The following is a 54,719-nucleotide window of genomic DNA, read 5'->3' as shown; positions in this document are numbered from 1 at the left end:
ACCGGCCCCCGGGCGTCGTCCCCGGCCCGCCGCTCGCGGCGGGCGGGCACGCCCCTGTACCCGTGGCGCGGCGCACGGCCGACGGGCGGCGAGAGGCCGGACGACGAAGGGCGGGCGGGCGTTCGAGGGGCGGCGGGCGTTCGAGGGGCGAGGTGTCGGACCGGCCGTCGGGCGGTGCGCTCCGGGCGGACCGGACCGCGACCCCCCAGGACCTCCCTCGACCTCCCGGGATCGGGGCGGAATCGGGGCGGGGCCGGTCGGGGGTCAAGGGGGAGCGCCTCCCGGGAGAGAGGGCGGGCCACGACCGGCCGTTCCCGTAACACGTTTGTGATCGTCACCACCGCACGGCGAGGATGGCGGGAACCATCCGACGAGACGACGAGAGCGGAGTGACGACGATGTCGGAAACCGTGACCCTCGACCGGCGCGAAGGACCCCATGGAGAGGTCGTCCTGCGCCGCCGCGACGAGCACTACGAGATCATCGCCAACGGCACCTTCCTGATGGACACCTCCGACGGGCGCTCCGAGCGGCTCCTGATCGACGCGGCCCTCGCCGCGCTCCCCGAGGAGCGGCGGGCCGGTGCCTCCGTCCTCGTCGGCGGCCTCGGCGTCGGCTTCTCCCTCGCCCACGCCGCCGCCGACCCCCGCTGGGGCCGGATCGTGGTCGCCGAGCGCGAGGAGGCGGTCATCGACTGGCACCGGCGGGGCCCGCTCGCCTCGATCTCCGGGGCCGCGCTCGCCGATCCCCGGACCGTGATCCTGCACACGGACCTGGTGGAGCACGTCCGCACCTCCACCGACACCTACGACGCCCTCTGCCTCGACATCGACAACGGCCCCGGCTGGACCGTCACCGAGGACAACGAATCCCTGTACGGCGCCGAGGGGTTGGCGGCCTGCGCGGACCGGCTGAACCCCGGCGGGATCCTCGCCGTGTGGTCCGCGCGACCCTCCGGGGATTTCGAAGCAACCTTGCGGAATGCCGGATTCAGCGGGGTACGGACGGAAGAGATCCCCGTTGCCCGGGGCGTCCCGGACGCGGTCCACCTGGCCGTGCGTCCCGGCTGACTCCTGGATAGCCGGGACGCCGCCGGTACCTCTAGGCTGCTGCACCGACATCGGCGACGCGAGGCGGGGCAATGGAGCAGACACACACCACTCACCACGGTGCGGCGGCCACTCCGGGGGCCCAGCGGCGCGTCCTGGTGGTCGAGGACGACGCCACGATCGTCGAGGCGATCTCCGCCCGGCTGCGCGCCGAGGGCTTCCTCGTGCAGACCGCGACCGACGGTCCCGCCGCCGTCGACGCCGCCGAGGCGTGGCAGCCCGACCTGATGGTCCTGGACATCATGCTGCCCGGCTTCGACGGCCTGGAGGTGTGCCGCAGGGTCCAGGCCCAGCGGCCCGTCCCGGTCCTCATGCTGACCGCCCGCGACGACGAGACCGACATGCTGGTCGGCCTCGGCGTCGGGGCGGACGACTACATGACGAAGCCGTTCTCGATGCGCGAGCTGGCCGCCCGGGTGCACGTGCTGCTCCGCCGGGTCGAGCGGGCCGCGCTCGCGGCGGTCACCCCGCGCAGCGGCATCCTCCGCCTGGGCGAACTGGAGATCGACCACGCGCAGCGGCGGGTCCGGGTCCGGACGGAGGACGTGCACCTGACCCCGACCGAGTTCGACCTCCTCGTCTGTCTGGCGAGCACGCCCCGCGCGGTCCTCTCCCGCGAGCAGCTCCTCGCCGAGGTGTGGGACTGGGCGGACGCCTCGGGCACCCGGACCGTGGACAGCCACATCAAGGCGCTGCGCCGGAAGATCGGGGCCGAGCGGATCCGCACGGTCCACGGCGTCGGCTACGCGCTGGAGACCCCGGCGCCATGAGCCCCCGGAGGCCCGGAGGGCCGGAGGAGCCGAAGGCGACCGGGGGGCCGGGCGGAACCGGGGGGCCCGGCGGTCCCGGCGGCGGGCGGCGGCGCCGCCGGATCGTGATCTCCATCAAGACCAAGCTCGGCGCGCTCGTCGTCGGGGCGGTCCTGCTGACCTCCTGCCTCGCGCTCGTGGCGATCCGCACGTCCACCGAGTTCCGGTACATCACGATCTTCGCGATGATCGCGACCCTGCTCATCACCCAGTTCGTGGCCCAGTCCCTGACGGCCCCGCTGGACGAGATGACCACGGTGGCCGGGACGATCTCGCGCGGCGACTTCAGCCGCCGGGTGCGGGGCGCGGACCGGCGGGACGAGCTGGGCGACCTCGCGTCGACGATCAACCGCATGGCGGACGACCTGGAGGCCGTGGACCGGCACCGCAAGGAGCTGGTGGCCAACGTCTCGCACGAGCTGCGGACCCCGATCGCCGCGCTGCGGGCCGTTCTGGAGAACGTCGTGGACGGGGTGTCCGAGGCCGATCCCGAGACGATGCGGTCGGCGCTCGGGCAGACCGAGCGGCTCGGCCGGCTGGTGGAGACGCTCCTCGACCTGTCACGCCTTGACAACGGTGTCGTCGCCCTGCGGGGGCGCCGCTTCGAGGTGTGGCCCTATCTGTCCGGGGTCCTGCGGGAGGCGAACCTCGCCGCGTCCCAGCGCGGCCTGTCGTCCACCTCGGGCCTGCACAACCGCACGGACGTGCACCTGCACCTGGACGTGTCGCCGCCCGAGCTGGTCGCCCACGCGGATGCGGAGCGGCTGCACCAGGTGATGGCGAACCTGATCGACAACGCGGTGAAGCACTCCCCGCCGCACGGCCGGGTCACCGTGCGGGCCCGGCGCGGCCCGTATGCGGACTCCCTGGAGCTGGAGGTCGAGGACGAGGGCCCCGGCATCCCGGAGTCGGAGCGGCACAAGGTCTTCCAGCGGTTCAACCGGGGTTCGGCCTCGCGCCGGCAGGGTCCGGCCAGCGACGGCGGGACGGGTCTGGGGCTCGCGATCGCCCGCTGGGCGGTCGATCTGCACGGCGGCGAGATCGGCGTGGCCGAATCATCACGCGGGTGCCGCATCAGAGTCACTCTTCCGGGCAGTCGTCCACCGACGGATTGACGTAGGGTTCGAACCGGAAGAACACGTTCTGCGTGGACGCGGGCAAGACCTCCGTGCACGTGAACGGGGTGCGATCAGGGGTGCGGCCGAAGGGGGCCGTGCCGATGCCTTTCCGTACCCTCACACCAGCGGAACCACGCTTGTTTCCCGCCATTCACGGCTCCGAAACACCCCGTCAAGTGTGACTTGCGCGACGTTGGAGTGCCCGGCCTGCACCTCCCGGCCGGACAGGCGTAGCCTTTATTTCCGCTGTCCATCACCTTGTGAAGCGGAAGAGGGCGGTTGCCGCCGTGTCGTCTCAGTCCCCCAGTACCCCGAGCTCCCCGACCGACCAAGACGGGCAGGGCCAGAACCCTGCGACCGCCTTCGGTGCCAATGAGTGGCTCGTCGACGAGATCTACCAGCAGTACCTCCAGGACCCGAATTCGGTCGATCGTGCCTGGTGGGACTTCTTCGCCGACTACAAGCCCGGAGCGTCGGAGACCCCGGCCGCCCCGGCGCCCGCTCAGAGCGCGCCCAGCGCGCCCGCCGAGCGGCGGACGGGCCCCGCACAGGCCGCGCCCGCCGCTCCGGCCTCCGTGCCCGCGCCCGCTCCGGCTCCCGCCGCACAGAAGCCGGCCGCGGCTCCCGCCGCCCCGGCCGCGGTGAAGGCGGCCCCCGCGGCCGCCAAGCCGGCCGCCGCCCAGGCCGCGCCGGCCGCCGCGAAGCCCGCCGCCAAGGCCGCTCCGGCGTCCGAGGCCCCGGCCGGTCCCGAGCTGATCACGCTGCGCGGCCCCGCCGCCGCGGTCGCGAAGAACATGAACGCCTCCCTGGAGGTGCCGACGGCCACGTCCGTCCGCGCCGTCCCGGTGAAGCTGCTCTTCGACAACCGGATCGTGATCAACAACCACCTGAAGCGCGCCCGGGGCGGGAAGATCTCCTTCACCCACCTCATCGGCTACGCGATGGTGCAGGCCATCAAGGCCATGCCGTCCATGAACCACTCCTTCGCGGAGAAGGACGGCAAGCCGACCCTGGTCAAGCCGGAGCACGTGAACTTCGGCCTCGCGATCGACCTGGTGAAGCCCAACGGCGACCGCCAGCTCGTCGTCGCGGGCATCAAGAAGGCCGAGACGCTCAACTTCTTCGAGTTCTGGCAGGCGTACGAGGACATCGTCAAGCGCGCCCGCGTGGGCAAGCTGACGATGGAGGACTTCTCCGGCGTCACCGTCTCCCTGACCAACCCCGGCGGCCTCGGCACGGTCCACTCCGTGCCGCGTCTGATGCCCGGTCAGTCGGTCATCATGGGCGTCGGCTCGATGGACTACCCGGCCGAGTTCCAGGGCACCTCCCAGGACACCCTGAACAAGCTGGGCATCTCCAAGGTCATGACCCTGACCTCGACGTACGACCACCGGGTCATCCAGGGCGCCGCCTCCGGCGAGTTCCTGCGGATCGTCTCGAACCTGCTCCTCGGCGAGGAGGGCTTCTACGACGAGATCTTCAAGGCCCTGCGCATCCCCTACGAGCCGGTCCGCTGGCTCCGCGACATCGACGCCTCCCACGACGACGACGTCACCAAGGCCGCGCGGGTCTTCGAGCTGATCCACTCCTACCGGGTCCGCGGCCACGTCATGGCCGACACCGACCCGCTGGAGTACAAGCAGCGCAAGCACCCCGACCTGGACATCACCGAGCACGGCCTCACCCTGTGGGACCTGGAGCGCGAGTTCGCGGTCGGCGGCTTCGCCGGCAAGTCGATGATGAAGCTCCGCGACATCCTCGGCGTGCTGCGCGACTCGTACTGCCGCACCACCGGCGTCGAGTTCATGCACATCCAGGACCCGAAGCAGCGCAAGTGGATCCAGGACCGCGTCGAGCGCCCGCACTCCCGCGTGGAGCGCGAGGAGCAGCTGCGGATCCTGCGCCGCCTGAACGCCGCCGAGGCCTTCGAGACCTTCCTCCAGACGAAGTACGTCGGCCAGAAGCGCTTCTCCCTGGAGGGCGGCGAGTCCGTCATCCCGCTGCTCGACGCGGTCATCGACTCGGCCGCCGAGTCGCGCCTCGACGAGGTCGTCATCGGCATGGCCCACCGCGGCCGGCTGAACGTCCTGGCGAACATCGTGGGCAAGTCGTACGCGCAGATCTTCCGCGAGTTCGAGGGCAACCTCGACCCGAAGTCGATGCACGGCTCCGGCGACGTCAAGTACCACCTGGGCGCCGAGGGCACCTTCACGGGCCTGGACGGCGAGCAGATCAAGGTCTCGCTCACCGCCAACCCCTCGCACCTGGAGGCGGTCGACCCGGTCCTGGAGGGCGTCGTCCGCGCCAAGCAGGACGTCATCAACAAGGGCGGCACGGACTTCACCGTCCTGCCCGTCGCCCTCCACGGCGACGCGGCCTTCGCCGGCCAGGGCGTCGTCGCCGAGACGCTGAACATGTCGCAGCTGCGGGGCTACCGCACCGGCGGCACGGTCCACATCGTCATCAACAACCAGGTCGGCTTCACCGCCGCCCCGGAGTCCTCGCGTTCCTCGATGTACGCGACCGACGTGGCCCGCATGATCGAGGCGCCGATCTTCCACGTGAACGGCGACGACCCGGAGGCCGTGGTCCGCGTCGCGCGGCTCGCCTTCGAGTTCCGCCAGACGTTCAACAAGGACGTCGTGATCGACCTCATCTGCTACCGCCGCCGCGGTCACAACGAGGGCGACAACCCCTCGTTCACCAACCCGCAGATGTACAACCTGATCGACAAGAAGCGTTCGGTGCGCAAGCTGTACACCGAGTCGCTCATCGGTCGCGGCGACATCACCCTGGAGGAGGCGGAGCAGTCGCTCCAGGACTTCCAGGGCCAGCTGGAGAAGGTGTTCGCGGAGGTCCGCGAGGCCACCACCGCCGCCTCGTCCTCGGTGCACGTCCCGGACGCCCAGGCCGAGTTCCCGGTCTCCGTCACCACCGCGGTCTCCCAGGAGGTCGTGAAGCGGATCGCCGAGTCCCAGGTCAACGTGCCGGACCGGATCACGGTCCACCCGCGCCTGCTCCCGCAGATGCAGCGCCGCGCCGCGTCCATCGACGACGGCACCATCGACTGGGGCTTCGGCGAGACCCTCGCCATCGGCTCCCTGCTGATGGAGGGCACCCCGGTCCGTCTCTCCGGCCAGGACTCCCGCCGCGGCACCTTCGGCCAGCGCCACGCGGTCCTGGTGGACCAGGAGACCGGCGAGGACTACACCCCGCTGCTCTACCTGACCGAGGACCAGGCCCACTACAACGTCTACGACTCGCTGCTCAGCGAGTACGCGGCGATGGGCTTCGAGTACGGCTACTCGCTGGCCCGCCCGGACGCCCTGGTCGTCTGGGAGGCCCAGTTCGGCGACTTCGTCAACGGCGCGCAGACCGTCGTCGACGAGTTCATCTCCTCCGCCGAGCAGAAGTGGGGCCAGACCTCCGGCGTCACGCTGCTCCTGCCGCACGGCTACGAGGGCCAGGGACCGGACCACTCGTCCGCGCGCCCGGAGCGCTTCCTCCAGATGTGCGCCCAGGACAACATGACGGTCGCCATGCCGACGCTGCCGTCGAACTACTTCCACCTCCTGCGCTGGCAGGTGCACAACCCGCACCACAAGCCGCTCATCGTCTTCACCCCGAAGTCGATGCTCCGCCTGAAGGCCGCGGCGTCCAAGGTGGAGGAGTTCACCACCGGCGGCTTCCGCCCGGTGATCGGCGACGGGACGGTCGACCCGGCCGACGTCCGCAAGGTCGTCTTCTGCGCGGGCAAGGTCTACTACGACCTGGAGGCCGAGCGTCAGAAGCGCGGCGTCACGGACACGGCGATCATCCGTCTGGAGCGCCTGTACCCGCTGCCGGGTGCCGAGCTCCAGGCCGAGATCGCCAAGTACCCGAACGCCGAGAAGTACCTGTGGGCCCAGGAGGAGCCGGCGAACCAGGGCGCCTGGCCGTTCATCGCGCTCAACCTGATCGACCACCTCGACCTGGCGGTCGGCGCGGACATCCCGGCGGGCGAGCGCCTGCGCCGGATCTCGCGTCCGCACTCCTCCTCCCCGGCGGTCGGCTCCGCCAAGCGCCACCAGGCGGAGCAGCAGCAGCTCGTCGACGAGGTCTTCGACGCCTGATCCGCACCGCTCGCGCGGAACGGACGGAGGCCCGGCACCCCCACGGGGTGCCGGGCCTCCGGCGTTCCCGGACCCGGGCGGGCGGCGGCGGGGAGGCGCGGGACACGGCCTATCCTGATCGCATGTACTTCACCGACCGTGGCATCGAGGAACTGGAGAAGCGGCGCGGCGAGGAGGAGGTCACCTTCGAGTGGCTCGCCGAGCAGCTGCGGACGTTCGTCGACCTCAACCCCGACTTCGAGGTGCCGGTCGAGCGCCTCGCGACCTGGCTGGCCCGTCTGGACGACGAGGACGAGGACGACGAGTAGGACGCCGCCGCGTCCCCGGACGCCGTGCGGTCACCGCTCCCTGAGCCGGTCGTAGGCGAGTCCGAGGGCCCCGTGGGCGACGAGCAGGGCCCCGGCCGCCGCCCAGCCGCCGCTGCGCCGTCCGGCGCCCCAGAGCAGCAGCGGCACCCCCGCCAGGAGCTGCGCCCCGCCCAGCGCGCGCGCCCGGGGGCCGCGCAGGTACGGGCCGAGGGGGCCGCCCTCCACCACGTCGAGCTCGGCGCGCACCGCGTCGCGCCGGCCGGGCCGTTCGAGCTGTTCGGCGCCCTGCGCGAGGGCGACGGAGCGGAGCCGGTCGGCGCGGTCGCCGGGGACGAGTCCGGTGGGCAGCGCGAGGCCGGCGCGGGCGAGGACCGCGACGATCCCGACGAGCCGGCTGTGGGCGTCGGCCTCCGGGTCGGGCGCGGTGAGGGATTCGAGGGCCTGCACGTCGAGGACGGGGTCGAGGGCGAGCCGGGCGGCGAAGGTCCGCATGGCCTCGTCCTCGCCGGCGGGGGTGCCGTCCGCGAGCCAGGTGTAGCCGACCGTGCGGCGGAAGCCGGCGGCCAGGGTGAGTCCGGCCCGGTCGCGGTCCCACCACAGGGCGACGACGGGCCAGGTGGCGGCCGGGACGGCGAGGGCGGTGGCCCAGCCGGTGACGACCCGCTCGACGGGCTCCCCGCCGTGCAGCCAGGGCTTCCCCTCCGGTACGAGGACGCTCCAGCCGGGTCCGGCGGGGGCGAGGAGCAGGTGCTCCCCGAGCAGCCGGGCCGGCGGCCGGACCGCCGGGGGATCGGCGCGGCAGAGCAGCAGCGCCCCGACGGGCTTCGGTCCGGATGTCGCGTTCATGCCCCTACGCTAGGTCAATTTGTCCGGGTAAGGGAGTGATTGAACCCCTCGTCTCAGGGAAGAGTCGGGGTTGACTTCGTTCAACCGCGATATATCGTGTTCATCGAGAGACGCGATATGTTGCGTTGCCGATACGGGAGGTCAGCACCATGACAGAGTGGTCCGTCGCCGAGCCGACGAAACTGGCGCCGGCCGACCCTGTGACGCGCCTGCGGATCCGCGTCGTCAACGGCACGGTGAACGTGGTGGGGACGGACGAGGACTCCGCCCGCGTGGAGGTCTCCGAGGTCGAGGGCCCGCCCCTGCTCGTGTCGCAGGACGGCTCCACCCTGACCGTGGGCTACGAGGACCTCCAGTGGAAGCACGTCCTCAAGCTGCTCGACCGCAAGGAGTACCGGCGCCGGGCCGTCGTCTCCGTCGCCGTCCCCGCGGGGGCCGACGTCGAGGTGGGCGTGGTCGGCGCCGAGGTCGTCGTCTCCGGCGTCCGGGGGCGTACGGAGGTGCGCGGCGTCAGCGGCGACACCACCCTCCTGGGGCTCTCCGGCCCGGTCCGCGCCGAGAGCGTCTCGGGAAGCCTGGAGGCCCAGTCGGTCACCGGCGCCCTGCGGGCCAACTCCATGACCGGGGACGTGACGGTGATCGAGGGCTCCGGCGGCTCCGTGCAGGCCGAGACGGTCAGCGGCGACATGGTCGTCGACCTCGACCCGGCCGGGCTCGACGGCCCGCCCGCCGACATCCGGCTCACCAGCGTCTCCGGCGAGGTCGCCATCCGGCTCCCGCACCCGGCCGACGCCCGGGTCGAGGCGAGCACCACCAGCGGCTCCGTGTCGAACGCCTTCGAGGACCTCCGGGTGGGGGGCCAGTGGGGCGCCAAGACCGTCAGCGGCACCCTCGGCGCGGGCCGGGGCACGCTCAGGGCCACCACCGTCTCCGGCTCCATCGCCCTGCTCCGCCGCCCCGAGGCGGACGAGGACACCGGCGCCGACCCCTCCTCCGCCCCCTCCGCGACCGGAAAGGTGCTCTGACATGCCGCCCGTCTTCGCCCACGGCCGCCTGCGCCTCTATCTGCTCAAACTGCTCGACGAGGCCCCGCGCCACGGCTACGAGGTGATCAGGCTCCTGGAGGAGCGCTTCCAGGGGCTCTACGCGCCCTCGGCCGGCACGGTCTACCCGCGCCTGGCCAAGCTGGAGGCCGAGGGGCTCGTCACCCACGCCAGCGAGGGGGGCCGGAAGGTGTACTCGATCACCGAGGCGGGCCGCGCCGAACTGGCCGGGCGCGGCACCGAACTGGACGACCTGGAGCGGGAGATCCGCGAGTCGGTGTCGGAGCTGGCGGCGGAGATACGCGACGACGTGCGCGGCGCGGCCGGCCGGGTCCGCAGCGAGATGCGCGCGGCGGCGGGCCGGACCCGCACGGCGGAGCCCTCCTCGTTCGCCGACGCCAAGGAGGAGCTGCGCCGGGTCGGGCAGGAGTGGAAGCAGCAGGCCCGCGAGGCCCGCGCGGAGGCCCGCTCGGCGCGCCGCCAGGCGAAGGAGTTCCAGCGGATCGCCCAGCAGGTCCAGGAGGAGGTCCAGGACCGCTTCTCGCGCGGTGACTGGCCCAAGGGGGTCTGGGAGGGGATCTCGGGCATCACGGCCCAGCTCGGGGACCTGGTGACGGGCACGACCCATCCGAAGGCCGCCGGCGCCGCCGACCGGGAGCCGCCGTTCGCGGCGGCCCCGGCCGACGAGACGCCGGAGTGGGCGCGGGACGTGGAGGGTTCGGGCGATCCGGCCCGCGACCTCGACCGGCTCCTCGACCGCTTCCGCGACGAGGTCCGGGACGCGGCCCGCGACCACGGGGTGACCCCGGAGCAGCTCGCCGAGACCCGCCGCCACCTCGCGACAGCGGCCCACCGCATCACGGGCCTGCTGCGCCCCGAGCGGAAGGCGTGAGCGAAGCGGCGGCGGGGCCCGGGGGCGTCAGCGGCGGGTGACCGTGACCGTCACCCGGGCGTCCGGGGCCGCGAGGACCCGGGCCCTGCCCCGGCCCTCGCGGAGGACGACGGCCGCGCCCCGGGCCGTCACCCGCCAGTCGCCGGGCGGCAGGGAGAGCTCGGTGACCCGGGAGCCCCGGCGCCCGGCGGCGTCGTACACGAGGCGGCAGACCCCGGTCGCGGGGTCGTGGGCGGCGGAGCGGACCCGGCCCGCGACCGCCTCCGCGTACGGCTCGGCGGTCAGCTCCTTGTTGGTGCGGAAGGCGCCGGTGCCGTCGACCGCGCAGTAGCCGCCGCCGTAGCACCACACGTAGCCCGCCCAGCCGGAGCCGTAGCGGCCGAGGGAGGACATCGCGTCGCGGTAGAAGCGGTTCATGTTCGGCAGGGAGTTGTTGAGCGGCCCCCACTCCCCCACGACCACGGGCACCTTGTAGCGCTCGGGGTAGAGGGTGACGGCCCGCTCGTAGTTCTCGATCCAGCCGGCGGCGGGGTCGTAGTCGGCGCCCGCCTCCATGCCGGTGTTGTAGAAGTGCGGGGCGTAGACGACCTTCGGGTCGTGGATCCGTCCGAGCCCGGTGGGCACGCCCTCGCCGACGACGGGAGTCGGCTCGACGAAGATCCAGGCGTCCCGGTCGACCGAGCGGACGGCGTCGGCGAGCCGGTTGTAGAGCGGGGTGAGCTGGTCCCGTTCGATGCGCCGGGCCGCCGTCGCCAGGTCCTCGCCCTCCCGGACCTCTCCCATCGGCTCGTTGATCAGGTCGTAGCCGAGGACGGCCGGATGGTCGTCGAAGCGGTCGGCGAGCACCCGCCACATGCGGGCCTGGGCGCGCCGCAGGTCCTCGTCCTCGTACAGATGGGTGAAGGCCCGCTGGACGGCGGGCTCGAAGTACTCGGAGAACCAGTCGTCGGGGCGCGGGGTGAAGGGCAGCCCGTCGGTCCTGGTCGCCCACTCGGGGATGCCCCGGTGGCCGAACGCGGGCCCGAAGACGTCCTGGTGGGCGTCGAGGAGGACCTTGACGTCGTGCTTCTCCGCCCAGTCCAGGATCCGTTCGATCTTCCGCAGGTAGTCCTGGCTGTACCGGCCGGGCCGGGGCTCCAGGTCGTCCCAGAAGACCAGGAGGCGGGCGAAGTTGAAGCCCTTGGCCCGCATGTCGCGGAAGTGCTTCTCGGTGACGGCGGAGAGGGCGGCGTCGCCGCGGTTCGCCTTGTCCTCGACGTTCCAGCCGCGCAGGGTGAGGGCGCGGCCGTGCTCGTCGGTGAGGACGGGGATGCGGTCGCCGGCCGTGCGTCCGGCTCTGTTCGCGGCTCCGTCTCCGGCTCCGTTCGCGGGCTCGGCGCGGGCGGCCGTGGGGGCGAGCAGCGCGGCGACGACGGCGCTCGCGAGAAGGGTGGTTCGCCAGGTGGTTCGCGGCATGGAGGACCTCCGGCACGACGGTGTGTTCGGGGTGCGCGTGCCGGAGATCCCATCAGCACTACTGACGAGTCATCAAGAGGCCGTCGGAAGATCCTCAGAAGGCAGGGCTTCAGGAGGCAGGGCTTCAGGAGGCGGTTCTTCGGGGGTGGGTCTTCAGGAGGTGGTCAGGACGACCTTTCCGAAGAGGTCGCCCGCGGCCATCTTCTCGAAGCCCTCCCGCGCCCGGTCGAGCGGCAGGACGTCGTCGATGACCGGGCGGACGCCGGTGGCCGCGCAGAAGGACAGCAGGTCCTCCAGCTCGTCCCTGGAGCCCATCGTGGAGCCGACGACCTTCAGCTCCAGGAAGAAGATCCGGGTCAGCTCGGCGTGCGAGGGACGGTCGCCGCTGGTGGCGCCCGAGATGACGAGCGTGCCGCCCGGCCGCAGCGACTTGACCGAGTGGGACCAGGTCGCGGCGCCGACGGTCTCGATGACCGCGTCCACCCGCTGCGGGAGCCGCGCCCCCGCCTCGTACGCCTCGACGGCGCCGAGCTCGACGGCACGCTTGCGCTTCTCCTCGTCGCGGCTGGTGGCGAAGACCCGCAGGCCGGCCGCCTTGCCGAGGGCGATCGCGGCGGTGGCCACGCCGCCGCCCGCGCCCTGCACGAGGACCGAGTCGCCGGGCCGCACCCCGGCGTTGGTGAAGAGCATGCGGTAGGCGGTCAGCCAGGCGGTGGGCAGGCAGGCGGCCTCCTCGAAGGAGAGCTCCTTCGGCTTGGGCAGCACGTTCCAGCGGGGCACGGTGACCCGCTCGGCGAAGGTGCCCTGGTAGCGCTCGGTGAGGATGGACCGGGGCTCGTCCGGGCCGACGCCGTGACCCGTCTGGCCGATCACGGAGTGCAGGACGACCTCGTTGCCGTCCTCGTCGATCCCGGCGGCGTCGCAGCCGAGGATCATCGGCAGCTTCTCCTCGGGCAGGCCCACCCCGCGCAGCGACCACAGGTCGTGGTGGTTGAGGGAGGCGGCCTTGACGGTGACGGTGGTCCATCCGGCCCGTGCCTCGGGTTCGGGGCGTTCGCCCAACTCAAGGCCGTTCAGCGGCTGGTCACGGTCGATTCGGGCGGCGTAGGCAGCGAACATGGCCCCGACCCTAGGGCGCGCGGGCGGGCGGGGGAACCACACCCCGGTGTGACCCGTGTCGCCCGGCGGCCCCGGGGCGCCGGAGGTGCCGCCCGAGACCCCGTGGCCGCCCCCGTACGGCCCGCCGGGAGGCCGGAACCCGCCCCGTACGAGCCCGGGAGCGGTCGTACCGGCGGGGAGGATCGTCCCGTACGCCGAAGGGCCCCGTCCCGGCGTACAGGACAGGGCCCTTCGGGCGTGCCGGAGGCGCGTCAGCGGCGGGCGACGCCCTCGGCGCGGGCGGCGGCGGCGACCGCGGCCGTGACGGCCGGGGCGACCCGCTCGTCGAACGGCGACGGGATCACGTAGTCGGCGGCGAGCTGGTCGCCGACCACGTCCGCGAGCGCGTTCGCCGCGGCGATCTTCATGCCCTCGGTGATCCGGGAGGCCCGGACCTGGAGCGCGCCGGCGAAGATGCCGGGGAACGCGAGGACGTTGTTGATCTGGTTCGGGTAGTCCGAACGGCCGGTCGCCACGACGGCCGCGTACTTGTGCGCGACGTCGGGGTGGACCTCGGGGTTCGGGTTGGCCATGGCGAACACGAAGGCGTTCGGGGCCATGGAGGCGACGGCCGCCTCGGGGACCGTGCCGCCGGAGACGCCGATGAAGACGTCGGCGCCGGCGAGGGCGTCCTCCAGGGAGCCGGTCAGGCCCGCCTTGTTGGTGATCTCCGCGAGCTCGCGCTTGACGTCCGTGAGGTCGCCGCGGTCACGGCTGACGATGCCCTTGCGGTCGGCGACGGCGACGTCGCCGAGGCCGGCCTCCAGGAGGAACTTCGCGATGGCGACACCGGCCGCGCCGGCGCCGGAGATGACCGCGCGCAGGTTGCCGAGGTTGCGGTCGGTCAGCTTCGCCGCGTTGCGCAGGGCCGCGAGGGTGACGATCGCGGTGCCGTGCTGGTCGTCGTGGAAGACCGGGATGTCGAGGCGCGCCTGGAGCCTGCGCTCGATCTCGAAGCACCGCGGGGCCGAGATGTCCTCCAGGTTCACGCCGCCGAAGGAGGGGGCGAGCCGGACGACGGTCTCGACGATCTCGTCGGTGTCGGTGGTGGCGAGGGCGATCGGGACCGCGTCCACGCCGCCGAACTGCTTGAAGAGGATGGCCTTCCCCTCCATGACCGGGAGGGAGGCCTCCGGGCCGATGTCGCCGAGGCCGAGCACCGCGGTGCCGTCGGTCACGACCGCGACGACCTGGGACTTCCAGGTGTAGTCGTTGACCAGCTCGGGCTGCTCGGCGATCGCCGTGCACACCTTGGCGACGCCGGGGGTGTACGCGAGGGACAGGTCGTCCTTGTCCCGGAGGGGAACGGTGGCCTGCACGGCCATCTTGCCGCCCCGGTGGAGGGCGAAGACAGGATCGAAGGGCTCCTCGGGAGCCTCCGTACCGCTGTCGTTGCGAGGGTTGACGATCTCCGCTGCCATTGGGTTGACCCCTTGAGTCTGTTTCATTTGAGGGTGGCCGCTCCCGGTTGAGGAGGGGTGGGGAGGCACCGCGGCCGCCTTGTCGGGCAGCCGCTCGGGCACGCCGCACAACGCGCCCTGAGCCCCGGATGAGGGGTGTAAGGATCCTTCTTACCGGACGGACGGCACCGCAGACGAGTCCATAACCGTTCGGTGACACGACTCATACCGAGAGCATCCGGGCACGTACGGGTAACGACACGTCACACGATGTCCGCATAGATGCCCAGGGCACCCGATTGGCGGCCTTGGTGTCGTCCGAATGGCGAGATCAACCGGATATTTTTCGGCGCAGTGGAAGGTATTCCGCAGAAGATCCGGCCCTGATGGAGCGGTCTGTCGTGATTCGGGGGTCACCCGTTACCCGATTTTGACATCCGTGGCCGTCGGTTTGAGGCAGTCCGAATGGCAAGATGCCGTAATCACACAAGGCCGCGACACTCGAAGATGCGTACGTGGCCACCTGGCATCTCCCTGATACGCCGGAGGAACCCGACCATGACCGCACGCTCCACGCGTTGTACGACCGCCGCCAAGACCCGCACGTCCCGTCTTGCCGCGGTCGCCGCCATCGCGGTCGCCGGCTCCATGCTGCTGACCGCCTGTGGCGACCAGACCGAGGGCGGCTCGTCCGGGGGCACCTCGCCCTCGGAGAAGCCCGCCTCCAGCGCCCCGCTCTTCTCGAAGCTCCCGGCCGACATCCAGAAGTCCGGCGTCATCAAGGTCGGCACGGACGCCTCGTACGCCCCGATGGAGTTCACCGAGGGCGGGAAGATCGTCGGCGTCGACCCCGACATCGCGCAGGCCCTGGGCAAGCAGCTCGGTGTGAGGCTGGAGTTCGTCTCGGGCACCTTCGACGGCCTGATCACCTCGATCTACAGCGGTCGCCAGGACCTGATCATGTCCTCGATGACGGACAACAAGAAGCGCCAGGAGGGCCTGGACGACAACGGGAAGAAGATCGGCAAGGGCATCGACTTCGTCGACTACTTCAGCTCCGGCGTCTCCCTCCTGGTCAAGAAGGGCAACCCGCAGGGCATCAACTCCCTCGACGACCTCTGCGGCAGGACCGTGGCCGTCCAGCGCGGCACGATCTACGAGGACACCTTCAAGGCGCAGGCCACCAAGTGCGGCGACAAGAAGCTGACCATCCAGGCCTTCGACACCGACGCCGAGGCTCAGACCCGCGTCAAGGCCGGCGGCGCGGTCGCCGACCTGAACGACTACCCGGTGGCCGCGTACATCGCGAAGACCTCGGGCGGCGGCAACGACTTCGAGGTCGTCGGCAGCCAGAGCGACGTCGGCCTCTTCGGCATCGGCGTCTCCAAGGACAAGCCCCAGCTGCGCGACGCCGTCAAGGAAGCGCTCGACGCCATCATCAAGGACGGCACCTACGCCGAGGCCCTGAAGAAGTGGGACGTCGAGGACAGCGCGGTCAAGTCGGCCACCGTCAACGCCGGCAAGTGACCTCGTCGCACCACTGAAGGGCAGTCGTCATGACTGACAAGATCCACAAGGACCCGGCCGCCGCTCCGGCCGGGTCCGGCCCCTCGGGCCCCTCCCCGTACGAGGCGATCAAGGCCGTCCCCGTGCGGCACTACGGCCGCTGGGTCAGCGCCGTGGTGGTCGTGGTCCTCCTCGGCTGGCTGGTCTATGCCTTCTCCCAGGGCAACGTCATCTGGGACACGGTGTGGGACAAGGTGTTCGACCCGTCGATCGTCAGCGGCCTGTGGAACACCATCATCATCAGCGTCGCCTCGATGGCGCTGGGCCTCGTCCTCGGCATCCTCTTCGCCGTGATGCGGCTCTCCAAGAACCCGGTCACCGGCGCGGTGGCCTGGCTCTACATCTGGTTCTTCCGCGGCACGCCGGTCTACGTGCAGCTGCTCGTCTGGTTCAACCTGTCGCTGATCTTCCAGTACATCGACCTCGGGCCGATCTACAAGAACGAGACCGTGGACGTCATGACGCCGTTCATGGTGGCCCTGCTCGGCCTCGGCCTGAACGAGGGCGCCTACATGGCGGAGATCGTCCGGGCCGGCATCCAGTCGGTCGACGAGGGCCAGACCGAGGCGGCGCACGCGCTCGGCATGTCCCAGACGAAGACCATGGGCCGGATCGTCCTGCCGCAGGCCATGCGGGTGATCGTGCCGCCGACGGGCAACGAGTTCATCAACATGCTGAAGACCTCGTCGCTGGTCTCGGCCGTGCAGTACACCGAACTCCTGCGGGCCTCGTCGAACATCGGCAGCACGGCCGGCGCCGTGATGGAGATGCTCTTCGTCGCCTCCATCTGGTACCTCGCGCTGACCAGCGTGTTCAGCGTCGGCCAGTACTACCTGGAGCGTCGCTTCTCCCGCGGTTCGACCCGCAACCTGCCGCCCACCCCCTGGCAGCGGATCAAGGCGAACCTGAGCACGTTCAAGCGCCCGGAGGTGTCCCGATGACCGGCGAGCCCATGGTCAAGGCAGAAGGCGTCCACAAGTCCTACGGCGCCGCCCACATCCTCCGGGGCATCGACCTGGAGGTCCGCAACGGCGAGGTCTTCTGCCTGGTCGGCCCGTCCGGCTCGGGCAAGTCGACCTTCCTGCGGTGCATCAACCACCTGGAGCGCATCGACGCCGGCCGGCTCTCGGTCGACGGGCAGCTGGTGGGCTACCGCCAGAAGGGCGACAAGCTCTACGAGCTGAAGGACAGCGAGGTCGCGCTCCAGCGCCGCGACATCGGCATGGTCTTCCAGCGCTTCAACCTCTTCCCGCACATGACGGCCCTGGCCAACGTCATGGAGGCGCCCGTCCAGGTGAAGGGCGACTCCAAGGCGGTGGCGCGCGAGCGCGCCGAGCGCCTGCTCGACCGGGTCGGCCTGCGGGACAAGATGGGGAACTACCCCTCGCAGCTCTCCGGCGGCCAGCAGCAGCGCGTGGCGATCGCCCGCGCGCTGGCGATGGAGCCGAAGCTGATGCTCTTCGACGAGCCCACCTCGGCGCTCGACCCGGAGCTGGTGGGCGACGTCCTCGACGTCATGCGGGACCTGGCCGAGTCGGGCATGACGATGGTCGTCGTCACGCACGAGATGGGCTTCGCCCGCGAGGTCGGCGACTCGCTGGTCTTCATGGACGGCGGCGTGGTGGTCGAGTCGGGCAACCCGCGCGACGTCCTGGGCAACCCGCAGCACGACCGGACGAAGGCGTTCCTGTCCAAGGTGCTGTAAGGCGCGCGCGAAGGGGCGGTACGGGATCTCCCGTACCGCCCCTTCGTCCGTCTCCGGCCCGGCTACTTCACCGCGAGGAGCAGGGTGTCGGAGGGCGAGGCCCAGACGGCCCGGGCCTCGCCGAAGCCGGCGGCGCGCAGGGTGTCGGCGTGCCAGCGCGGGGAGGGCATGTCGCCGTCGGCGTGCTCGCCGTAGATCTCGAAGCGGCGGGCGGTGGGCCCGGCGAGGACGGGGTCCTTCGCGGCGAGGGCCCACCAGTCGGCCCAGTCGAGGACCCCGGCGGCCTTCTCGCGGTCCATCCGGGCGTGCCGCAGGGCCCGCTCGCCGGCGTTGATGCGGGGGGTGGTCTCGTCGATCATGTGGTCGGCGTTCATGAAGACCCCGCCGTCCCGGACGAGCCCGGCGAGCTGCCCGTAGAGGGCGGCGAGGGGCTCGGCGTGGAGCCAGTGCAGGGCGGTGGCGGTGAGGACGGCGTCGTACGAGTCGTGCGGCAGGTCCGCGGTCCACGCGGGGTCCTTGAGGTCGGCGGTCACGAAGGCGACGCGCTCGTCCCCGGCGAAGTGGCCCTCGGCGATCGCGAGGAGGGCGGGGTCGAGGTCGACACCGGTACTGGTCGCCTCCGGGAACCTCTTGAGGAGCCGATCCGTGATACTTCCCGTACCGCACGCGAGGTCGAGGACGCGGGGCTTCGGCCCCACCAGCGCCTCGACCATGTCGAGCATCACGCGGAACCGCTCCTCGCGGTCCGGCATGTACCACTCCTGCTGACGGTCCCAGCTCTGCTGCCAGGCCGCCCAGTCGGTTCCGGTCATCGTCGTGCCCTCCCCACTTCGTAATACCCTCGAAGGGGAAACAGCCGTTACCCCTTCGACCGAGACACTAGCCCGCCGAAGTAAGGACTACAAGTGGAACTGGCCCATTACTCGGATTTCGCCGTGCGTCTGGTCAACACCGAGGAGCCGGCCCGCGGCAAGGACTCCCTCACCTCCGTCGAGGTGGTGCGGGACCTCTTCGGCTCGGCCTCCCAGATGGCCCGGCGGGTCACCGAGGCCGACGTGCCGCGCTTCCGCGCGATCCGGACCCGGCTGCGGGCGGTCTTCACGGCGGCCGACGAGGGCGACCACACGGGGGCCGTGGACCTCCTGAACTCCCTGCTCCTGGAGTTCCCGGTCAGCCCGCAGATCTCGGGCCACGACTTCCTCGACGAGGCGGGGCGGCCCAGGTGGCACATGCACCTCGCGGACCACTCCTCGAACGCGACCACGGGGTACGCGGCCATCTGCGCGATGGGGCTGGCCTTCCACCTGACCGAGTTCGGCGCGGACCGGCTGGGCCTGTGCCAGGCGCCGCCGTGCCGCAACGCCTACCTGGACACCTCCACCAACCGGTCCCGGCGCTACTGCTCGGACCGCTGCGCGACCCGCGCGAACGTGGCCGCCTACCGGGCCCGCAAGCGCCTGGAGGCGGAGCGCACGGACCGCACGGGCCTGACGCACGAGACGAGCCAGGAGAGCGCCACCCCGGCCGAGCGCTGACGCCCCGGCGTCACGGGCCGGTACCGCGCCCGCACCCGTCCGAGCACGAGTTCGGGCGGTACGGCCCCGAAGACCCGGCTGTCCCCCTCGGCGTCCGGGTTGTCGCCGAGCACCCACCAGCCGCCGTCGCGTCGCTCGATCAGACGCTTCACGACGAGCAGGTCCTGCTGGAGCGGATGGCGCAGCACGGCCACGCTCCCGGGCCGCAGCCGGCCGCCGTAGTGCACGAGCAGCCGGTCGCCGTGCAGCAGCGTGGGCACCATCGACACGCCCGTCACCTCGGCGATCCCGAACGGAGGACCGGCCTCCCCCGCCCGTTCCCGCCCCGACCCGCTCATCCGGCACCTCCAGATCCGCCCGCGCGCGGGCCCTCCGACCCGCTCGTCCACTCGTACACGAGTCCCATGGTGACCCTGGACTTTTGACCTAAGCCCCAGGGGGCGCCCGCGAAAACGCCCTTCTCACCGAGTAATGTCCCACCTGAGAAGACGATCACGAGGAAGGACGGCTCAATGCTCTCCCGCCTGTTTGCCCCCAAGGTGAAGGTCAGCGCCCACTGCGACCTCCCGTGCGGCGTGTACGACCCGGCCCAGGCCCGTATCGAGGCCGAGTCCGTCAAGGCTGTCCAGGAGAAGTACCAGGCCAACGAGGACCCGCACTTCCGGGCCCGCGCCACGGTCATCAAGGAGCAGCGCGCGGAGCTCGCCAAGCACCACGTCTCGGTGCTCTGGAGCGACTACTTCAAGGCCCCGCACTTCGAGAAGTACCCCGAGCTCAACCAGCTGGTCAACGACACCCTGAAGGCCCTCTCGGCCGCCAAGGCGTCGACGGACCCGAAGACGGGCGAGAAGGCGCTGGAGCTCATCGCCGAGATCGACCGGATCTTCTGGGAGACGAAGAAGGCCTGACCTTCTGTCCCCGCTCCGAAGGGGTACGACCGGTTTCCGGTCGTACCCCTTCGGGCGTTCCGGGGATCGGGTGGGAGAGCACGTTCTCCGTGGTGCCCCCCTCGGGCAGAGCCCGGAACCGGCCGCGCGGTCGGCGGTCGGCCTCCGCGGCGGGCCCGGACCCGTCTCCCGCGCCCGTCCCCCGGAACCGCGCTCACACCGGCGTCGGGCACGGCCCCACCGGCACTTCCGCCGCCGCCCCCTGGCCCCGTAACCACTCGCGGTACGGGGCCGCGCGCAGGGCCGCCTCGCGGTAGGCGGCGGCGAGTTCCGCGTAGAGGGTGTCCAGCGGGGCGCCCGGGCGTGCGTACAGGAGGAGGCGGACGGCCAGGGGGTCGCCGCGCAGCGGGCGGATGGCCATGTCCTCGCGCGGGCCCGAGGTCGGCTGGCAGGGGGCGACGGCCTCGCCGAGGGCGATGAGCGAGGCGGCCGTGTGGTAGTCGCCGTGCAGCAGCGGCGGGTCGATCCCGGCGGCGTGCAGGACCCTGCGCAGGCCGTCCCATTCGCCGTCGACGGTCGGGTCGACCATCCAGTGGTCGTCGGCGAGGTCGGTGAGGTCCACGACGGGCCGGGCGGCGGCCGGGTGGTCCCGGGCCATGGAGACGAACTGCGGTTCGCGGGCGACCAGGACCCGCCCCGTGAGCCCCTCGGGGACCCGTAACGGGCAGCCCTCCACCTCGTGCACGAAGGCCACGTCGAGCTGGCCGGCGGCGACCATGCGGAGCAGCGCGTGGGCGGAGACGTCCACCCGCAGGCCGACCTCGGTGCCGGGCAGCCGCTGGCGGAGGCGGCGGAGCCAGCCGGGGAGCGCACGGCTGGCGGTGGAGCCGACGCGGAGCCCCGACCCTTCGGCGCGGGCGGCCGCGGCCCGGGTCTCGGTGACGAGCGCGGCCATGTCGGCGACCAGGGGGCGGGCCCGGTTGAGCAGCGAGCGGCCGAGCGGGGTGGGGCGGCAGCCGGTGCGGCCGCGCGAGAAGAGTTCGGCGCCCAGGGAGTTCTCGATCCGGCGCAGCTGGGTGGTCAACGAGGGCTGACTCATGCCCAGTTGGCGCGCCGCCTTGTGCAGGCTGCCCGCGTCCGCGATGGCGCAGAGCGCGCGCAGATGTCTCACCTCCAGCTCCATGCCCCGAGGGTAGGGCGGCTCCCTGAGTCGCACCAGATACCCGGAACCCCTCAATCACCTTTCATTCAAAGGCGGTTGACCGGTCAGGGAGGGGTGATGCGGTGGGGCTATCGGGGGTTGGCATCATCCCCACGCGCCCCGGCTCCCTCCAGACTCTCCCCAACCCCACACAGGAGGAGCCCCCCATGCTTCGTTCCAAGGTCCTCACCTCCGCGCTGACCGCCGCCCTCGGCGTCGGTCTCGCCGCCTCCCTCGGTGCGTCGCCGGCCGCCGCCGCGCCCGACGACCGAGCCGTCGCCCCCGCCAACGCCACGGCGGCGTACGCGGGTTCGGCCGCGGAGGCCAAGGCCAACCAGGCCTTCTTCGACGCCGTCGTGAAGTCGGTCGCGAAGAAGCGCGCCGCCGCCCCCGGCGCGGCCGCCGTCACCGTCGTCTACAGCGCCTCCAACGCGCCGAGCTTCCGCACCCAGATCGCCCGCTCGACCCAGATATGGAACAGCTCGGTGGTGAACGTCCGGCTCGTCGAGGGCAGCAACCCCGACTTCCGCTACTACGAGGGGAACGACTCCCGCGGCTCGTACGCCAGCACCGACGGCCACGGCGGCGGCTACATCTTCCTCGACTACCGGCAGAACCAGCAGTACGACTCGACCCGGGTGACCGCCCACGAGACCGGGCACGTCCTCGGCCTCCCGGACCACTACAGCGGCCCGTGCAGCGAGCTGATGTCGGGCGGCGGCCCCGGCACGTCCTGCCGGAACGCCCAGCCGAACACGCAGGAGCGCGCCCGCGTCGACCAGCTGTGGCGCTACGGCCTCGCCTCGGCCTTCAAGAACTGACGCGGTAGGGGCAGGCAGTACGAGTACGGCGGCGGCGTCCCTCCCCGGGCGCCGCCGCCCTCGTCGCCGTTCCCGGGGCTCGCGGCCCGTCAGACCGGCTCGCGGCCCGTCAGGCCGACTCGTGGTCCGTCAGGCCGGCTCGCGGTCCGTCAGGCCGGCTGGAGGAGGCGGCGGCCGAAGTCCGCGCCGGGCGGCAGCTGGCGGCGGACCCGGTCGAGGGCCCCCTCGAAGTCGCCCCCCGCGACGCACGCCTCGAAGGCGGCGCCGCCGTAGTGCAGCGTGAGGCTGAGGTCGGGCCGTTCGCCGAGCGTCAGCAGACAGCTCAGCGTGGCCCGCTGGGAGGCGCCGTCCACGACGACGGGGAGCGGCAGGTCCCACTCCAGGACGCAGCCGGTGAGGGTCCGCCCGTCGGCGGCGGCGAGCGCGGCGAAGCTCTCGCCCGCGTACTCGGTGCCCCTGATCCGGACGGCGACGTGCCGCCCGTCGGCCGTGATGGCGATCGCTTCCGCGCCGCTGCGGTCCCGGTACCAGCCGGTCCAGACTTCTGTCGACTCCGATGACATGCGCGGACTGTAGCGGTACGAACGGCTCCGCCGCGCGTCCGGCCACCCCGTGGCCGGACTTCTCCCGATCTCGCCGTTCTTGCCGGTCACGTGCGGTGTCGCGGCTTCCGCGCCCGCGCGCTCCCGATGACCGCCGCCCGCGCGCGGCCGCACGGCCGCGCTACCGCTTCCTGGAGTACCGGCGGACCAGCACGCCGTTGTCGAAGGCGCTGACGTCGTCGAGCTCGAAGTCCCGGGGCTCGAAGCCGGCGCCGAACATCGGCATGCCGCTGCCGTACACCTGCGGGTAGGTCTTGATGATCAGTTCGTCGATCTCCTCGACGAGTTCACCGGCGACGGTGGAGCCGCCGCAGAGCCAGATGTCCAGCGGGCCGTCCTCGGCCTTGAGCGCGCGGACGCGGCCGACGAGGTCGCCGGAGATCAGTTCGACGTTCGGGTGGGGCGACTCGGCCAGGGAGCGGGTGGCGACGAGTTCGCGCAGGTGGCTGTAGGGGCTGGTGACGCCGATGTCCAGGGCGAGCCGGTACGACCCCATCCCCTGGACCACGGTGTCGAAACGCTCGTTGGGGCTGTCGACGCCGAGGGTCTCCCGGCCCTGGGTGGGGATCGTCTCGGGGTACGCGGCGTTCATCCAGCGGAGGTACTCCTCGTCCACGTACTTGTACATGGAGGTGGCGTCGCCCTCGGGGTCGCCTATGAAGCCGTCGATGGTGCAGGCGATGTAGTACGTGAGCTTGCGCAAACCGGTCCTCGTTCGCTCGGGGAAGTTCCGGAGGCGGACCCTGTCCGCGACCACGTCAGTCATAGTGCTCTGCCTGTAGTGGTTACGCAAGCCTTTTGGTCGGCCCTCACGCATCCGGTCCCGAGCACTCGGCTCCCGTGCGCTCGGCTCCCGTGCACTCGACTCCTGTGCGCTCGGCTCCCGTGCGCTCGGCTCCCGTGCGCTCGGCTCCCGTGCACTCGGCCGCGTGTTCCGTACGGGCGGGCGGAGCACCGCGCGGCGGGGTCCGGATCGTCCTCCGGGTGCGGCCGCTCCCGGCCCGGGCGGGCTCAGCGCGTGCGCCGGGTGACGAACTCCGCCAGGGCCAGCAAGTCCCCCGCGGCCACCAGGTCCGGAACCGCCCGCGCCAGGTGCTCGACGGCGCGGCCCATCCGCTCGGCCGCCTGGGCCTGCGCCCAGTCGCGTCCGCCGGCCCGCTCCACCGCGTCCGCCGCCGCCCTCACCCCCGCCGCGTCGAGGACCGGGCGGGAGTACAGCTCGGCCAGCTCCTCCCCCGCCGGGGTCCCGGAGGTGAGCGCCGCCACCACCGGCAGCGACTTCTTGCGGGCGGCCAGGTCGGCACCGGCCGGCTTGCCCGTGCGCTCCGGGTCGCCCCAGATGCCGATGAGGTCGTCGATGAGCTGGAAGGCGAGCCCCGCCTCCCGGCCGAAGGCGTCCATCGCCGCGACCTCCTCCTCGCCCGCTCCGGCGTAGAGCGCGCCGAGGGCGCAGGCGCAGCCGAGCAGCGCGCCGGTCTTGGCGGTGGCCATGGCCGCGCACTCGTCGAGGGAGACCTCGCGCGGGCCGCGCTGCTCCAAGGCGCAGTCCGCCTGCTGCCCCGCGCAGAGCTCGATGACGCAGGCGGCGAGGCGCGCGGAGGCCGCCGCCGAGGCGGGGTGCGGGTCCTCGGCCAGCAGCCGCAGGGCGAGCGCGCTCATCGCGTCGCCCGCTATCAGCGCGTCCGGGATGCCGAAGACCTTCCAGGCGGTGGGCCGGTGGCGCCGGGTCGGGTCCCCGTCGACGATGTCGTCGTGGAGCAGGGTGAAGTTGTGCGCGAGCTCCACCGCGGCGGCGGCCTTCACGGCCCGGGCCTCCTCGGCGCCGAGCGCGCGGGCCGCGGCGAGGACGAGGGCGGGCCGGATGGCCTTGCCCGCCTGCTCGGCGGCCGGGGAGCCGTCGGCGTGCTCCCAGCCGAAGTGGTACATCGCCACCCGGCGTATGGATCCGGGCAGGGTCTCGACGGTCGAGCGGAGCTGGGGCTGGACGGCCGTCCGCGTCCGGTCCAGGAGCGCCGCGGCCCCCTGGCCGTCGGTGACGGCATCCGCGCTGGTCATGGTCACGGTCACTTCCTTCGCGTCCTTCACGGCTGTCGTCCGCCGCGGCGGGCCGGGAGCGCCCGGGGGCGGGAGGGTCCGCTCCCCCGCCCCCGGGCGCCGCCGGTTCAGCGCCAGCGGCTGACCTCGACGTTCTCCAGGACGCCGAGCGCGTCCGGGACGAGGACCGCGGCCGAGTAGTAGGCGGTGACCAGGTAGGAGATGATCGCCTGCTCGTCGATGCCCATGAAGCGGACGGAGAGGCTGGGCTCGATCTCGTCGGGGATGCCGGTCTGGTGCAGGCCGATCACGCCCTGGTCGGCCTCGCCGGTGCGCATGCAGATGATCGAGGTGGTGCGGGCGTCCGAGACCGGGATCTTGTTGCACGGGTAGATCGGGACGCCGCGCCAGGTCGGGATGCGGTTGCCGTTGACGTCGATGGTCTCCGGGACCAGGCCGCGCTTGTTGAGCTCGCGGCCGAAGGCGGCGATGGCGCGCGGGTGGGCGAGGAACATCTTCGAGCCCCGGCGGCGGGAGAGGAGCTCGTCCATGTCGTCCGGGCCGGGAGCACCGTCGTGGGGCTGGATCCGCTGCTCGTAGTCGCAGTTGGAGAGGAGGCCGAACTCCTTGTTGTTGACGAGCTCGTACTCCTGGCGCTCGCGGAGCGCCTCGACCGTGAGCCGCAACTGCTGCTCGGTCTGGTTCATCGGCTGGTTGTAGAGGTCGGCGACGCGGCTGTGGACCTTCAGCACGGTCTGGGCGACGCTCAGCTCGTACTCGCGGGGCGAGGCGTCGTAGTCGACGTACGTGTGCGGCACGACGGCCTCGCCGACGTGGCCGGCGGAGAGGTCGATGGCGGCTTCGCCGTACTTGTTGGTGCGCTGCTCGGGCAGGGCGGCGACGGTCGCGAGGTGGGTGGCGAGCGAGTCGGCCCGGTCCGCGAGGTTCCGCACGTCGGCGCGGGTGAGCTCCAGGACCGTGCAGGCGGTGGCGGCCCGGGCGGTCCACTCCCAGGTGGCGTCCTCGCGGATCAGGGAGGACTCGCCGAGGTAGGCGCCGTCGGCGAGGACGCCGAGGACGGCCTCGTCGCCGTACGGCCCCTCGCCGATCTGCTCGATCCGGCCGTGGGCGAGGAGGTACACCCGGTCGGTGGGGGCGCCCGAGACGGCGATGGTCTCGCCCGCCGCGTACTCCCGCTGGGTGCAGCGGGACGCCAGCTCGGAGAGCGCCTCCTCGTCCTCGTAGCCGCGCAGGGCGGGGAGTTCGCCGAGTTCGGCGGGGATCACCGCGACGTGCTCGCCCGTCTGGACGAAGGTGACGCGCCCGTCCCCCACGGAGTAGCTGAGCCTCCGGTTCACCCGGTACGTGCCGCCCTGCACCTGAACCCACGGCAGCGCCCGCAGCAGCCACCGGGAGGTGATCTCCTGCATCTGCGGGGCCGACTTGGTGGTCGTGGCGAGGTTCCGCGCGGCGGCGGTGCCGAGACTCTGCTGCGGCGCCTGCTGCTCCGCGAGGACCTCGTCGCCAACCGAACCTACGGACATGGAACTCCCTCTCGTATGACTGAGTTGCGGGAGAAGCCTTTCAGTACGCACCGTGTCGGCGCCATTACACAATCGAGTGGGACTGTTCGAAGATCTTCGGGGCATGTCACCGGTTTTTCCCTCCGGACGGTGGAGTTCCGGCGGCCCCTCGGCCCCCGTGTCCGGATCGGCTCGCACACGGCCCGAACGGATGGCGGCGGAGCGGCGGACTCCGGTACTCCGGTAGGTCCACCCGTCCTCCGGAAGGAGTCGGCCATGGCTGCACCCATGTCCGCGAACAGGTTCCTCACCGCACTGCGCAACGAAGGCCTCACGGTCGTCCAGGTCGGCGACTGGTCCACCCACAACCGCAACCACAAGGGCCCCTGGGGCCCGGTGCACGGCGTGATGATCCACCACACCGTGACCCGGGGCACGGCCGGCACCGTCCGCATCTGCCGGGACGGCTACGCGGGCCTGCCGGGACCGCTCTGCCACGGCGTGATCGCCAAGGACGGCACGGTCCACCTCGTCGGCTACGGGCGCGCCAACCACGCCGGGCTCGGCGACGACGAGGTGCTCCGGGCGGTCATCGCCGAGCGGCGCCTGCCGCCGGACGACGAGGCCACCACGGACGGCAACCGGCACTTCTACGGCTTCGAGTGCGAGAACCTCGGGGACGGCGTGGACCCGTGGCCGAAGGTCCAGCTCGACGCCGTCGCGAAGGCGGCCGCGGCCGTGTGCCGGGTGCACGGCTGGACCCACCGGTCGGTCATCGGCCACCTGGAGTGGCAGCCGGGGAAGTCGGATCCGAGAGGCTTCACGATGGCCTCCATGCGGGAGCGGATCGCCGAGCGGATGCGGTAGGCCGCGCCGCCGCCCGCCCCGCCGTTCCGCGCCGCCGCCCGCCCCGCCGTTCCGCGCCGCCGCCCGCCCCGCCGTTCCGCGCCGCCGCCCGGGTCGCCGGTCCGTCCGCCGCCGTCCCCGCCCGGACCGGCGACACAATGGCCGGGTGAACGCGCTCGATCTCTCCCGGTTGCGTCCCCGGCTCCCCTCGCCCCTGGAACCGCTGGAGGACAAACGTTTCGTCCGGCGGGGCCTCACGCTGCTCCTGAAGCGTGAGGACCTCATCCACCCCGACCTGCCGGGCAACAAGTGGCGCAAGCTCGCGCTCAACCTGGAGGCGGCGGCCGGGCGGCCCGTGCTCACCTTCGGCGGTGCGTACTCCCACCACCTGCGGGCGACGGCGGCCGCCGGCCGGCTGCTCGGCTTCCCCACGGTCGGGGTGGTCCGGGGCGACGAGCTGGCCGGCCGGCCGCTCAACCCGTCCCTCGCGCGGTGCGCGGCGGACGGGATGCGCCTGGAGTTCGTGGACCGGACCACGTACCGCGCGAAGAACGACCCCGCCGTCCTCGCCGCGCTCCTGGAGCGCGCCCCCGCGGGCGCGTACGTGGTCCCGGAGGGCGGCAGCAACGCGCTCGCCGTGCGCGGCTGCGCGGAGCTGGGCCGGGAGCTCGCGGGGGCGGCGGACGCGGTGGCCGTCGCCTGCGGCACGGGCGGCACCCTGGCGGGCCTCGCGGCCGGTCTCGCCCCCGGGCAGCGGGCCCTCGGCTTCCCGGTCCTCAAGGGGGGCTTCCTGGGCGGGGAGGTCCGGGCCCTCCAGGAGGCGGCGTACGGGGGTCCGCGCGGCGACTGGTCCCTGGACGAGCGCTTCCACGGCGGGGGCTACGCGCGCGTGTCCCCGGCCCTGGAGGCGTTCACACGGGATTTCGAGGAACGGCATGAACTCGCCATCGAGCGACTGTATGTGGCCAAAATGCTGCACGGCCTGGTGACCCTGGCGGAGGAGGGCGCGTTCCCGCCGGGTGCCCGGATCGCGGCGGTGGTCACGGGCGCCCCGGACGGGGTTCAGCCGTCCGCCTCCTCGCGGTAGGCGGCCGCCTCCTCCAGGTCGAGGCGGCGGAGCAGGGTGCGCATCATCTCGTCGTCGATCCGGCGCTCGTCGCGGAGCCGCACGAAGACCTCCCGCTCGGCGTCGATCATCTCGCGCGAGAGGCGCCGGTAGGTGTCGTCGGCGGTCTCCCCCGTGACCTCGTTGACCGCTCCGAGCCGCTCCCAGACCGCGTTGCGGCGCCGGTCGAGGACGGTGCGCAGCCGGTCGGCGAGGGGCTGCGGCAGGGCGTTGCGGTCGTCCGCGAGGAGGGCGTCGAGGCGCTCCTCGGCGGCCCGCGAGGCCTCGCTCTGTGCCTGCGCCTCGGCCAGCGTCTCGGCGTACCGGTCGCGGCCGGGCAGCTTCAGGAGCCGGATGAGGGGCGGCAGGGTGAGGCCCTGCACCACCAGGGTGCCGATCACGGTGGTGAAGGTGAGGAAGAGGACGAGGTTGCGGGCCGGGAACTCCTCGCCGTCGGCGACCACGGGGATGGAGAAGGCGATGGCGAGCGAGACCACTCCGCGCATGCCGGCCCAGCCGACGACGAGCGGCGCCCGCCAGTCCACCCCCGGCTCCCGCTCCCGGACGCGGGCGGAGAGCCACCGGGGCAGGAAGGTCGCCGGGTAGACCCAGACGAAGCGGACGAGGACGACGGCGACGAAGACGCCGACCGCGTATCCGGCCGCCTCGCCGACGCCGTACCGGCCGAGCCCCTGGACGACGTACGGGAGTTGGAGGCCGATCAGGGCGAAGACGGCGGATTCCAGGACGAAGGCCACCATCTTCCAGACGGCCTCCTCCTGGAGCCGGGTCTCGAAGTCGACCTGCCAGGCGCGGTGGCCGAGGAAGAGGCCGACCACGACGACGGCGAGGACCCCGGAGGCGCCGACCTCCTCGGCGGCCGCGTAGGCGGTGAAGGGGATGAGGAGGGAGAGGGTGTTCTGGAGCAGGGAGTCCCGCACGTGGAGGCGGAGCCAGTGGATGGGGACCATGAGGACCAGGCCGACGCCGACGCCGCCGGCGGCCGCGAGCGCGAACTCCCCCGCGCCGCCCGCCCAGCCGATCCCCTCGCCGACGGCCGCCGCGAGGGCGACCTTGTAGGCGGTGATCGCGGTGGCGTCGTTCACCAGGGACTCGCCCTGGAGGATCGTGGTGATCCGGTTCGGCAGGCCCAGTTTGCGGGCGATGGCGGTGGCGGCGACCGCGTCCGGCGGGGCGATCACCGCGCCGAGCACGAGGGCGGCGGTGAGCGGCAGGTCGGGCACGAGGACGTACGCGAGCCAGCCGACGGCCACGGTGGCGAAGAGGACGTACCCGACGGAGAGCAGGGCGACCGGCCGGACGTTGGCGCGCAGGTCGAGGTAGGAGGACTCGACGGCGGCCGTGTAGAGCAGCGGGGGCAGGATCAGCGGCAGCACCACGTGCGGGTCGAGCGTGTAGTCGGGGACGCCCGGCACGTACGAGGCGGCGAGGCCGGCGGCGACCAGGAGCAGCGGGGCGGGCACCGGGGTCCGGCGGGCCGCCCCCGCGATCGCGGCGCTCGCCGCCACCAGCCCCACCAGTTGCAGTGCGTCCATCCCGTCCGCCCGCCCTCTCGTCCGTGTCGCGACGTAACCTGGCCATCATGAGCGAGTGCCCGCACCTTGCCGAACTGCCGCGCCCCGAGCCCGCCCCGCTGTCCGACACCTGCCCGGAGTGCCTGGCGGACGGCACGCATCCGGTCCAGCTCCGGCTCTGCCTGACCTGCGGGCACGTGGGGTGCTGCGACTCCTCGGCGGGACGGCACGCGACGGCGCACTTCTCCTCGACCGGGCACCCGGTGATGCGGACCTTCGAGCCGGGCGAGCGGTGGCGCTGGTGCTTCGTGGACGGGGCGATCGTCTGACGGTTCGGCGTCTCGCGGTTCGACGGGCTCCCGCTTGGGTACGTCACCCCTCCGCCGGTCGCCCGGTTCCGTCGTCCACAGGCCTCCGCACACCGCCCGCACCCATGGGCCTACCATGGGTGACGGGTCGTGGCGGGGCCGGGGAGCGCACGGCGACACGGCGGGACGGATCGCGATAGCGTCACGGCGGACTGCGCAGCCCCCTGCGTACCGCCCGGTTCGGGGGCCTCTCCCCCGAGCCCCGAATGAGTTTGTGCCACCTTGGAGGTGAGGGTGTCCCAGATCGCAGGCGAGCCCGGGACCCAGGACTTCGTGGAAGTCCGGCTGCCCGCTGCGGGTGCCTATCTGTCCGTGCTGCGTACGGCCACGGCCGGCCTCGCGGCGCGCTTGGACTTCACCCTCGACGAGATCGAGGACTTGCGGATCGCGGTCGACGAGGCCTGCGCCATCCTGCTCCAGCAGGCCGTGCCGGGGTCCGTCCTCAGCTGCGTCTTCCGGCTGGTCGACGACTCGCTGGACGTGACGGTCTCCGCCCCGACGACGGACGGCCGCGCTCCCGAGCGGGACACCTTCGCCTGGACGGTGCTGTCGGCGCTGGCCGGGAAGGTGGAGTCGTCGGTGGCCGACGACCGCACGGTCTCGATCAGCCTGTACAAACAGCGCGGCGCGGGGCCAGGCCCGGCGTGAGGAGCGGGGACGCGACGGCCGGCATCCCCGGGCAGAAGGCGCGGCCGCATGAGGGCGCTACGGAGCGGGCGGACCAGATGAGCGAGCACGAGCAGCAGCACGAGGGTGCCGGGGCGCCGGGCGCCCCCGAGACCCCTGCCGCCCCCGCGGCCCTCGCGGGCCCCGCGGAGGCTTCCGGGACCCCGAGGCCCGGGGGCGCGGCCGGGGACGGGGCACGGGAGGGCGACGGGGCCGACGAGGCGACGGAGGCCCCCGCCGTCCCCGCCCCGCACGACCGGAGCGGCGCCCGCGCCCTCTTCGTCGAGCTGCGCGAGCTGCCGGAGGGCTCCCCCGAGAAGGCGGAGCTGCGCAACCGGCTGGTGCGGATGCACCTGCCGCTGGTGGAGCACCTGGCCCGGCGCTTCCGCAACCGCGGCGAACCGCTGGACGACCTGACGCAGGTGGCGACGATCGGCCTGATCAAGTCGGTGGACCGGTTCGACCCGGAGCGCGGGGTCGAGTTCTCGACGTACGCGACCCCGACGGTCGTCGGCGAGATCAAGCGCCACTTCCGGGACAAGGGCTGGGCGGTACGGGTGCCCCGCCGGCTCCAGGAGCTGCGGCTCTCGCTGACCACGGCGACGGCGGAGCTCTCCCAGCAGCACGGGCGCTCCCCGACGGTGCACGAGCTGGCCGAGCGGCTGGGGATCTCGGAGGAGGAGGTCCTGGAGGGCCTGGAGTCGGCGAACGCCTACTCGACGCTCTCCCTGGACGTCCCCGACACCGACGACGAGTCGCCGGCGGTGGCGGACACGCTGGGCGCGGAGGACGAGGCCCTGGAGGGGGTCGAGTACCGCGAGTCGCTCAAGCCGCTCCTGGAGGACCTGCCGCCCCGGGAGAAGCGGATCCTGCTGCTGCGCTTCTTCGGGAACATGACCCAGTCGCAGATCGCGCAGGAGGTCGGCATCTCGCAGATGCACGTCTCCCGGCTGCTCGCCCGGACGCTCGCGCAGCTGCGGGAGAAGCTGCTGGTGGAGGAGTAGGACCCGCCGCTATCCGTTCACGGCGTTCACAGGGGCCGTGCACCGGGCACCGCTCACGGGGCATCCTGACCGGGGCGCCGGATGCCGAGCGCCTCGGTCGTGGCGGGGCTCACCAGGAGGACGAGACCGGTGACGGCCAGGACGCCGAGGACGGCGCCCGCCGGGATCATCGCACTGTTCGCCTGGAGCATCTGCCAGGCGACCGGCAGGGCCAGGATCTGGGTGATGACGGCCGGGCCGCGGCTCCAGGAGCGGCGCAGCCACAGGCCGCGTGCGGCGGCGAGCGGGATCAGGCCGAGTGCGACGAGCGTCACGGCGCCCGTCGCCGCGCCGATGAGGTCGCCGGGCGTCCCGGCCAGGGCCCTCACCAGCATGTAGACGCCTCCGGCGACGAGGCCGAGCGCCTCGACGCCGGCCACGGCCGCCGCCGCGGCGAGGCGGGCGGGACGGGGGGTCCGCTCCGGGTCGCCGACGGGGGTCTCCGTACCGCCGGCGGGGGTCTGCTCCGTACTGCTCATGCAAGGCAGGGTAGCGGGGGCGCCCCCGGGACCGGCGGGGCCGGGTGGGCCGGGTGGGCCCCTGCGGCGTCGGGCGGGAAGTCCGCCGAACGGACCGGGCTGGGCCCGGTACCGCCGGGTAGGTACGCTGGCGACCATGCGCGCACTTCTCGTGGTCAACCCGGCAGCCACCACCACCAGTGCCCGCACCCGTGACGTCCTCATCCACGCGCTGGCCAGCGAGATGAAGCTGGAGGCGGTCACCACCGAGTACCGCGGACACGCGCGTGACCTGGGACGACGGGCCGCCGAGTCCGGGAGCGTCGACCTGGTCGTGGCCCTCGGCGGGGACGGCACGGTCAACGAGGTGGTCAACGGACTGCTGCACGGCGGGCCCGATCCGGAGCGGCTGCCGAGCCTCGCGGTCGTCCCCGGCGGGTCGACCAACGTCTTCGCCCGCGCGCTCGGGCTGCCGAACGACGCCGTGGAGGCGACCGGCGCCCTGCTCGACGCGCTGCGTGAGGAGCGGACACGGACGGTGAGCCTCGGGCTCGCCTCCGGGGCGCCGGGCACGGAGGACGAGTCCGTGCCGTCCCGCTGGTTCACCTTCTGCGCCGGCCTCGGTTTCGACGCGAGCGTCATCGGCCGGGTCGAACAGCAGCGGGAGCGCGGCAAGAGATCCACGCACGCCCTCTATCTGCGCCAGGTGGTGCGCCAGTTCCTGGGCGAGACCAACCGCCGGCACGGCACGATCACCCTGGAGCGGCCCGGCGAGGAGCCGGTGGAGGATCTGGTCCTCTCCATAATCTGCAACACCTCTCCCTGGACCTACCTGGGCAATCGCCCGGTGTACGCGTCTCCGGAGGCCTCCTTCGAAACCGCGCTCGACGTGCTCGGGCTGAGGCGTCTCTCTACCCCCGCCGTCGCCCGGTATGCCACCCAGTTGCTCACTTCGTCCCCGGATCGCGGGCCCCGCGGCAAGCACGCGGTGTCCCTGCACGACCTGACCGACTTCACCTTGCATTCGAAGGTCCCCCTCCCTCTCCAGATGGACGGAGACCACCTCGGACTGCGTACGAGCGTGGCGTTCACAGGCGTTCGCCGTGCACTGCGTGTGATTGTGTGAGTGGAAGGGCCCAAAGTCCTTTCACTCGAACGTTTAGGCGCGCATCCACCCCTAAGAAGTACGGCTGTGACCTAGCCGACACCGAGGAATCAAAAAAAACTTTCCGGAAGGGGTTGTATCCGCTGCCGAGGTTTGCGAGTCTCTTCTTGGCGATCGGGACGGCCCGCAAGACCGGCCTCCACTGAGAGCCAGAACCCCTCCTCAGTCCAAGGACCACACCAGTTCATCTGGCAGTCGGCCCTTCCCTTGCGGGGGGATTCGTGAAAGCGTTCACATTCACAAGCAACCTGCACGTAATACCAAGAGAGGTAGCAGCCATGGACTGGCGTCACAACGCCGTTTGTCGTGAGGAAGACCCCGAGCTGTTCTTCCCCATCGGCAACACCGGTCCTGCGCTGCTGCAGATCGAGGAAGCCAAGGCCGTCTGCCGCCGCTGCCCCGTCATGGAGCAGTGCCTGCAGTGGGCGCTCGAGTCCGGCCAGGACTCCGGCGTCTGGGGTGGCCTCAGCGAGGACGAGCGCCGCGCGATGAAGCGCCGTGCCGCTCGCAACCGGGCGCGCAACGCCAGCGCCTGACGCCCCACTTACAGCCTCAGGCGAGCGGCGCACACATCGCGTGTGCAATCACCGCCCTTGAGTCGCAGCGCGCAGCAGTAACCCACAGCATTCGAGCCCCGGACCGAATTCCCTTCGGTCCGGGGCTCGCTGCCGTGTTCTCCGGAGGTCCCGGTCCGCGGCCGTTCCGGTCTCCGCCGGGAATTCCGGCGGAGACCGCTTTCGCGGGGCCTACTTCTGGGACCGCACGGGAATGTCGAGGACCACCTTCGTGCCGCGCTCGGCGCCCGGCAGCATGTCGAAGGTTCCGCCCAACTCCCCTTCCACCAGGGTCCGTACGATCTGGAGGCCGAGGTTTCCGGCCCGCTGCGGGTCGAATCCCTCGGGCAGGCCGCAGCCGTCGTCCCCGACCGTGATGAGGAGGCGGGCGTCGGTCCGGGCCTCGCCGCGGACGGCGGAGACCTCGACCGTGCCCCGCTCCCCCTGCGCGAAGGCGTGTTCGAGCGCGTTCTGGAGGACCTCGGTCAGGACCATGGAGAGCGGGGTGGCGACCTCGGCGTCGAGGATGCCGAAGCGGCCGTTGCGCCGGCAGGTGACCTTGCCCGGGGAGATCTCCGCGACCATCGCGATGACGCGGTCGGCGATCTCGTCGAACTCCACGCGCTCGTCCAGGTTCTGGGACAGCGTCTCGTGGACGATGGCGATCGAGCCGACGCGCCGCACGGCCTCGTTGAGGGCCTCGCGGCCCCGGTCGGAATCCATCCGGCGGGCCTGGAGGCGGAGCAGGGCGGCCACGGTCTGGAGGTTGTTCTTCACCCGGTGGTGGATCTCCCGGATGGTGGCGTCCTTGGTGATCAACTCGCGCTCGCGGCGGCGCAGTTCGGTGACGTCCCGGAGCAGGACGAGCGAACCGATGCGGGTGCCCTTGGGCTTGAGCGGGATCGCCCGGAGCTGGATCACCCCGCCGTTGCCCTCGACCTCGAACTCGCGCGGCGCGTAGCCGGAGGCGAGGGTGACCAGGGCCTCGTCCACCGGGCCGCGCGAGGGCGCGAGTTCCGCGGTGATCTGGCCGAGGTGCTGGCCGACGAGGTCGGCGGCCAGGCCGAGGCGGTGGTAGGCGGAGAGGGCGTTGGGCGAGGCGTACTGGACGATGCCCTCCGCGTCCAGGCGGACGAGGCCGTCGCCGGCGCGGGGCGAGGAGTCCATGTCGACCTGCTCGCCGGAGAAGGGAAACGTTCCGGCGGCGATCATCTGGGCCAGGTCGGAGGCCGACTGGAGGTAGGTGAGCTCCAGGCGGGAGGGGGTGCGGACGGTCAGCAGGTTGGTGTTGCGGGCGATGACGCCGAGGACCCGGCCCTCGCGCCGCACGGGGATCGACTCGACCCGCACCGGGACCTCCTCGCGCCACTCGGGGTCGCCCTCGCGGACGATCCGGCCCTCGTCGAGGGCGGCGTCGAGCAGCGGGCGGCGGCCGCGCGGGACCAGGTGGCCGACCATGTCGTCCTGGTAGGAGGTGGGGCCGGTGTTCGGCCGCATCTGGGCGACGGAGACGTACCGCGTGCCGTCGAGGGTCGGGACCCAGAGGACGAGGTCGGCGAAGGAGAGGTCGGAGAGCAGCTGCCACTCCGACACCAGCAGGTGGAGCCACTCGAGATCGGAGTCGCTCAGGGCGGTGTGCTGGCGTACGAGGTCGTTCATGGAGGGCACGGTGCGAGCGTACCCGTGGAATTCAGGGGCGGTGAACCTGGATCTCCGGGGCCGCGTGTTGGAGTATGGGCCAGGAAACACCGCGTTCGCGTGGATGGACAGACAAGAATGGTCTAGTCCACAATGAACAGAACAGAGCCTCCATCCTCCCCGCACAGGAGGATGGAACGAGGTACCCGACGCTCTCTGCCCTGACTGCGTCGAGACCTCCCACACGGCCGAGGGACCGCACACCCCCGGCCGGGCAACTCCGGGCTGCGGTGCCGGGCGGGCTGAGGGTCCCGCCGGGCGCCGCGGCCCGCGGGTGTTTCCGGGGCCGCGATTCCCCGGGACCCGCCTACTCCCCCGCCTCCGCCGGCCAGGCGCGCATCGCCGCCTCGGCCACGGCCGTGAGCTCCTCCGCCGTCGCCCCGTCGCGGGCCTGCTGCGACATGCCCTGGAGGACGGCGCCGCTGAAGCGGGCGAGGGCGCGCGGGTCGGTGTCGGCCGGGAGCTCGCCGGACTCCACGCCCCGGCGGATCCGCTCCTCGAAGAAGGCCAGGTTGGCGTTCCTGCGGTCGCGCAGGGCCTCCTCGACCTCGGGGGTCGAGCAGTTGGTCGCGGCGGAGATCATCAGGCAGCCGCGGGGGTGTCCGGGCTCGGTGAAGAGCTCGGCGGCCTCGCCCAGCATGCGCCCGACGGCGCCCCGGGCGGTCGGCTCCTCGGCGAAGGCGCGGCCGCCGTAGGCGCCGTACGAGAGGGCGTACGCCTCGACGACCTCCTCGAAGAGGGTCCTCTTGTCCCCGAAGGCGGCGTAGAGGCTGGGCGCGCTGATGCCCATGGCGCGGGTGAGGTCGGAGACGGAGGTCGTCTCGTAGCCGTGCTCCCAGAAGGCCATCGTGGCCCGCTCCAGGGCCGTGGGCCGGTCGAAGGAGCGGGGGCGGCCGCGCTGTCTCGTCACCATGGAGTGAATTCTATAGCGCGCGCTACGGAAGTGGGGTACGGTCTTTTCATAACGACCGCTACAGATATGAAGGGGGGCGGCGCCATGGGCGTGCTCACGGGGAAGACGGCGCTGGTCACGGGCGCGAGCCGGGGCATCGGGCGGGGGATCGCCGAGCGACTGGGGCGCGACGGGGCGCGGGTCGCGGTGCACTACGGGACGAACGAGGCGGCGGCGAAGGAGACGGTCGCGGCGGTCGAAGCGGCCGGCGGCGAGGCGTTCGCGCTCGGCCGGGAGCTGGGGACGCCGGGGGACGCGGCGGCGCTCTGGGAGGACTTCGACGCGCGGGCGGACGGGCTGGACATCCTGGTGAACAACGCGGGGATCGGCGTGTCGAGCCCCTTCGCGACGATCACCGAGGAGGAGTTCGAGCGGGTCTTCGCGGTGAACACGAAGGCCCCGTTCTTCCTGGCGCGGCTCGGCGCGGAGCGGCTGCGGGACGGGGGCCGGATCGTCAACGTGTCGACGGGGCTGACGAGGACGGCGCTGATGCCGGACCTGATCGCCTACTCGATGTCGAAGGGGGCGCTGGACGTCCTCACGCGGGACCTGTCGAAGCTGCTGGGCCCGCGCGGGATCACGGTCAACTCGGTGGCGCCCGGGATCGTGGCGACGGACAACACGGCGTGGCTGGAGGACGACGAGCAGGCCGCCGCGCGGGCGGCGGGGTACTCGGCACTGGGCGGGATCGGGAGCACGGCCGAGATAGCCGACGTGGTGGCCTTCCTGGCCTCGGACGACGCGCGGTGGGTGACGGGGGCATGGATCGACGCCACGGGGGGTTCGCTGACCTGAGCCGCCGGGGCCGCGCGCCCGGCGCCCGGGTGGCCGGCGGGGCGGGGGCGGCCGACGATGGGAGCGGGGCCGTCCGGGGGGCGGAACGGCATGGGAGGGAGGGCTCTCCTCTGCTAGATTTGACCTTAGATTGGTCTATACCACCGGACCCCTTCCCAGCCCCTCACCAGATCGGCAGGCACAGCGTGGAAGTTGTCATCGTCAAGGACGCCGAGGCGGGCGGAGAGCTCATCGCGGACGGCATCGCCGGCCTCCTGCGCCGCAAGCCCGACGCGCTGCTCGGCGTGGCCACCGGTTCGACTCCGCTGCCCATCTACAAGGCCCTGATCGCCAGGGTCGGGGACGGCGCGGTGGACGCCTCGCGGGCCCGGATCGCCCAGCTGGACGAGTACGTCGGCCTCCCCGCCGGGCACCCGGAGTCGTACCGCTCCACCGTGCTCCGGCAGGTCGTCGAGCCGCTCGGGCTCTCCCCGGAGGCCTTCATGGGGCCCGACGGCTCCGCCGAGGACGTCCAGGCGGCCTGCGAGGAGTACGACCGGGCCCTGCGCGAGGCCGGCGGCGTGGACCTCCAGATCCTCGGCATCGGCACCGACGGACACATCGGCTTCAACGAGCCGTGCTCCTCGCTCGCCTCCCGGACCCGGATCAAGACGCTCACCGAGCAGACCCGGGTGGACAACGCGCGCTTCTTCGACGACGACATCGAGCAGGTGCCGCACCACGTCATCACCCAGGGCATCGGCACCATCCTGGAGGCCCGCCACCTGGTGCTGCTCGCCACCGGCGAGGGCAAGGCGGAGGCCGTGGCGCAGACCGTCGAGGGCCCGGTGGCGGCGCTCGTGCCGGCCTCCGCGCTCCAGCTCCACCCGCACGCCACGGTCGTCGTGGACGAGGCCGCCGCCTCCAAGCTGAAGCTCGCGGACTACTTCCGCCACACCTTCGCGAACAAGCCCGCCTGGCAGGGCATCTGAGAACGCCCGGAACCCCGGTGAGAGCGTGAGGAAGGGGCCCGGCACCTGAGGACAGGTGCCGGGCCCCTTCGCGCACGGCGTCGGCGGGGAGCCGTCAGGCTCCGGTGCCGACCACGGCCTCGGCGGCGGCGCGGCCGCAGACCCGGGCCGCGCCGTGCGTGGCGATGTGCAGGGCCCCGCGGGGCTCCGCCTCGTTGAGGCCCATCTCGACCACGACGGTGTCGGGGCGGGCCGCGAGGAGACCGTCGAGGGCCCGGATCATCCACGGGTGCCGGTGGAGGTCGCGCACGACGGCCACCACGCGCCGCTCCCCCGCGTCGGCGAGGACGGATCCGGCGGAGGACTCGTCGTACGAGCCGGTCTCCGTGCCGGGCAGCAGCCGCCCCAGCTCCGCCGCGATCCCCCAGGGGGTCTCGTCGCCGACGGCGAAGTTCGCGACCGGGGTGAAGGACGCCACGTAGGGGGTGCCGGTGACCGGGGTGTACGGACGCTCCCCGCGGGTCACCCTCAGGGCCCGGCGGGCGGCGACGAGTCCGATGTCGGCGCCGGGCGCGGTCCCCTCCTGCACTGCCGCGCCCGGCGCCGATCCAGCCCCCCTGACCCGGTGCGCCTGGGTCCAGGCCGCCAGGGCGCGCACGCGCGCCGCGGCGTCGGCCAGCCGCTCCTCGGGCAGTTCACCGGTCCGTACCGCGCCGACGAGCGCGTCGCGCAGCCGCAGTACGGTGTCCTCGTCGCACAGCCCGCCGCCGACGCAGATGGCGTCGGCGCCCGCGGCGATGGCGAGGACGGAGCCGCGCTCGATGCCGTACGTCGCCGAGACGGCCTGCATCTCCATGCCGTCGGTGACGATCAGCCCCTCGAAGCCCAGCTCCTGGCGCAGCAGACCGGTGAGGATCTGCGGGCTCAGGGTGGCCGGACGGTGCGGGTCGAGCGCGGACAGAAGGATATGCGCGCTCATGACCGCTTTGGTACCCGCGGCGACGGCCGCGCGGAAAGGTACCAGCTCACGGGCGTGCAGTGTGGCGAGGTCCACATCGATCCGGGGCAGCGCGTCGTGGGAGTCGACGTTGGTGTCGCCGTGTCCGGGGAAGTGCTTCGTGCAGGCCGCGACCCCGACGCCCTGGAGGCCGTCGACGTACGCCACGGTGTGCCGGGCGACCAGGTCCGGGTCGGGCCCGAAGGACCGGACGCCGATGACCGGGTTCTCGGCGTTGGAGTTGACGTCGGCGGAGGGGGCCCAGTTGAGGTCCACCCCGCACTGCGCGAGCCGGCGGCCGAGCTCGCGGGCCACGGCCCGGGTGAGCTCGACGTCGTCGACGCTGCCGAGGGCGTAGTTGCCGGGGAAGGACGAGCCCTGCTTGACCTCCAGGCGCGTGACGTCGCCGCCCTCCTCGTCGATGGCGACGAGGACGTCGTCCCGCTCGGCCCTCAGCTGCGCGGTGAGCGCGGTGAGCTGCTCGGGGGTGACGATGTTCCGGCCGAAGAGGCCGACCGACGACAGGCCCTCGCCGATGCGGCGGAGCAGCCAGTCGGGAGCGGTGGTGCCGACGAAGCCGGGCTGGAGGACGGTGAGCGCGTCACGGGTGAGCGTGTCCGAGGCGTGTACGAGAGTGGTCATGAGACCCGTTATCCCTTCACCGCGCCGGCGGTCATGCCGCCGACGGCCTTGCGCTGGAGGAAGATGAACACGACGAGCACGGGGAGCGCGAAGAGGGTCGAGGCGGCCATGGTGGCGCCCCAGTCGTTGCCGAAGGCGGTCTGGAACTGGGTCAGCCAGAGCGTGAGGGTCTGGTTCGTCTTGTCCTTGTTCAGGACCAGGACCATCGCGAACTCGTTCCAGGCGGTGATGAAGCCGAAGAGCGAGGTCGACATCAGACCGGGGGCGAGCAGCGGGAAGATCACCTTGCGGAAGGCCTGGCCGCGGGTGCAGCCGTCGATCTGCGCGGCCTCCTCCAGCTCCACCGGGACGGCGGCGATGAAGCCGCGCAGGGTCCAGATGGTGAAGGGCAGGACCATCACGAAGTAGATCGCCGTGAGCAGCGGGATGCTGTTCAGCATGTCGTTGTCGCGGGCGATCATGTACATCGCGATGACCATGACCTCCCAGGGGGCCATCTGCGCCATCATCACGATCAGGACGATGCCCTTGCGGCCCTTGAACTTCATGCGGGCGATCGCGAAGCTCGCCGACAGGGCGACGAGCAGGGCCAGGAGGACGGCGCCGGCGGTGACGATCAGGCTGTTCGTGGCGTAGGTCCAGAACAGGTCGACGCCGGTGGCCGTGGAGTAGTTCTCGAAGGTCGGCGTGAAGAAGAAGACGGGATCCTTCGTCAGGATCTCGCTCTGCGGCTTCAGCGAGGACGAGAACATCCAGTAGACGGGGAAGACGAAGACCACGGCGACCACGAGGGCGGCGAGGTTCTTCGCCACCGTCGCCGGCCGGAGCGGGCTGCGGGTCCGCAGCTTCTGGGGGGTCGGGGTGGTGGTGCTCACTGCTCGTCCTCCTGCTTCAGGATCAGGCGGAAGTAGAAGGACATGGCCACGAGCAGCATCACGATGGTGAGGATCGAGATGGCGGCCGCGAGGCCGTAGTGCTGCTGGCCCATGCCCTCGATGTAGGCGAAGACCGGCAGGGTCTCGGAGGTCCGGTCGGGGCCGCCCTGGTTCATGGCGTAGACCTGGGTGAAGGCCTTGAAGATCCAGATGATCTCCAGGAACGTGGTGATCATGAAGAACGGCTTCAGGTTCGGGAAGACCACGGACCAGAAGGTGCGCCAGCCGCTCGCGCCGTCCATCTTGGCCGCCTCGTACAGCTCGGACCCGACCGTGGTCAGGGCGGCATACATGTTGAGGGCGACGAAGGGGATCGAGCCCCAGACGAGCAGGATCGTCACGATGACGAAGGTGGAGAAGCCGGTCTCGAACCAGTTGTGCTGGTCGTAGCCGGAGAAGCCGATCGAGCGCATCAGCCAGTTGGCGACGCCGAACTGCTCGTCGAAGAGCCACTTGAAGACGGTGACCGAGGCGACGATCGGCATGGCCCAGGCGAACATCAGCGCCAGGGAGAGCACGAACCGCATCTTCTTGCCGAGGCGGTTGAGGAGCATGCCGATCAGCGTGCCGAACAGCATCACCAGGGCGACGTTGACGGCGGTGACCACGAGCGACCGGACGACGACGCTCCAGAAGTCGGGGTCGCTCAGCAGCTTGGTGTAGTTCTCGAAGCCGATCCAGGGCGTCTCGCGCCGGATCATCTCCCGCTTGTTGACCCCCTGGAAGGAGAGGACCACGTTGCGGAACAGCGGGTAGAGCAGCAGCACCGCCATGGAGAGCAGGGCGGGCGTGACGAGCAGGTACGGCAGCAGCCCGCTGGGCAGGGAGCGCCTGCCACGCGGAGGCCGAAGGGATTCCTTCGCGCCGGAAGGGGGTGGCGGAGTCTGCGACTTCCCTGCCGCCCTCCCGGGCGCGTCCTGAGGAGCGGCGCTGGCCGTCCCCTGGGAGTCCACGGTCATGGTCTTCTTCCTCGCGGTTCTGGGGCTCCCGCGCCCACCGGGGCGCGGCCCGGGGGAGCGGGCCGCTGTTCACTGCAATGGCCGAATGGCGCGGCCGGTACGATCCGGCCGCGCCACCGGGGTGGTTACCGCTACTGGTTGAGGCGCTCGGCGATGACCTTGTCGGCCTCGTCACCGGCCTTCTTCGGGTCCTCGCCCTTCAGGACCTTGGTCATGTAGCCCTTGATCGGGTTGGGCTCGGTCTCGACGTTGGCCCAGCCCTCGGTGATCGGGGTGATGCGGCCGCTGCTCGCGGACTTCACCATCGCCTCGGCGAAGGAGCCGGCCTCGGGCTGGATCTGCGCGGACGGGTCGTTCGGGACGATGCCGCCCTTGACGGCGGTGCCGTAGGACTGCATGCCCTTCTTGTTGGTGGCGAGGGTCAGCCACTCCTTCGCGAGGTCCTTGTTCTGCGAACGCTCGGCGACGGCGAGGTTCGAGCCGCCGAAGAACACGGAGCCCGGCTTGTCGGCCGTCTTGCCCGGGATCGGGAAGTAGCCGAAGTCGGCCGTCTTGCCGGCCTTCTTGATGGCGTCGATCGCGCCGCCGGCCTCCCAGCCGAGACCGATCCAGGACGCCACGCCGCCCTTGGGGACGATGTCGGTGGACTGCTGCGGGGTCGCCTCGTCCTTGTCCTTCGGAGCGGTCGAGTAGGACTGCAGCTCCTTGTAGAAGTTGATGGCCGAGGCGGCCTGCGCGGTGCCGAGACCGCCCTTCCACTTGTCGCCGTCCTTGGTGGCGAGGTCGCCGCCCTCGTCCCACAGGAAGCCGGCGAAGACGTACCAGCTCTGGCCGGGCAGGTAGATCGGCTGCGACTTCGGGTCGGAGGCCTTGAGCTTCTTCAGGCCCTCGAGCCACTCGGCGCGGGTCTTCGGCGGGGTGATGCCCGCCTTCTTGAAGGCGGCCTTGTCGTAGATCACGGCGCGGTTGGCGGCCCACCACGGAGCGGCGTAGAGCTTGCCCTCCAGCTCGGCCGAGGGCTTGATGCCCTCGCTCCAGTTGGCGTAGCCGAGCTTGTCCTTGTCACCGGTGAGGTCGGCGAGACCGCCGGAGGCGGCGTAGCCCGTGGTCTGGGTGTTGCCGATCTCCAGGACGTCCGGCGGGGTGTTCTCGGAGAGCGCCGTGGTGACCTTGGTCTGGATGTCGGTCCACTGCTGCGTCTCGACCTTGACCTTGACGCCGGGGTGCGAGGCCTCGAACTCCTTGTTGACCCCGTCGATCCACTCCTTGGGAGCGGAACCGTCCATGACCCAGACGGTCAGGGTCTTGTCGCCCCCGGCCGTGCCCTTGTCGCCGTCCTTGGCCTTGTCGCTGTCGGAACCACATGCAGCGATGGAGACCATCATGCCCGCGACGCCGATCGCCGCGATGAGCTTGCGCTTCACGCCACCCTCCTCAGGGATGCCTGCAACCCCCCTGCCCACCGCGCGAAGACATACGTCGGGTAATGCTCGTGGGGCTGGGACCTGGTCTTTAATGGTTTAGACCAGTACTCGGAGCTTGGCCTAGACCTTTTTGGGTGTCAAGAGTGCGCAAGACGGGTATGGGCGTCCGTTATCGGACCGACACCTGGTCCAGACCGGCCACCACCGCAGGAATCGCGCCATCCGGCGCCCTGCCGAGGGTGCCGCGCGCACCCCGGCGGTCCGGAGGACCCCTCCCGTCCCGCCGGAGGAAGCCTCTCACCTCTCGGCCGGAATGGCCTAGACCAACGGGGGATATCACGGTGTATAAGAAGCAGGGAACGACTCCTCCTCGCCGAACCGGCACATATCGGCAGGAGAAACCGTGGAGGCACATGAAGCGTGCCACCATGTGAGCCGCGACAGACGGAGGAGCCGGTGACGGCAACAGCACAGGAGTCGGGAAGGCAGGCCATGGCCACGGACGCGGGCAGCACGGAGACAGAGAGCGGGACGCCCACCCGTACCGCGCGCGTGCCCAAGTACTACCGGCTGAAGCGGCACTTGCTCGACATGACCGAGACCCTGCCGCCCGGCACGCCCGTCCCGCCGGAGCGGACGCTCGCCGCCGAGTTCGACACCTCCCGCACCACCGTGCGCCAGGCCCTCCAGGAACTGGTCGTCGAGGGGCGCCTGGAGCGCATCCAGGGCAAGGGCACCTTCGTGGCCAAGCCCAAGGTCTCCCAGGCGCTGCAACTCACCTCGTACACCGAGGACATGCGCGCCCAGGGCCTGGAGCCCACCTCCCAGCTCCTCGACATCGGCTACGTCACCGCCGACGACACCCTCGCCGGACTGCTCGACATCTCGGCCGGCGGCCGGGTCCTGCGCATCGAGCGCCTGCGGCTCGCCAGCGGGGAGCCGATGGCGATCGAGACCACCCACCTGTCCGCGAAGCGCTTCCCGGCCCTGCGCCGCTCCCTGGTGAAGTACACCTCGCTCTACACCGCGCTCGCCGAGGTCTACGACGTGCACCTCGCCGAGGCCGAGGAGACCATCGAGACCTCCCTCGCCACCCCGCGCGAGGCCGGGCTGCTCGGCACGGACGTGGGCCTGCCGATGCTGATGCTCTCCCGCCACTCGCTGGACGCGCAGGGCGAGCCGGTGGAGTGGGTGCGGTCCGTCTACCGGGGCGACCGGTACAAGTTCGTGGCCCGCCTCCAGCGCCCCAACGACTGAGCGGCGGCGCCCCTCCCGCGCAACGGCCGCACCCCCGTCGGGTGCGGCCGTTTCGCGTTTCCGGGAATGTCGTATTCCCTCCGCACGGCGCCGCCGGCGATCGAAGAGGGCCGCTTCCGACAAAACAGATCCGTTATGCGGACGGGGGTTCCATGGAGCGGACGCGTCCCCTAGATTTCCCCAGCATTACCGAGGTGATCAGCGAGGGGACGACATCGCCATGTCAGAAGCGGCACAAGGGAAACAACCGACCGTCACCCCCCTGCGGGTGGTGATCGCGCTCTGTCTCGTCGCCCCGTTCGTGGCGATGCTCTGGGTGGGCTCCTACGCGAAGGCCGAACCCCTCTTCGCGGGCATCCCCTTCTTCTACTGGTACCAGATGCTCTGGGTGCTGGTCTCCACCCTGCTCACCATGATCGCGTACAAGCTGTGGCAGCGGGACCAGCGGTCCCGCGAGGGAGGCGACGCGCGATGAAGGACGGCGTGAACGGCGTGGCGCTCGCCGTCTTCATCTTCTTCTTCCTGGCCGTCACGGTCATGGGCTTCCTCGCCTCGCGCTGGCGCAGGGCCGAGAACGAGCACAGCCTCGACGAGTGGGGCCTCGGCGGCCGGTCCTTCGGCACCTGGGTGACCTGGTTCCTGCTCGGCGGCGACCTCTACACCGCGTACACCTTCGTCGCCGTCCCGGCGGCCATCTACGCTGCGGGCGCGGCCGGCTTCTTCGCCGTCCCGTACACGATCCTGGTCTACCCGCTGATCTTCACCTTCCTGCCGCGCCTGTGGTCGGTCTCGCACAAGCACGGGTACGTGACCACCTCCGACTTCGTCCGGGGCCGCTTCGGCTCCAAGGGCCTGTCGCTGGCCGTGGCGGTCACCGGCATCCTCGCCACCATGCCGTACATCGCGCTCCAGCTCGTCGGCATCCAGGCCGTCCTGGACGTGATGGGCGTCGGCGGCGGCGAGAACACCCACTGGTTCGTCAAGGACCTGCCGCTGCTCATCGCCTTCGGCGTCCTCGCGGCCTACACGTACTCCTCCGGCCTGCGCGCCCCCGCGCTCATCGCCTTCGTCAAGGACACCCTGATCTACATCGTCATCGCGGTGGCGATCATCTACATCCCGATCAAGCTGGGCGGCTTCGACGAGATCTTCAGCAAGGCGGGCGAGGCCTTCGCACAGACCAACCCGGCGACCGACAAGCCGCGCGGCGCGCTCGTCCCCGGCGAGGCCGGCCAGTGGACGTACGCGACGCTCGCGCTCGGCTCCGCGCTCGCGCTCTTCATGTACCCGCACTCCATCACGGCGACGCTGTCGTCCCGGAGCCGCGAGGTCATCCGCCGCAACACCACGATCCTGCCACTGTACTCGCTGATGCTGGGCCTGCTCGCGCTGCTCGGCTTCATGGCGATCGCCGCCGGGATCCAGGTGAAGAACGGCCAGCTCGCCATTCCGCAGCTCTTCGAGACCATGTTCCCGGACTGGTTCGCGGGCGTCGCGTTCGCCGCGATCGGCATCGGCGCGCTCGTCCCGGCCGCGATCATGTCGATCGCCGCGGCCAACCTCTTCACCAGGAACATCTACAAGGACTTCATCAAGCCGGACGCCACTCCGGCGCAGGAGACCAAGGTCTCCAAGATCGTCTCGCTCCTGGTGAAGGTCGGCGCGCTCGCCTTCGTCCTCACCATGGACAAGACGGTCGCGATCAACTTCCAGCTGCTCGGCGGCATCTGGATCCTCCAGACCTTCCCGGCCCTGGTGGGCGGCCTGTTCACCCGCTGGTTCCACCGCTGGGCGCTGCTCGCGGGCTGGGCCGTCGGCATGGTCTACGGCACGGTCGCCGCCTACGGCGTCGCCAGCCCGACCCAGAAGCACTTCGGCGGCTCCTCCGCCGAGATCCCGGGCATCGGCGAGATCGGCTACATCGGCCTCACCGCCTTCGTCCTCAACGTCGTGGTCACCGTGGTCCTCACCTTCGTCCTCAAGGCCCTCAAGGCCCCCGAGGGCGTCGACGAGACCTCTCCGTCGGACTACACGGCCGACGCCGGCGACCCCGGCGTCCGGGTCGAGATGGAGAAGGCCACCACGCCCACCCACTGACACCGGCAGCGCCGAAAGGGCCCGGGACCTCCACCAGGAGGCCCCGGGCCCCGGCGCGTCCCCGGTGTGCACACTTCCCCCATGGACTTCACGATCAGGGCGGTACGGCCCGAGGAGTACGAGGTGCTCGGCGAACTGACCGGGCGCACCTATCTGGACGACGGACTGCTGAAGTACGGTGCCGAGGACTCCTACCTGGCCGTGCTGCGGGACACGGAGCGGCGGGCCCGCGAGAGCGAGGTCCTCGTCGCGGAGGACACCGGGGACGCGGCGGGGCGGATCGTCGGCGGGGTGACCTTCGCCCGGGGCGGCACCCCGTGGGCCGACATCGCGGTGGCCGGCGAGGCCGAGTTCCGGATGCTCGCGGTCGCCCGGGAGGCCCGCGGCCGGGGCGTCGGGGAGGCCCTCGTACGGGCCTGTGTCGACCGGGCGCGGGCCCTCCCGGGGTGCGCCCGGATCGTGCTCTCGACGGGCGCGGAGATGATCGCGGCGCACCGGATCTACGAGCGGACGGGCTTCGTCCGCACCCCGCACCGGGACTGGGAGCCCTCCCCCGATCACTCTCTGCGCACCTACTCCCTGGAGTTCTGAGCCCAAGTCCCTTCCAGGGGGCGACACAACATGTGGGGGGTGCCATGAGCGGCGCCCCCCACATGTATGCTCGTCCTCGCTGTCGACGCAGGGGAATCCGGCGCGAATCCGGAACTGTCCCGCAACGGTGTGCTTCGTGCGGTTTCGTCCGGGGTGAGTCCGAACACCTGCCGACAGCGCACCCGGTCCTTCCGTTCCGGGTGCCACAGACGTCCGGGCCTCGCGGAGTGGGCCGGTGGACGCGGCGCGTCACGCCTGGACGCCCGCCCGTCCGCCCTCCCCCGCCGAGGCCCCGAGCCGAGCGAGGGAGAGCCCCCACGTGACCATCGCGCCCGCCGATCCGGCTTCGGCCGAGGCTTCCGCGGTCGAGAGCGACGGCCCCGGGACCGTACTGCTGCGGACCCTGACCGACCTCACCGCCGATCTCCCCGACACCGACCCCGGCAGGGTCGCCGCCGCCGCGCTCCGCGGCCGCAGCTCCGCCGCGGACGAGGCGGAGCTGCGCGAGCTGGCCACCGAGGCGGCCGCCGGCCTGATCGCCGAGGACCCGGCGTACTCCCGGCTCGCCGCCCGGCTCCTCACCGTCACCATCGCGGACGAGGCCGCCTCCCAGGGCTCGGTCGACTTCTCCTCCTCGGTCGCCGTCGGCCACCGCGAGGGCCTGATCGCCGACCGCACCGCCGAGTTCGTCGCGCTGCACGCCGACCGCCTCGACGCCACGATCGACCGCGCCGGCGACGACCGCTTCGGCTACTTCGGCCTGCGCACCCTCTACTCGCGCTACCTGCTGCGCCACCCGATCACCCGCAAGGTGATCGAGACCCCGCAGCACTTCATGCTGCGCGTCGCCTGCGGCCTGGCCGAGGACGAGAGCGTCCGCGCGCTCGACGAAGTGGCCGCGCTGTACCGCCTGATGAGCCGGCTGGACTACCTGCCGTCCTCCCCCACGCTCTTCAACTCCGGCACCCGCCACCCGCAGATGTCCTCCTGCTACCTCCTGGACTCCCCGCAGGACGAGCTGGACTCCATCTACGACCGCTACCACCAGGTCGCGCGCCTCTCGAAGCACGCGGGTGGCATCGGCCTCTCGTACTCCCGCATCCGCGCCCGCGGTTCGCTGATCCGGGGCACCAACGGGCACTCCAACGGCATCGTGCCGTTCCTGAAGACCCTGGACGCCTCCGTCGCCGCCGTGAACCAGGGCGGCCGCCGCAAGGGCGCCGCCGCCGTCTACCTGGAGACCTGGCACGCGGACATCGAGGAGTTCCTGGAGCTCCGCGACAACACGGGCGAGGACCAGCGCCGCACGCACAACCTGAACCTGGCGCACTGGATCCCGGACGAGTTCATGCGCCGCGTGAACGCCGACGCCGAGTGGTCGCTGTTCTCCCCCTCGGACGTGCCCGAGCTCGTCGACCTGTGGGGCGAGGAGTTCGACGCCGCCTACCGCAGGGCCGAGGCGGCCGGCCTGGCCCGCAAGACGATGCCGGCCCGCGACCTGTACGGCCGGATGATGCGGACCCTGGCCCAGACCGGCAACGGCTGGATGACCTTCAAGGACGCCTCGAACCGGACGGCCAACCAGACCGCCGAGCCCGGCCACACCGTCCACTCCTCCAACCTCTGCACGGAGATCCTGGAGGTCACGGACGACGGCGAGACCGCGGTCTGCAACCTGGGCTCGGTCAACCTCGGCGCGTTCGTGTCCGGTTCGGACATCGACTGGGAGCGCCTGGACGCGACCGTCCGCACGGCCGTCACCTTCCTCGACCGGGTCGTCGACATCAACTTCTACCCGACCGAGCAGGCGGGCCGCTCCAACTCCCGCTGGCGTCCGGTCGGCCTGGGCGCCATGGGCCTCCAGGACGTCTTCTTCCAGCTGAAGCTGCCCTTCGACTCCCCCGAGGCGCGGGCGCTCTCCACCCGGATCGCCGAGCGGATCATGCTCGCCGCGTACGAGGCCTCCGCCGACCTCGCCGAGCGCAACGGCCCGCTCCCCGCCTGGGAGAAGACCCGCGCCGCCCGGGGCGTGCTGCACCCCGACCACTACGACGTGGAGCTGAACTGGCCGGAGCGCTGGACGGCGCTGCGCGAGCGGATCGCCGCCGTCGGCATGCGCAACAGCCTCCTCCTCGCCATCGCGCCGACCGCGACGATCGCCTCGATCGCCGGCGTGTACGAGTGCATCGAGCCGCAGGTCTCCAACCTGTTCAAGCGCGAGACGCTGTCGGGCGAGTTCCTCCAGGTCAACTCGTACCTGGTCGACGAGCTGAAGAGGCTCGGCGTCTGGGACGCGCAGACCCGCGAGGCGCTGCGCGACGCCAACGGCTCGGTGCAGGGCTTCACCTGGGTCCCGGCCGAGGTGCGCGAGCTGTACCGCACGGCCTGGGAGATCCCGCAGCGCGGCCTGATCGACATGGCCGCCGCCCGCACCCCGTTCCTGGACCAGTCGCAGTCGCTGAACCTGTTCCTGGAGACGCCCACCATCGGCAAGCTGTCGTCGATGTACGCGTACGCCTGGAAGCAGGGCCTCAAGACGACGTACTACCTGCGCTCCCGCCCGGCCACCCGGATCGCCCGCGCCGCCCAGGCGTCGACGGCCGCCGCCGCGCCGATCCCCGTCCAGCAGGTCGCCGACCCCGACGCGGTCGCCTGCTCCCTGGAAAACCCCGAGTCCTGCGAGGCCTGCCAGTAATGAGCTCCACCGAACAGAAGAACCTGCTCGACCCGGGCTTCGAACTCACCCTCCGTCCCATGCGCTACCCGGACTTCTACGAGCGCTACCGGGACGCGATCAAGAACACCTGGACCGTCGAGGAGGTCGACCTCCACTCGGACGTCGCCGACCTCGCCAAGCTGACCCCGGCCGAGCAGCACATGATCGGCCGTCTGGTCGCGTTCTTCGCGACGGGCGACTCGATCGTCTCGAACAACCTGGTCCTGACGCTGTACAAGCACATCAACTCCCCCGAGGCGCGGCTCTACCTGAGCCGGCAGCTCTTCGAGGAGGCCGTGCACGTCCAGTTCTACCTGACGCTGCTCGACACCTACCTGCCCGACCCGGACGACCGCGCCGCCGCGTTCGACGCGGTCGAGGAGATCCCCTCCATCCGCGAGAAGGCGCAGTTCTGCTTCAAGTGGATGGACTCGGTCGAGAAGATCGAGCGCCTGGAGACGGCCGCCGACCGCCGCCGCTTCCTGCTCAACCTGATCTGCTTCGCCGCGTGCATCGAGGGCCTGTTCTTCTACGGCGCCTTCGCGTACGTGTACTGGTTCCGGTCCCGGGGCCTGCTGCACGGTCTGGCGACCGGCACCAACTGGGTCTTCCGCGACGAGACGATGCACATGAACTTCGCCTTCGAGGTCGTGGACACCGTCCGCAAGGAGGAGCCGGAGCTCTTCGACGACGCGCTCCAGCAGCAGGTCACGGACATGCTGAAGGAGGCCGTGGAGGCGGAGCTCCAGTTCGGCCGCGACCTGTGCGGCGACGGCCTGCCGGGCATGAACACCGAGTCGATGCGCGAGTACCTCCAGTGCGTCGCCGACCAGCGCCTCCAGCGCCTCGGCTTCGCCCCGGTGTACGGCTCGGAGAACCCGTTCTCCTTCATGGAGCTCCAGGGCGTCCAGGAACTGACCAACTTCTTCGAGCGCCGCCCGTCCGCCTACCAGGTGGCGGTCGAGGGCTCGGTGGACCTGGACGAGGACTTCTGAGCACGTAAGGGAAAGGGCCCCGCACTCTCCGGAGTGCGGGGCCCTTCGCCGTATGCCCCGCTCCGGCGGATCCGGCACCCGTATCGTGCGGGCACCACCACGTGCGCGAGGCGGGACGCGGCAACGGATGACATCGGGGGGTGCCGTGGCGGTTCGACCGGGGCCTGCTGTCCGGCGCGCGGGTGGATCTGGCCTCTCAGGTCCTGGTCGACTTCGAGAAAGGCACGGAGCGATGACGCCAGGCTCTGGCACGGACGATCGCATGCGGACGCGCCTCCGGGCGGGCGGTGCGGCCCTGGTGGTCGTCGCCGTGGGACTCGGAGCCCGTTCCACGGGGTCCGGGATCGTCGCCGAGCACGCGGGAGACGCGCTTTACACGGTGCTGGTCATGACCCTCGTGGTGCTCCTCGCACCCCGCGTCGAGGCAGGGGCGGCGGCAGGGACCGCGCTCGGGTTCAGCTGCGCCGTGGAGCTGTTCCAGCTGAGCGGCGTCCCGGCGGAGCTGGCCGCGCACAGCACGCTCGCGCGGCTCGTGTTCGGCACGTCGTTCAACGCGCCGGACCTGTTCTGGTACGCGGTCGGCGCGGTGTTCGGCTGGGCCGTCCACCGCGCCGTACGGGCACGAAGAGGCGCGGATCAGTCGTTCGGGACCGTCTCGTAGCGCGGGGTGCCCTCCTCCATCTGGCGCAGGGCGTCCTTGCGGTCCCGCTTGGAGAGGCGGTCGATGTAGAGGCGGCCGTAGAGGTGGTCCGTCTCGTGCTGGAGGCAGCGGGCGAAGTAGCCGGTGCCGCGCACCTTGATCGGGTTGCCCTGCGGGTCGCGGCCGTGGACCTCGGCGTAGTCCGGGCGGGCCAGCTCGGCGTAGGCGGTCGGCACGGAGAGGCAGCCCTCGTTGGACTCGTCCAGGACGCGGCGGTCCGCCGGCAGCTCCTGGAGCACCGGGTTGATCACGACGCCGGTGTGGCGGACGCCCTCGTCGTCCGGGCAGTCGTAGACGAAGACCTTGAGGTCCACGCCGATCTGGTTCGCGGCCAGGCCCACGCCCTCGGCGGCCTTCTGGCTGGCGAACATGTCGTCGATCAGCGCCGCGAGCTCGTCGTCGAACGCGGTGACGTCCTTGCACTCCTTGTGCAGCACCGGGTTGCCGACGACCGTGATCGGGCGGGCCTTGCCGCGCTCGCGGTGGGCGAGCTCGCGCGCCTCGCAGTCCTCCGTGTCCACGACGAAACCGTCGTTGATCTGCGTCTGCTCGTCCGTCTCCTGCTGCGCCATGTCCGGCCGCGCCTTCCTGAAAACCCGATTCCGTCGGAGGACAGCCTACGGGGAAGGGGCGGGCCGCTCAGCAGACCTCTTCGAGATCCCGCCACTCGCGGCTGTCCGGGCTGTCCGCCACCCAGCCGTCGAGGAGTCCGCGCACGAGCCCGGCCGGGGCCGCGATGCCGCACTCCCGCTCCGGCACCCACAGCTCGCCGGGCGAGCGGTGGCCGAGCGGCCCGGGGTGCCCCGGCTCGCTGTGGTCGTGGGGGTCGGAGTGCTCGCCCTCGCCCTCGGCGCTCGGCATCGTCGACTCGGAGCAGGCGCGGCAGAGCAGCCGCACGGAGGACGACCAGTCCTCGGCGGCGAAGCCCGCCTCGGCGGCGAGCTGCTCCAGGGCGTCCCGGTCGGCCTCGGTCGCGGCCTCCAGGAGGACCACCCAGGTGGGGACGGGCGAGGGGGCCCACAGCTCGATCTCGTCGAAGACCGGGTAGGAGGGCCCGGCGGTGGTGGTGCGCTCGCCGTTCGGCACGCCGTCGTGGAGGACGACCTCGCCCCAGCGGCGCCCGGAGGACGGCAGCGGGATGGAGAGCACCTCTATCCGTGCCGGGTCGAGCCGGCGGCCCCACACGACCTCGGCCTCGCCCTCGGGCGAGAGCCGGACGGCGGCGCTGCCCAGCTCCATGCCGACGGGCTCGCCCGTGCCGGAGGCGGCCCCGGGCACCCGCAGCCCGTACGCCTGCCAGGCGCGGCGGGCCAGCGGCCAGTCCTGGAGCGCGGTGGCGGCGATGCCGACGTTCCACCAGTCGGGAGCGCCGGTCTCCTTGTCGAGCAGGGCGACCGCGCGCAGTCCGGCGGCCCGGGCCTGCTCCCAGTCGTGGCGGAACTTGTGCAGCAGCGCCAGGTTGAACCAGGACTCGGAGAGCCAGGGCTCCAGGTCCGCCGCGCGCGTGAGGAGCGCGCCCGCGTCCTCGTACCGGCCGTCGCCGATCAGCGTGAACGCGCGGTCGGTGGCCTGCCGCCACGAGGCGGAGGGCCGATGCCGTACCTTCCCGAAGATCTTCACGATTCCCGCCTGCCGGTCGCTTCACCCTCTTGTTCGCATCCAACCATGCCCGGTCGGACACGCGCTCATTACCCATGGGTTACCCAGGGACGACCGGGGTCATCCCGGAGGCCCCGCCCCGGGCCAGGACCCTGGCCAGGGACTCGACGACGTCCGGGTGGTGGTCGCGGGCGGTGCCGAGCCGGAGCCTCTCCAGGGCGTCGAGCGCCGCGCCCGCACCCCCTCCTGCCCCGGTTCCCGGTCCGGTACTCGTCAGGTCGTCGTAGGCGTTCACGGTCCGGACGATCCGGGCGGGCAGCGGCTGCTCGCGGTACGGCTCGGCCTGCCGCTCGACGATCACGGCGACGGCCGGCGGGACCCCGGTCCTGCGGACGACCGCGCCGCCCAGGAGGGCGATCCGGCGCTGGTCCTCGGCGGGCAGGAGGGCGGTGGCGCCGCCCTCCACCGGGTCGACGAGGGAGAGTTGGCCGATGTCGTGCATGAGCGCCGCGTGTTCGAGGACGGTCAGTTCGTTCCCGGAGAGGCCCAGCTCGCGTCCGACGGCCGTGCTGAGGGCGGCGACCCGGCGGGCGTGGCCGGGCGGGGTGCAGCCGGCGACCTCGGTCGCCCGGGCGAGGGAGGCGATGGTCTGCCGGTTGACGGTCCGCACGGCCTCGTAGCGCCGGTGGGAGACCTGGGTGAGCAGGAGCGGGACGGCGAGCACGGGCAGGGCCCACGGTCCGGCGGCGGCGACGCCGAGGGCCATGACGGCGCCGGTGGCGCAGACGGCGGAGCCGATGCCGAGAAGGGCGCGCAGCTCGTCGCGGAGGAGGGGGCCGTAGGGGAATCCCGTACGGGCGCGGAGCAGGAGGGCGGCGAGCACGGCGTCGCACAGGGCGGTGAGGAGGAGCAGGAGCCCGAGGGAGAGGACGTACGGCGGGCCCTCGCCGAGGTGGCGGACGACCGCGCCGGAGGGACGGAGGGGCTGGAAGCAGAGCGCGGCGAAGCCGATGGTGAGGACGCGGCGGGCGAGGTGGTCGGGGCCCGGGCCCCGGCCCCGGACGAGGTGGGGGGCGGCCCCGGCGAGGCCCGCGGCGGTGGCGACGGCGACGGTCTGGAGGACGCCGTGGGTGGCGGGGCTCCCGGCGCTCTCGCCGAGCAGGGCGTACGCCAGGGCCCCGGCGGCGGCGAGCGGCGCGGGCTCCCGCTCGCCGGGAGCGCCCCGGCGGACCAGTGCGCCGAGGGCGACGAGGGCGCCGAAGGCGAGGGCGGTGCCGGGCCGGTCGATCCCGTGCCGGAGTGTGGAGCCGAGGGCGGTGAGACCGAGCAGCAGGGCGGCCGTGCGGACGGCGCCGACGGTGAGGACGCCGGGCCTCACGCGCGCTCCCCGGACGGGGTGGAGGACGGGGTGGACGCGCCCCGGGCCTTGGGCACGTTCCCGCCGGGCGGGGGCTCGTCGGCGGTGACGGCGGGCCGCCAGCCGTGCCGGTCCAGGGCCCGGACGAGGGCGCCGACCATCCGGGGGTCGAAGTGGGTGCCGGCGCACCG

52 protein-coding genes and 1 riboswitch (1 of these 53 only partly in view) are annotated in these 54,719 nt (G+C 71.9%); of the genes, 29 read left to right on the top strand and 23 right to left on the bottom strand.

What is annotated here, in order from left to right; translation table 11 throughout:
* Window positions 1–398 precede the first annotated feature (398 nt).
* The 5 genes from ACIQKA_RS13980 (at window position 399) to ACIQKA_RS13960 (ending at window position 7,456) form a co-directional block, all read left to right on the top strand.
* Complete coding sequence (locus ACIQKA_RS13980; RefSeq protein WP_383185066.1) at window positions 399–1,070, top strand: spermidine synthase; 672 nt, start codon at window positions 399–401, stop codon at window positions 1,068–1,070.
* Between the two features lie 71 nt (window positions 1,071–1,141).
* Window positions 1,142–1,879, top strand: a complete 738-nt coding sequence (locus ACIQKA_RS13975; protein WP_062752240.1) for a response regulator transcription factor — start codon at window positions 1,142–1,144, stop codon at window positions 1,877–1,879.
* Window positions 1,876–3,033 carry an ATP-binding protein gene (locus ACIQKA_RS13970; RefSeq protein ID WP_383156302.1) on the top strand — a complete coding sequence of 386 codons (1,158 nt, stop codon included), beginning with the start codon at window positions 1,876–1,878 and terminating at the stop codon, window positions 3,031–3,033. Before ACIQKA_RS13975 ends, ACIQKA_RS13970 begins: the two co-directional genes overlap by 4 nt.
* 290 nt (window positions 3,034–3,323) lie before the next feature.
* A complete protein-coding gene (locus ACIQKA_RS13965) occupies window positions 3,324–7,148 on the top strand; it encodes a multifunctional oxoglutarate decarboxylase/oxoglutarate dehydrogenase thiamine pyrophosphate-binding subunit/dihydrolipoyllysine-residue succinyltransferase subunit (protein WP_383156300.1) in 3,825 nt (1,274 codons plus the stop codon).
* Window positions 7,149–7,270: 122 nt separating this feature from the next.
* Window positions 7,271–7,456: a DUF6104 family protein gene (locus tag ACIQKA_RS13960; protein ID WP_007266501.1), complete on the top strand. Its 186-nt coding sequence runs from the start codon at window positions 7,271–7,273 to the stop codon at window positions 7,454–7,456.
* A gap of 30 nt (window positions 7,457–7,486) precedes the next feature.
* Here ACIQKA_RS13960 and ACIQKA_RS13955 read toward each other — a convergent pair whose 3' ends face one another.
* Complete coding sequence (locus ACIQKA_RS13955) at window positions 7,487–8,302, bottom strand: hypothetical protein (protein ID WP_402541019.1); 816 nt, start codon at window positions 8,300–8,302, stop codon at window positions 7,487–7,489.
* 149 nt (window positions 8,303–8,451) lie between these two features.
* Between ACIQKA_RS13955 and ACIQKA_RS13950 the strand changes: the two genes are divergently transcribed.
* Window positions 8,452–9,327 carry a DUF4097 family beta strand repeat-containing protein gene (locus ACIQKA_RS13950; protein WP_402541017.1) on the top strand — a complete coding sequence of 292 codons (876 nt, stop codon included), beginning with the start codon at window positions 8,452–8,454 and terminating at the stop codon, window positions 9,325–9,327.
* Between the two features lies 1 nt (window position 9,328).
* Entirely contained in the window at window positions 9,329–10,237 is a 909-nt protein-coding gene (locus ACIQKA_RS13945) for a PadR family transcriptional regulator (RefSeq protein ID WP_383156292.1), read from the top strand.
* A gap of 27 nt (window positions 10,238–10,264) precedes the next feature.
* Here the strand turns inward: ACIQKA_RS13945 and ACIQKA_RS13940 are convergent, their stop codons facing one another.
* The 3 genes from ACIQKA_RS13940 to ACIQKA_RS13930 form a co-directional block, all read right to left on the bottom strand.
* A complete protein-coding gene (locus ACIQKA_RS13940; RefSeq protein WP_402541016.1) occupies window positions 10,265–11,692 on the bottom strand; it encodes a cellulase family glycosylhydrolase in 1,428 nt (475 codons plus the stop codon).
* A 153-nt stretch (window positions 11,693–11,845) separates the two neighbouring features.
* Window positions 11,846–12,811 carry a zinc-binding dehydrogenase gene (locus tag ACIQKA_RS13935; RefSeq protein ID WP_383434391.1) on the bottom strand — a complete coding sequence of 322 codons (966 nt, stop codon included), beginning with the start codon at window positions 12,809–12,811 and terminating at the stop codon, window positions 11,846–11,848.
* A 251-nt stretch (window positions 12,812–13,062) separates the two neighbouring features.
* A complete protein-coding gene (locus ACIQKA_RS13930; protein WP_383156286.1) occupies window positions 13,063–14,271 on the bottom strand; it encodes an NADP-dependent malic enzyme in 1,209 nt (402 codons plus the stop codon).
* A gap of 537 nt (window positions 14,272–14,808) precedes the next feature.
* Here ACIQKA_RS13930 and ACIQKA_RS13925 point away from each other — a divergent pair.
* From ACIQKA_RS13925 to ACIQKA_RS13915, 3 genes are read left to right on the top strand one after another with little or no spacing between them, the layout of a single operon-like run.
* Complete coding sequence (locus tag ACIQKA_RS13925) at window positions 14,809–15,777, top strand: ABC transporter substrate-binding protein (protein ID WP_383156284.1); 969 nt, start codon at window positions 14,809–14,811, stop codon at window positions 15,775–15,777.
* A 29-nt stretch (window positions 15,778–15,806) separates the two neighbouring features.
* Window positions 15,807–16,757 carry an amino acid ABC transporter permease gene (locus ACIQKA_RS13920; protein ID WP_383156281.1) on the top strand — a complete coding sequence of 317 codons (951 nt, stop codon included), beginning with the start codon at window positions 15,807–15,809 and terminating at the stop codon, window positions 16,755–16,757.
* On the top strand, window positions 16,754–17,521 hold the full coding sequence (locus tag ACIQKA_RS13915; RefSeq protein ID WP_383156279.1) for an amino acid ABC transporter ATP-binding protein: 768 nt from the start codon (window positions 16,754–16,756) through the stop codon (window positions 17,519–17,521). The genes ACIQKA_RS13920 and ACIQKA_RS13915 overlap by 4 nt, the downstream gene beginning before the upstream one ends.
* A 62-nt stretch (window positions 17,522–17,583) precedes the next feature.
* Here the strand turns inward: ACIQKA_RS13915 and ACIQKA_RS13910 are convergent, their stop codons facing one another.
* Window positions 17,584–18,333 carry a class I SAM-dependent methyltransferase gene (locus tag ACIQKA_RS13910; protein ID WP_383156277.1) on the bottom strand — a complete coding sequence of 250 codons (750 nt, stop codon included), beginning with the start codon at window positions 18,331–18,333 and terminating at the stop codon, window positions 17,584–17,586.
* A 93-nt stretch (window positions 18,334–18,426) separates the two neighbouring features.
* Between ACIQKA_RS13910 and ACIQKA_RS13905 the strand changes: the two genes are divergently transcribed.
* The gene (locus ACIQKA_RS13905; RefSeq protein ID WP_402541013.1) at window positions 18,427–19,056 is read left to right on the top strand and encodes a CGNR zinc finger domain-containing protein; all 630 of its coding nucleotides are present in this window, start codon (window positions 18,427–18,429) and stop codon (window positions 19,054–19,056) included.
* Here ACIQKA_RS13905 and sodX read toward each other — a convergent pair.
* Window positions 18,960–19,394: a nickel-type superoxide dismutase maturation protease gene (gene sodX, locus ACIQKA_RS13900; RefSeq protein WP_402541011.1), complete on the bottom strand. Its 435-nt coding sequence runs from the start codon at window positions 19,392–19,394 to the stop codon at window positions 18,960–18,962. The genes ACIQKA_RS13905 and sodX overlap by 97 nt on opposite strands.
* 174 nt (window positions 19,395–19,568) lie before the next feature.
* On the opposite strand from sodX, the gene sodN reads away from it, so the two are divergent.
* Window positions 19,569–19,964: a superoxide dismutase, Ni gene (gene sodN, locus ACIQKA_RS13895; RefSeq protein WP_030207400.1), complete on the top strand. Its 396-nt coding sequence runs from the start codon at window positions 19,569–19,571 to the stop codon at window positions 19,962–19,964.
* A 193-nt stretch (window positions 19,965–20,157) separates the two neighbouring features.
* On the opposite strand, the gene ACIQKA_RS13890 is transcribed toward sodN, so the two are convergent.
* Complete coding sequence (locus ACIQKA_RS13890; protein WP_383434388.1) at window positions 20,158–21,126, bottom strand: LysR family transcriptional regulator; 969 nt, start codon at window positions 21,124–21,126, stop codon at window positions 20,158–20,160.
* Window positions 21,127–21,311: 185 nt separating this feature from the next.
* Here ACIQKA_RS13890 and snpA point away from each other — a divergent pair, with 185 nt between their 5' ends.
* Window positions 21,312–21,965, top strand: coding sequence for a snapalysin (snpA, locus tag ACIQKA_RS13885; protein WP_383156266.1), 654 nt, complete (start codon window positions 21,312–21,314; stop codon window positions 21,963–21,965).
* Window positions 21,966–22,114: 149 nt separating this feature from the next.
* Here the strand turns inward: snpA and ACIQKA_RS13880 are convergent, their stop codons facing one another.
* From ACIQKA_RS13880 to ACIQKA_RS13865, 4 genes are all read right to left on the bottom strand, one after another.
* A complete protein-coding gene (locus tag ACIQKA_RS13880) occupies window positions 22,115–22,528 on the bottom strand; it encodes a DUF6304 family protein (protein ID WP_383156264.1) in 414 nt (137 codons plus the stop codon).
* 160 nt (window positions 22,529–22,688) lie between these two features.
* A complete protein-coding gene (locus ACIQKA_RS13875; protein WP_402541009.1) occupies window positions 22,689–23,270 on the bottom strand; it encodes a dihydrofolate reductase family protein in 582 nt (193 codons plus the stop codon).
* A 308-nt stretch (window positions 23,271–23,578) separates the two neighbouring features.
* Window positions 23,579–24,622, bottom strand: a complete 1,044-nt coding sequence (locus ACIQKA_RS13870) for a family 2 encapsulin nanocompartment cargo protein polyprenyl transferase (RefSeq protein ID WP_383156305.1) — start codon at window positions 24,620–24,622, stop codon at window positions 23,579–23,581.
* A 107-nt stretch (window positions 24,623–24,729) separates the two neighbouring features.
* Window positions 24,730–26,145, bottom strand: a complete 1,416-nt coding sequence (locus tag ACIQKA_RS13865; protein WP_383156259.1) for a family 2B encapsulin nanocompartment shell protein — start codon at window positions 26,143–26,145, stop codon at window positions 24,730–24,732.
* A 255-nt stretch (window positions 26,146–26,400) separates the two neighbouring features.
* Here ACIQKA_RS13865 and ACIQKA_RS13860 point away from each other — a divergent pair, with 255 nt between their 5' ends.
* Complete coding sequence (locus ACIQKA_RS13860) at window positions 26,401–26,991, top strand: N-acetylmuramoyl-L-alanine amidase (protein WP_383156257.1); 591 nt, start codon at window positions 26,401–26,403, stop codon at window positions 26,989–26,991.
* A 145-nt stretch (window positions 26,992–27,136) separates the two neighbouring features.
* Window positions 27,137–28,057 carry a 1-aminocyclopropane-1-carboxylate deaminase/D-cysteine desulfhydrase gene (locus ACIQKA_RS13855; protein ID WP_383434383.1) on the top strand — a complete coding sequence of 307 codons (921 nt, stop codon included), beginning with the start codon at window positions 27,137–27,139 and terminating at the stop codon, window positions 28,055–28,057.
* Here ACIQKA_RS13855 and ACIQKA_RS13850 read toward each other — a convergent pair.
* Window positions 28,033–29,631 (bottom strand): Na+/H+ antiporter, encoded by a 1,599-nt coding sequence (locus ACIQKA_RS13850; protein WP_383156252.1) that lies wholly within the window; start codon window positions 29,629–29,631, stop codon window positions 28,033–28,035. The two genes, ACIQKA_RS13855 and ACIQKA_RS13850, sit on opposite strands and share 25 nt — an antisense overlap.
* A gap of 47 nt (window positions 29,632–29,678) precedes the next feature.
* Between ACIQKA_RS13850 and ACIQKA_RS13845 the strand changes: the two genes are divergently transcribed.
* The 3 genes from ACIQKA_RS13845 (at window position 29,679) to ACIQKA_RS13835 (ending at window position 31,648) form a co-directional block, all read left to right on the top strand.
* Window positions 29,679–29,939 (top strand): UBP-type zinc finger domain-containing protein, encoded by a 261-nt coding sequence (locus ACIQKA_RS13845; RefSeq protein WP_383156250.1) that lies wholly within the window; start codon window positions 29,679–29,681, stop codon window positions 29,937–29,939.
* A gap of 273 nt (window positions 29,940–30,212) precedes the next feature.
* Window positions 30,213–30,626 (top strand): anti-sigma regulatory factor, encoded by a 414-nt coding sequence (locus tag ACIQKA_RS13840; protein ID WP_019889334.1) that lies wholly within the window; start codon window positions 30,213–30,215, stop codon window positions 30,624–30,626.
* 77 nt (window positions 30,627–30,703) lie between these two features.
* Window positions 30,704–31,648, top strand: a complete 945-nt coding sequence (locus ACIQKA_RS13835; protein WP_402541008.1) for an RNA polymerase sigma factor SigF — start codon at window positions 30,704–30,706, stop codon at window positions 31,646–31,648.
* A 53-nt stretch (window positions 31,649–31,701) separates the two neighbouring features.
* On the opposite strand, the gene ACIQKA_RS13830 is transcribed toward ACIQKA_RS13835, so the two are convergent.
* A complete protein-coding gene (locus ACIQKA_RS13830) occupies window positions 31,702–32,166 on the bottom strand; it encodes a hypothetical protein (RefSeq protein WP_402541006.1) in 465 nt (154 codons plus the stop codon).
* A gap of 136 nt (window positions 32,167–32,302) precedes the next feature.
* On the opposite strand from ACIQKA_RS13830, the gene ACIQKA_RS13825 reads away from it, so the two are divergent.
* Both ACIQKA_RS13825 and ACIQKA_RS13820 read left to right on the top strand, forming a co-directional pair.
* Entirely contained in the window at window positions 32,303–33,271 is a 969-nt protein-coding gene (locus tag ACIQKA_RS13825) for a diacylglycerol/lipid kinase family protein (RefSeq protein ID WP_383434374.1), read from the top strand.
* A 317-nt stretch (window positions 33,272–33,588) separates the two neighbouring features.
* Window positions 33,589–33,846: a WhiB family transcriptional regulator gene (locus tag ACIQKA_RS13820; protein WP_003953983.1), complete on the top strand. Its 258-nt coding sequence runs from the start codon at window positions 33,589–33,591 to the stop codon at window positions 33,844–33,846.
* A gap of 210 nt (window positions 33,847–34,056) precedes the next feature.
* Here the strand turns inward: ACIQKA_RS13820 and ACIQKA_RS13815 are convergent, their stop codons facing one another.
* Together ACIQKA_RS13815 and ACIQKA_RS13810 are read right to left on the bottom strand one after the other, a co-directional pair.
* Window positions 34,057–35,523, bottom strand: coding sequence for a sensor histidine kinase (locus ACIQKA_RS13815; protein ID WP_402541005.1), 1,467 nt, complete (start codon window positions 35,521–35,523; stop codon window positions 34,057–34,059).
* Between the two features lie 346 nt (window positions 35,524–35,869).
* Window positions 35,870–36,475, bottom strand: coding sequence for a TetR/AcrR family transcriptional regulator (locus tag ACIQKA_RS13810; RefSeq protein WP_402541004.1), 606 nt, complete (start codon window positions 36,473–36,475; stop codon window positions 35,870–35,872).
* An 84-nt stretch (window positions 36,476–36,559) separates the two neighbouring features.
* Here ACIQKA_RS13810 and ACIQKA_RS13805 point away from each other — a divergent pair, with 84 nt between their 5' ends.
* Both ACIQKA_RS13805 and nagB read left to right on the top strand, forming a co-directional pair.
* Window positions 36,560–37,309, top strand: a complete 750-nt coding sequence (locus ACIQKA_RS13805) for an SDR family oxidoreductase (RefSeq protein WP_383156236.1) — start codon at window positions 36,560–36,562, stop codon at window positions 37,307–37,309.
* 185 nt (window positions 37,310–37,494) lie between these two features.
* Window positions 37,495–38,280: a glucosamine-6-phosphate deaminase gene (nagB, locus tag ACIQKA_RS13800; RefSeq protein WP_383156234.1), complete on the top strand. Its 786-nt coding sequence runs from the start codon at window positions 37,495–37,497 to the stop codon at window positions 38,278–38,280.
* A 94-nt stretch (window positions 38,281–38,374) separates the two neighbouring features.
* Here nagB and ACIQKA_RS13795 read toward each other — a convergent pair whose 3' ends face one another.
* The 4 genes from ACIQKA_RS13795 to ACIQKA_RS13780 form a co-directional block, all read right to left on the bottom strand.
* A complete protein-coding gene (locus tag ACIQKA_RS13795) occupies window positions 38,375–39,898 on the bottom strand; it encodes a glycoside hydrolase family 3 protein (RefSeq protein ID WP_402541001.1) in 1,524 nt (507 codons plus the stop codon).
* 8 nt (window positions 39,899–39,906) lie between these two features.
* Complete coding sequence (locus ACIQKA_RS13790; RefSeq protein WP_383158019.1) at window positions 39,907–40,743, bottom strand: carbohydrate ABC transporter permease; 837 nt, start codon at window positions 40,741–40,743, stop codon at window positions 39,907–39,909.
* A gap of 26 nt (window positions 40,744–40,769) precedes the next feature.
* On the bottom strand, window positions 40,770–41,792 hold the full coding sequence (locus tag ACIQKA_RS13785; protein WP_383157980.1) for a carbohydrate ABC transporter permease: 1,023 nt from the start codon (window positions 41,790–41,792) through the stop codon (window positions 40,770–40,772).
* A gap of 131 nt (window positions 41,793–41,923) precedes the next feature.
* Window positions 41,924–43,216, bottom strand: coding sequence for an extracellular solute-binding protein (locus ACIQKA_RS13780; protein ID WP_383157982.1), 1,293 nt, complete (start codon window positions 43,214–43,216; stop codon window positions 41,924–41,926).
* Window positions 43,217–43,708: 492 nt separating this feature from the next.
* Here ACIQKA_RS13780 and ACIQKA_RS13775 point away from each other — a divergent pair, with 492 nt between their 5' ends.
* The 7 genes from ACIQKA_RS13775 to ACIQKA_RS13745 all read left to right on the top strand — a co-directional run bounded on the left by ACIQKA_RS13775 (window position 43,709) and on the right by ACIQKA_RS13745 (window position 51,533).
* Window positions 43,709–44,473, top strand: a complete 765-nt coding sequence (locus tag ACIQKA_RS13775) for a GntR family transcriptional regulator (RefSeq protein WP_383157985.1) — start codon at window positions 43,709–43,711, stop codon at window positions 44,471–44,473.
* Window positions 44,474–44,693: 220 nt separating this feature from the next.
* On the top strand, window positions 44,694–44,948 hold the full coding sequence (locus ACIQKA_RS13770; protein WP_366371790.1) for a DUF3311 domain-containing protein: 255 nt from the start codon (window positions 44,694–44,696) through the stop codon (window positions 44,946–44,948).
* Complete coding sequence (gene mctP / locus ACIQKA_RS13765) at window positions 44,945–46,570, top strand: monocarboxylate uptake permease MctP (protein WP_383157987.1); 1,626 nt, start codon at window positions 44,945–44,947, stop codon at window positions 46,568–46,570. Before ACIQKA_RS13770 ends, mctP begins: the two co-directional genes overlap by 4 nt.
* 81 nt (window positions 46,571–46,651) lie before the next feature.
* Complete coding sequence (locus tag ACIQKA_RS13760) at window positions 46,652–47,161, top strand: GNAT family N-acetyltransferase (RefSeq protein WP_383443905.1); 510 nt, start codon at window positions 46,652–46,654, stop codon at window positions 47,159–47,161.
* Between the two features lie 49 nt (window positions 47,162–47,210).
* A riboswitch (cobalamin riboswitch) is annotated at window positions 47,211–47,351 on the top strand.
* A gap of 129 nt (window positions 47,352–47,480) precedes the next feature.
* Complete coding sequence (locus ACIQKA_RS13755) at window positions 47,481–49,856, top strand: ribonucleoside-diphosphate reductase subunit alpha (RefSeq protein ID WP_402540999.1); 2,376 nt, start codon at window positions 47,481–47,483, stop codon at window positions 49,854–49,856.
* Window positions 49,856–50,872 (top strand): ribonucleotide-diphosphate reductase subunit beta, encoded by a 1,017-nt coding sequence (locus ACIQKA_RS13750; protein WP_121829624.1) that lies wholly within the window; start codon window positions 49,856–49,858, stop codon window positions 50,870–50,872. Before ACIQKA_RS13755 ends, ACIQKA_RS13750 begins: the two co-directional genes overlap by 1 nt.
* Window positions 50,873–51,134: 262 nt before the next feature.
* Entirely contained in the window at window positions 51,135–51,533 is a 399-nt protein-coding gene (locus ACIQKA_RS13745) for a DUF2809 domain-containing protein (protein WP_391093254.1), read from the top strand.
* Here the strand turns inward: ACIQKA_RS13745 and def are convergent.
* The 4 genes from def to ACIQKA_RS13725 form a co-directional block, all read right to left on the bottom strand.
* Window positions 51,509–52,144: a peptide deformylase gene (gene def / locus ACIQKA_RS13740; protein ID WP_376247226.1), complete on the bottom strand. Its 636-nt coding sequence runs from the start codon at window positions 52,142–52,144 to the stop codon at window positions 51,509–51,511. The genes ACIQKA_RS13745 and def overlap by 25 nt on opposite strands.
* 67 nt (window positions 52,145–52,211) lie before the next feature.
* A complete protein-coding gene (locus ACIQKA_RS13735; protein ID WP_104860402.1) occupies window positions 52,212–53,192 on the bottom strand; it encodes a hypothetical protein in 981 nt (326 codons plus the stop codon).
* A gap of 79 nt (window positions 53,193–53,271) precedes the next feature.
* On the bottom strand, window positions 53,272–54,549 hold the full coding sequence (locus tag ACIQKA_RS13730) for an HD-GYP domain-containing protein (protein ID WP_402540998.1): 1,278 nt from the start codon (window positions 54,547–54,549) through the stop codon (window positions 53,272–53,274).
* On the bottom strand, window positions 54,546–54,719 hold the 3' end of the coding sequence (locus ACIQKA_RS13725) for an HD-GYP domain-containing protein (RefSeq protein WP_402541267.1). The gene runs 1,203 nt beyond the window's last position; the window shows 174 of its 1,377 coding nt (coding positions 1,204–1,377); its start codon lies beyond the right edge, outside the window; its stop codon occupies window positions 54,546–54,548. Before ACIQKA_RS13725 ends, ACIQKA_RS13730 begins: the two co-directional genes overlap by 4 nt.

It is taken from the genome of Streptomyces sp. NPDC092045 (genome assembly GCF_044756005.1).
GTDB lineage: Bacteria > Actinomycetota > Actinomycetes > Streptomycetales > Streptomycetaceae > Streptomyces.
Note: the sequence above shows the minus strand (reverse complement) of the source record. Positions and strands in the feature narration are given on the sequence as shown.

Bases quoted from the DNA above. Each gene is read 5' to 3' on its own strand.
- ACIQKA_RS13845 (WP_383156250.1), top strand. From the start codon at position 29,679: ATGAGCGAGTGCCCGCACCTTGCCGAACTGCCGCGCCCCGAGCCCGCC.
- ACIQKA_RS13795 (WP_402541001.1), bottom strand. From the start codon at position 39,898: ATGACCACTCTCGTACACGCCTCGGACACGCTCACCCGTGACGCGCTC.
- ACIQKA_RS13860 (WP_383156257.1), top strand. From the start codon at position 26,401: ATGGCTGCACCCATGTCCGCGAACAGGTTCCTCACCGCACTGCGCAAC.
- ACIQKA_RS13970 (WP_383156302.1), top strand. From the start codon at position 1,876: ATGAGCCCCCGGAGGCCCGGAGGGCCGGAGGAGCCGAAGGCGACCGGG.
- ACIQKA_RS13865 (WP_383156259.1), bottom strand. From the start codon at position 26,145: ATGTCCGTAGGTTCGGTTGGCGACGAGGTCCTCGCGGAGCAGCAGGCG.
- ACIQKA_RS13820 (WP_003953983.1), top strand. From the start codon at position 33,589: ATGGACTGGCGTCACAACGCCGTTTGTCGTGAGGAAGACCCCGAGCTG.
- ACIQKA_RS13925 (WP_383156284.1), top strand. From the start codon at position 14,809: ATGACCGCACGCTCCACGCGTTGTACGACCGCCGCCAAGACCCGCACG.
- ACIQKA_RS13770 (WP_366371790.1), top strand. From the start codon at position 44,694: ATGTCAGAAGCGGCACAAGGGAAACAACCGACCGTCACCCCCCTGCGG.
- ACIQKA_RS13890 (WP_383434388.1), bottom strand. From the start codon at position 21,126: ATGGAGCTGGAGGTGAGACATCTGCGCGCGCTCTGCGCCATCGCGGAC.
- ACIQKA_RS13940 (WP_402541016.1), bottom strand. From the start codon at position 11,692: ATGCCGCGAACCACCTGGCGAACCACCCTTCTCGCGAGCGCCGTCGTC.
- sodN (WP_030207400.1), top strand. From the start codon at position 19,569: ATGCTCTCCCGCCTGTTTGCCCCCAAGGTGAAGGTCAGCGCCCACTGC.
- sodX (WP_402541011.1), bottom strand. From the start codon at position 19,394: ATGAGCGGGTCGGGGCGGGAACGGGCGGGGGAGGCCGGTCCTCCGTTC.
- ACIQKA_RS13775 (WP_383157985.1), top strand. From the start codon at position 43,709: ATGGCCACGGACGCGGGCAGCACGGAGACAGAGAGCGGGACGCCCACC.
- ACIQKA_RS13785 (WP_383157980.1), bottom strand. From the start codon at position 41,792: ATGACCGTGGACTCCCAGGGGACGGCCAGCGCCGCTCCTCAGGACGCG.
- ACIQKA_RS13815 (WP_402541005.1), bottom strand. From the start codon at position 35,523: ATGAACGACCTCGTACGCCAGCACACCGCCCTGAGCGACTCCGATCTC.
- ACIQKA_RS13810 (WP_402541004.1), bottom strand. From the start codon at position 36,475: ATGGTGACGAGACAGCGCGGCCGCCCCCGCTCCTTCGACCGGCCCACG.
- ACIQKA_RS13880 (WP_383156264.1), bottom strand. From the start codon at position 22,528: ATGTCATCGGAGTCGACAGAAGTCTGGACCGGCTGGTACCGGGACCGC.
- ACIQKA_RS13830 (WP_402541006.1), bottom strand. From the start codon at position 32,166: ATGAGCAGTACGGAGCAGACCCCCGCCGGCGGTACGGAGACCCCCGTC.
- ACIQKA_RS13760 (WP_383443905.1), top strand. From the start codon at position 46,652: ATGGACTTCACGATCAGGGCGGTACGGCCCGAGGAGTACGAGGTGCTC.
- ACIQKA_RS13750 (WP_121829624.1), top strand. From the start codon at position 49,856: ATGAGCTCCACCGAACAGAAGAACCTGCTCGACCCGGGCTTCGAACTC.
- ACIQKA_RS13945 (WP_383156292.1), top strand. From the start codon at position 9,329: ATGCCGCCCGTCTTCGCCCACGGCCGCCTGCGCCTCTATCTGCTCAAA.
- ACIQKA_RS13870 (WP_383156305.1), bottom strand. From the start codon at position 24,622: ATGACCAGCGCGGATGCCGTCACCGACGGCCAGGGGGCCGCGGCGCTC.
- ACIQKA_RS13835 (WP_402541008.1), top strand. From the start codon at position 30,704: ATGAGCGAGCACGAGCAGCAGCACGAGGGTGCCGGGGCGCCGGGCGCC.
- ACIQKA_RS13805 (WP_383156236.1), top strand. From the start codon at position 36,560: ATGGGCGTGCTCACGGGGAAGACGGCGCTGGTCACGGGCGCGAGCCGG.
- ACIQKA_RS13975 (WP_062752240.1), top strand. From the start codon at position 1,142: ATGGAGCAGACACACACCACTCACCACGGTGCGGCGGCCACTCCGGGG.
- ACIQKA_RS13960 (WP_007266501.1), top strand. From the start codon at position 7,271: ATGTACTTCACCGACCGTGGCATCGAGGAACTGGAGAAGCGGCGCGGC.
- ACIQKA_RS13920 (WP_383156281.1), top strand. From the start codon at position 15,807: ATGACTGACAAGATCCACAAGGACCCGGCCGCCGCTCCGGCCGGGTCC.
- ACIQKA_RS13910 (WP_383156277.1), bottom strand. From the start codon at position 18,333: ATGACCGGAACCGACTGGGCGGCCTGGCAGCAGAGCTGGGACCGTCAG.
- ACIQKA_RS13935 (WP_383434391.1), bottom strand. From the start codon at position 12,811: ATGTTCGCTGCCTACGCCGCCCGAATCGACCGTGACCAGCCGCTGAAC.
- ACIQKA_RS13930 (WP_383156286.1), bottom strand. From the start codon at position 14,271: ATGGCAGCGGAGATCGTCAACCCTCGCAACGACAGCGGTACGGAGGCT.
- ACIQKA_RS13915 (WP_383156279.1), top strand. From the start codon at position 16,754: ATGACCGGCGAGCCCATGGTCAAGGCAGAAGGCGTCCACAAGTCCTAC.
- mctP (WP_383157987.1), top strand. From the start codon at position 44,945: ATGAAGGACGGCGTGAACGGCGTGGCGCTCGCCGTCTTCATCTTCTTC.
- def (WP_376247226.1), bottom strand. From the start codon at position 52,144: ATGGCGCAGCAGGAGACGGACGAGCAGACGCAGATCAACGACGGTTTC.
- ACIQKA_RS13980 (WP_383185066.1), top strand. From the start codon at position 399: ATGTCGGAAACCGTGACCCTCGACCGGCGCGAAGGACCCCATGGAGAG.
- ACIQKA_RS13955 (WP_402541019.1), bottom strand. From the start codon at position 8,302: ATGAACGCGACATCCGGACCGAAGCCCGTCGGGGCGCTGCTGCTCTGC.
- snpA (WP_383156266.1), top strand. From the start codon at position 21,312: ATGCTTCGTTCCAAGGTCCTCACCTCCGCGCTGACCGCCGCCCTCGGC.
- ACIQKA_RS13745 (WP_391093254.1), top strand. From the start codon at position 51,135: ATGCGGACGCGCCTCCGGGCGGGCGGTGCGGCCCTGGTGGTCGTCGCC.
- ACIQKA_RS13825 (WP_383434374.1), top strand. From the start codon at position 32,303: ATGCGCGCACTTCTCGTGGTCAACCCGGCAGCCACCACCACCAGTGCC.
- ACIQKA_RS13950 (WP_402541017.1), top strand. From the start codon at position 8,452: ATGACAGAGTGGTCCGTCGCCGAGCCGACGAAACTGGCGCCGGCCGAC.
- ACIQKA_RS13850 (WP_383156252.1), bottom strand. From the start codon at position 29,631: ATGGACGCACTGCAACTGGTGGGGCTGGTGGCGGCGAGCGCCGCGATC.